The following is a 57,505-nucleotide window of genomic DNA, read 5'->3' as shown; positions in this document are numbered from 1 at the left end:
CATAAAATAGTTTAAACATCTAACCATTCCATTCAGCTAAAGCATCATCTGATGCGTGTCCAATAAGTATTAAAATTTTCTTGGGATTGCCACGAGCTTGAGAAAAATTCTTTGTATTTGAATCGTAAAGTAACCAATGCTCTTCATTTCCCGCAATCACATACATCTGGTAAGTTTCTTCTGGCAAAACTCCCCATTTACGTGTCCATTCATTGGTATTTGCCTGAGCAATAAATGGCTCAGTAACAAGGCTCAATAGCTCTGCTTTCTTATTATTTAAGAATACTTCTCGGTCTTCCGCATTAAAGTCGGGAGTTGAACAAGGTCTACTGAAAGATTCTTTTAGAATTTCTATTGCTTGTTCCTTAGTCATATATTTGTATCTTGGAAAATGTCCGCTTTGGGTCGTAAGCGGTCATTTTATGTTTGTTATTTTGTGAATCCAACCTGAAATCCCCTTCAGTAGTTTAGCTTATGTCCGCTTTCGGCCAATAGCGGTCATTTCTGATTCCAGTATTTAATACCAGAATCAATACAATTGACTTCTGTTACATCACATATAGATAGGCGATATTTCAAATAACTAATCAATGCTTCTTTTTCATAAGAATTAAATTGGTCGCATCTTCCAGACCAAAAATCACTATTTGGGTCATCGGGTGAAAGATTGTAAAGAATATTTTCATGAGCATTACTGTCAGGAACTTCTATAGCGTATTTAATAAAACTAGGTAAATAGTATCTAAATGCTTTTGAAGAAAACAAAGTAATATCATTTCCATGATATTCCAATAGTGTGTCCGGAACATCTACTACAGAATACTCCTCGAAACTCCTGCTTAATTCTTTGCACTCCGTACATTCATCTATTGCATGAGTTGTAATCTCATTAAAATTAGGTCTTGGAGCCTCGCTAAATGCTTCAAACAATCCTGTTATAGAATAATCCATTTAGTTAAATCAAAAATGTCCGCTTTGGGTCGTAAGCAGTCATTCTGAACGTGTTATTTATTGATTCCAACCTTGCTTCCCCTTAAATCTATTTAATTATGTCTGCTTTCGGCCAATAGCGGTCATTTGATTTTGAGTAAATTTTTAGAACGCAATACATTTGACTTCACTGATTCCCCTAGAATTGCTTCTTTCAAGTACAGCTTATCCTGATCATGCAATGGTGAATTATCTTGCAGTAAAGAGTTTCTATCGCTCCATTGCTGATACCATGACTCTGATTCTTTTTTAACGAAAGTTGCCATTTCATTTGCGCAGATTTCTACAGATTCTATCGAAGATTCGTATTCAAACTTATATTTACCTGCTTTGAAATCTTTCTCAATTGGGCCTATTAAGGCTATAAACTCTCTACTATCATTCAAGACTCTAATACAAGTATGTATCCTGAAATATGGCCCAAAACTATACTTGTGAATATGAATAAACTCGGCGATTAGATTGTTTTCTCGCACGAAGAATGTAGGTTTTGTTCTAATAAATCCGGTCTCTTTGATCTGACTAGCAAAGCGCCTCAACACCTTGTCTGCATTTGAACGTTCCAATTTTTTTAGTTCGCGCTCTCTTAGATACTCCTTTTTTTCGTTAGGAGATAACTGATCTATAAGCTTTGAGCCTTTTTTTATCAAATTAATATAATGTCCGCTTTGGGTCGTAAGCAGACATTTTAAACCTGTATATTGAATTTCCCAATTTCTTCTTCTATTTAAGTAAACTTAATTTTCGGAAGTCATCAATGACTCAATTCTGTGCCTTTCAAGCAAGTGCATCACAATTTAAACTCTTGTTTTATAAGCATAATTCCTGCGGTTATTTAGCATTTATTCTAGATCTGATCACTAAAGCATCGAATTAAGCTGCCGATAATTAAACAAAGCTTCAATAAGTTGGAAAATAATTCTGACACTCAAATAATACCTTCATGAAGAATCGCAGAAATTACTATCAAACCCTCCACGTTCAAGCCGATGCCCCGAAGGAAGTCATTCGCTCGAGTTATCGCACCATGATGCAAAAACTTAAAATGCATCCAGACCTAGGAGGTTGCCATGAAGATGCTGCGGTGGTGAATGAAGCGTATAACGTGCTAATGAATGACACTGCAAGAGCGGAATACGATACTACTCTAAACACTAAACCAAAAACTGAACAACGCACTGAAAAAACTAAACAAACCAAGGCCCCAACAAAGCCAATCAGGAAAAACACTTATGCTGACAATAAACAGCAATGTTCATTTTGTAACTCGCAACATAACATGGGAAATAATATTGGACCTGATGATGTATGCCCTAAGTGTGAAAGCCCCGTGTTCCCTGCAAAAAAACAAACCGTAGAAATTTGTGGCAAACGAACCATTCAAAGAATGAATAAAGAATGGTCAGTGAGATTTTATAGCTTATGGCCCAACTCCGAACCCCACATTGGAAAAACAAGAAACGTATCCCTGAATGGCATGCAGTTAATTACCACCGAATCGTTAGATATAAACCAACTGATTAAAATCACCAGTAGCGAACTCGATGCAGTGGCCAATATTGTTAACCGCCAATTGGGTTCTAATGAAAAGAGTGTTGAATGGAGTTACGGATTAGAGTTTTTAACCCTGCGTTTTCACCAAGCCCACGGCACATTTATATCGTTAGCTATTTGAAAATGCTCATTTACATAAATGTCTGTTTTTCAGCCAATAGCAGACATTAAACAATACTACCCTGTTGTCATTTTCTTCAAGGTGCGATCTTTGATTACAAAGTGGTGGTACAACGCTGCAATTGCGTGGCCTAGAATTAAAATCCAGACCGCCCACTTACCCATTATCTCTTTATGAAAAAAGTCGATGGGTTCTTCAAATTCTTTAAAGCTTAATCCCAACCAATTAGTAACAAGCGTATTATAAATAGAAGTAGCCTCAAACTTAACGACATCAAACAAAAAGAAAAACTCTGTATTTACGCCAGTACCAATATAACCACTTAGCGGCATAAGAATCATTACAGCATATAAAGCGTAGTGACCAATGTGTGCAGCGATATGTGCAAGCTTAGTTCCAGGTTCTTGACTTGGAGTTTGATTGAAGTTGCGCCAAATTATTCTAAGAATAACCACTGCCGCAATGGTGATGCCAAATGATAAATGCAGTTGCAGAGCTGTCCAGTTTTCTGGGGTTTTTTCTTCTGTAAACCAATGTCGAAAATAAACAGCACAGTACGAACCTAAAAATAGAGCCACTATTGTCCAATGAAACCACTTTGCGATTGAGCCATAATTGTTTGCGGTGTTTTTAAGCGTCATTATTATTCTTGAAAATCTTTAAATTTTGAACCGTTTGTATACGAATGTCCGCTTTGGATCGAGTGCGGTCATTCCTCGCCCCACACCCCACTTTCCGGAATTGGCGGCGGCGCAAAGTCAGCTTCACTTAGTGATGGACTTTGCCCTTTAAACACTCGTTTAAGTGCTAATAAATGTTTAGGTATTTCTGAATCAATTACATAATCTGGAATCCATTTATTATCTTTTTCACCCATTACGTCTCGAACATAGTTGCCCGCTATACGACGCATAGAAAAACTTGGGCCATCTTCTTCGTTGTAAGAACATTCAGAATACTCATTCATTCTTTCGTTTAGCAAATTAATAAAGTCTGAACGATACTCTCCCGCTTCCACATCTGATCGGTTGCTTTGCATCGTATCTGCTAGATGCTGGCCAAGCGCATTAATGAATATTTCACGTTCGGCGGCAGACATTTCATCAAACACCATGCGATCGGCAACATGTGCGCCAAATGCAATAAATTCACCAATCACATCTAGTCTTTGAAAACGAGATGCCGTTTCAAATCCTTCATTTTCTAAAAATAAGCATGACTCTGCTGCAAGCACCCAAAGATTAAAGCCAATGACCCCTGCAATCTCTTCTGGTTTGCGCTTTCTTTCCGCTTGATTCCATTTAGTCTTTAATCTTGCCATTTTGCTTGCTGTACATAGTGTTAATAAATGTGGTCTTATGATGCTAACTTTTAGATACTAACTCAGATATTAACATGGACCCTGTATAATAGGATGATTCAGAAAGCCACCCACCCACCCAGTCATCCACCCAACAATCGACTATGTGAAACGGTTCAAAAGAACTGCGACATATCTGATGCACATCATGCTGCCAATTACACACTGTGTGTGTATTTATTAAAGATGCGTGAATATTACCGCTGGGAAAATGGTTTTTCATACAATGATGTTTTACCCAAAGAAGACGTCGGTAATTGGGTACAAGAACGTGAAAGTTTGTGGGAAGAAATTGAAAACCAAGCCTTTTTGCCATTAGAAATCGATGGCAAAAAATACGACCCCTTTGATACTGAAAATATTAATAAAGCATTGGCGCCGAAAGGCTATGTTTATAGTGGTGGCATGGGCTTGCGCGCAGCACCCCATTTCTTTTTAGCTAAACTCGAAGAAAAGAAAGTCTACAACGACTTCACTATGCATGTATCTGCAGATGAATGCGCGCGCGATCTAACCGCCCCTCCCGCCATGACGCAAGGCAAGCATGTTTTTATTCGTCGTGAAGCGTTACACCGATACTTATGGGAAAAGTTTACCGAGTGGCAATGGCACAAATATGAAAATGCGATGTCTCGTGCATTATCATTTTATGATTTTGAGAATGATATTGACCAAGCACTTGAGCAAATGACCAACAACGAATTGCAGGCTGTCACCTTACATGAGATTGGTGAAATCAGCGCATCCCAAAAACTAGGTGACCAATGGCGCGAAATGATTGTTAGCTTACCTCGGTCTCGCGCTGAGTTTTTAGCCAGAGCGGTTAAAGACTTGCTAGCAGATTGTTTATCGACTCTGCCAGGGTTAATTGATAACTATAACCCAGCTTCATTACATTTTTATGCCGCTAACCTTGTCGCAATGCGAAAAGAATTGTTTCCAAGCTTTTATATTGCTTATCAAGTATGGCTAGACACAGAAGACACTCAACCTCTAAAAGCTTTAGCTGTAAAAGGCGCACAACATTGGGCTACACTTGCACAAGAAATGCTAACGCTCTACCAAGAAGAAAAAGATGTAGATTTAGATACGTTAGAGACGCTCGTACAGAATAACATTTTATAATTTATGCCCAGCAAACCTTTACAGACCATACATGAGGTCAAACCCAATAGTTTTGTGTTTGAAAAACCCAATACACTACCTAAAGAATTCTGCGCTGATGTAATCGCACGATTCGAGAAAGATGAAGAAGGTCAATACAAAGGACGCATTGGCCAACATGCAAATGAAGATAACAGTATTAAAAAATCAACCGACCTAATGGTTAGCGGAAAAGAACATTGGAAAGATGTTGATAAAGCGTTGTTTCAATCCTTAGGTAGAGCCGTAATAGAATTTCGCGAGACTTATCCTTTTTTCAAAGGTTCTTTTAAAGACATGGGCTATGGGGTACAGCGCACGAATCCCGGAGAACATTATCATTGGCATATCGATGGTGGCAGTCATGACTTTAGTCACCGGCAACTTGTAGCCATTTGGTATTTAAACGATGTTGCTGGCATGGGCGGCGAAACGGAATTCTTATTTCAAGACATTAAAATTAAACCTGAACTAGGGAAATTAATTTTATTTCCTCCTTTTTGGACACACGAACATCGTGGCGTCACATTAGAGTCTGGCGTGAAATATATTGCTACTACGTGGGTAGTATTTGCATAAATATACACCTTAAATGCAAATAATTTATCGCTCTCCTAACTCTGAAAAAGAATTTGAGGATTATTTTACTTTCCGCTGGGAGTTACTACGAAAACCATTAGGCTTTAAACGCGGCAGTGAACAAGATGAATTAGAAAATACTGCATTTCAGCTTGCGGCCTTCAACAATAAAATAATTATAGCGGTTGGCAGATTACATATTGAAAAAAATAATACTGCGCGAATACGCTACATGGCTGTTGACAGTGCATTTAGAAAACAAGGTGTTGGCAGTCGCCTACTTAATAAATTAGAGAAATATGCAATTGAAAAAAATATTGGAAGCTGCTGGTTGTATGCACGTGAAACCGCCGCCCCCTTCTACACCAAAAACCATTACAATATTATTGGTGAAGCTATATCGAAACTAGAGATTCCACATCAAAGAATGCAAAAGATTCTCTAACACTACGTCACTACGAGCTCGGTTAGATTCATATCGCCACCAGTATCAATATCTACTGCCTGTACACCTGGAATTTTATGCATTATATAAGCCGCCATCAGCCCAACAGTAGCGGATTTTTCTTGCTGTATAGCCGTTAGCATTTTATCTGCAGCTATCTGGCAACGCTGCATTTCATTTGGAGCCTCTACCCAAGTACGACTCATCTGCCATCCTTGGTCCATATCGGTATCCATTTTTACAAACATTTCTTGCGCACTAGATATCATGTCTGCATCTATTTCCAGGGGAAATGTTTTCTCATCAATCGTAACTTTCAGTATCATCAGGGATTAATTCTCTATAATGTGAAATCAGTATAACTTGTAACAAGCGAACAAAATAATGTTAGTTAAGATTAAAAGTATTCTTGGTGACGCTGAATTACAGAAAATTCAGAAATTACTTAAAAACGCAAAGTTCAGAGATGGACACCTATCCGCTGGCATGGCTGCACAACAAGTTAAAAATAATCTTGAAGTTTCGGATGAAGATATTACTTCATCACTAAACAACATTGTAATGAACAATGTACTTCGTCAACCCATATATCAACAAGCTGCTTTACCTCACCGCATCGCCGCACCATTTTATGCACGCTATGAAACAGGTATGGAATATGGCGAACATATTGATGACCCCATTATGGGACAAGGCGACCGATATCGCTCTGATCTTGCAATGACTATATTTCTTAATTCGCCAGATGAATACGAAGGTGGTGAATTAATTATACAAAGCTCTTACGGTGAACAATCTCTAAAGCTTAATGCAGGCGATGCTGTGCTTTATCCCGCAACCACAAGACATCGGGTTGCAAAAGTAACCAGTGGCCAAAGGTTAGTGGCGGTAACGTGGGTGCAAAGTTTGATTCGTGACAATGAACAGCGCGAATTACTTTATCAACTTAGTAAAACGCGTGAGAAATGGTTGCATAAAGATCCAGACTCAGAAGACACGAAACGTATTGATAGCACTTACGTTAATTTGGTTCGAATGTGGAGCGAAGTATAAGATATAAAAAAGCCGCCCTTGCGAATACAAGCTAGCGGCCTTTTAAATTAGATTTAGTTAAAGAATTAAGCGTGCGAACCTTTTTCCTTATGCGCATCTTCAACCACTTCCATTGCAAGTTTTGCGTATTCTTCTCTATAACCATCCAGACTTGAACCGTCTTTAGGAACAAAATAGCTCTCTGCAGTTATTTCGCCACTTTGCTCAAGTTCGATGAACTTTTTTTGCAACTCAAGCATTTTTTGAATTTTTTCTTGTTTGGAACTCATATTGAATCCTTAACTGTAAATGTATTTATTAATTTAATGATTTAACAGGGTCAGTCTGTATTCCACTATGGGTAAAAGTAGTTTAGTAACCACCCTTACGACGACTTTCAGGCAAACCACCAATACGGCCGGCTTGTTTACTTGGATCACCTGGGAATAAGTCATACAGCACTTTGGCATCAATTTTTTTCTCGCCCCATGCTTTAGCCATAGCCTTAGTCATGTTACGAGTATTAGGTTGGTTACCTGCATTGTTTATGAATTCATCACGCAGGTAATTAATCACATCCCAATGCTTTTCAGATAATTCTACGCCCTCTTCTTTAGCAATCTCTAACGCCAAATCTTCAGACCATTCTTCAATATTTACAAGAAACCCAGATGGTGTTGTTTCTATTTCTGTACCGTTTACGATGATACCCATACTTCTTTAACTCCTAAACTATAGATAGTGCTGCCTTTATTATTGTGTTTTACGACTAAAAACTAACTTTCCAAAAAGAGATATCTTTACCCTACTCAAAAAGCTACTTCTGCTGAGCTTCGCCCACAGCTTCAATTCCCTTATGCGGTATAAACAGCCCGCACCCTACGAGCCGGCCAGCACCTAAGCCATTTTGTTGCAAATAGATAGACTCTTCCGTTTTCAATCCATCAATCATGAGACTTCGCGTGAGCAAATTTTTGCCCGGCATGCGCAATACATGCGCGCGACCGCTCATCATCTTCTTAACCTGAATACCTTCTTTTCTTAGCATTTCTGCTGTTTGATTTAGAAAAGTCTCTTCATCTTCAATATTATTTTCCATATTAGAAGCCACTACATAACGCGCAAAAATAGTGGTTAAAACAGAAAGAGGTTTTTGATTAGGCATAGTTAACACTAATTCATTACCTGCCACATTCAATGTTTGACCTGCAAGTTTAGATGCATCATCTACACGATGCTTTGGCAGGCGCAACATAAAACGAGTGCGTTTCGACAAACTTAATATTGCATCCGGTTCTTGTGGCCGCACCCAACCATTGCCTGATTCGGCACCATGAATAAGATGTATACCTGCTTGTGGTTCATCTGCAATCCATGGCAATGCTTGTTGCAAAGTTTGTGATAGTTCATGAGCATGATCCAATGGCAATTGTTTGCACTGCACTTTAAAAGATAAATCAACAATGTTATCGGGAACAACAGGTCGTTGATTTTCGTCTTCTTGATCTTGCCAAAACATACTTTTTTAACGATCCTAATTTACAAGCTTATACTAATCGCCGATTTTACCAGCCGAAGTAAATATCGCTTCCAAAATATCTTCCCAGTTTTCGGGTGTGTCTTGAAATGGCGGGCGCACATCCATACGAAAAAACATTTCACCTTGTTTTACTTGTTCAGTTAACTTTTCTTTAAGTTCTTCAAAAGAATTAAGCTCATGGTGTTGCATGAGGAGTTCGCTTAGCCACAACATTAATGATTTACCGTATTTTGTAGGGGTTTTTGATCAATAGCCAGACGATTATAAAAACGACCTCTGTATAGCATGCGCCTTTTATTTTCATCTTGATGATCTTCAAACGCAGTGCGATTATGCAAAACATTATTACAAACCACACCTTCACCTGCGTTTAAGCTGTAATGAAACATATAAGGATTACCTTGTAATATTTCATGCAAAAAAGCTAATGCGCGTTGCACAGTCTTATCTTGCTTCCAGACGATACTGCGTTGACGTGCGGTGTAACGCATACATAAAGCTTGCGAATCCTCATCAACAAAAAACACCGGCCCTGTTTGCGCAGGTCTTATTTGTTTTCCATCTATTTCATTTGCAGGAATCATCATTACATCATCATGCATTAATGCAGTGATGTAATCAGGGTTTTCATCACGCAATAAAATGTATGCAATTTCTGGATCTAGATAACTATTTTCACCGCCGCTTTTAGCCGGACGCACACAGTGCATTAAAAATGCATAAATACACTGCTCACTTGCATTGTAATATCCATCGGTATGCCAATTGAGTGGTTTGTTGGTGTACGGAATGTAATGGGAGTTTTTCTTGCCTATTTCCTGGCCCATATCCTTCCCCGTATCCGTGATGACTGAAAGTCGATCTTCATCGGCACACAGATTGGCATCCAACTCTCGCAAACCCAGTTGTTGCGCGATAGAAATAGCACTCTGCCTGAAATTTTGATCAACATTTGTACAACGATAGAGAGCGATATTCGTCTTTGAACAGGTAGTTTTGAAGGCGATTAGCTCATTATCCGTTAAATTTATAGGGTTATTTAGCTCAATAATTAGCTGCTTGGCATCCACAGGGTACTTATATAGCTTTTGCGCACGCCACTCCTCATAAGAGTGGGATTCTTTTAAGAGATAGGGCTGCATTTCTTATGAGCTATATGCGCAAATGGCTGTAAACGTATGGTTCTATTGTTGCTTATAAACATAGACTTAGCCTACTTGGAAAGCCACTAAAATAAGTTATCTCAACACTGTAATAAATCGTATCTCTATAGGGATAAGTTGCACTTTAGACTGCATCCCAAGGAGGGGATTTTGACTTATTAGCCCTACTTCTAAACTTCCTAACATTATGTTTTTAGGACTTTTCCGTTTATTCTGTAACGATAAATGGAGTGTAGATTCAATCAATTATGGCTTGAACTACTGACCCAGTATTACGACTTTCTTGGTAACAATTTTTAGGAGATTCCACTATGGCCGATAAGCATCATCCTACCCCCATGCTTGATGAGCTAGAGAAAGGCCCTTGGCCTAGTTTTATTTCTGGATTTAAACGTCTTCGCGACCAACATCCAGATGCAAGAATTAATGGTGTAGCAAACTCGCTTTTAGGTCAGCTAGAACATTCATACGAAACTCGTAAAGGTTATTGGAAAGGTGGAACCGTTTCTGTATTTGGATACGGTAGTGGAATCATCCCACGCTTTTCAGAAGTCGGTGCAGCGTTTCCTGAATCAAAAGAATTTCACACGCTACGTGTACAACCACCTGCAGGTAACTACTACTCTACGGATATGTTGCGTCAATTAGGTGACAGTTGGGAAAAATGGGGTTCAGGTTTAGTTACTTTCCACGGCCAGACTGGCAACATTATGTTCATCGGTGCAAATACCGAAAACACACAACATTTCTTTGATGAAATTAATGAATACGGATGGGATCTTGGAGGTGCAGGACCATGCGTACGTACAGGAATGTCTTGTGTAGGTGCCGCACGTTGCGAAATGTCTAATGCAGATGAAATGAAAATTCATCGTACGCTGTTAAATAACTTTACCGATGACGTGCATCGTCCTGCATTACCTTACAAATTCAAATTTAAAGTTTCAGGTTGTCCAAACGATTGCATGAATGCAATTGAGCGTGCTGACTTTGCCATCATAGGTACTTGGCGTGACGACATGAAAGTCGATCAAGAAGAAGTTAAGAAATTTGTAAACCGCAAAGGTCGTCAGTATGTAATTGATAACGTCATTACACGCTGCCCAACTCAAGCGTTAGCGCTTAAAGATGACGACACCTTAGATGTAAACAACAAAGACTGCGTGCGTTGCATGCACTGTTTAAACGTTATGGTAAAAGCATTATCCCCAGGAGATGACAAAGGTGTGTCCATTCTAATGGGTGGTAAACGTACCCTTAAGATTGGTGACCTAATGGGAACCGTAGTTATTCCTTTCATGAAACTCGACACAGACGAAGATTATGAAAAAATTACTGAACTAGCAGAAGAAACTATCGACTTCTGGGCAGAAAATGGTTTAGAGCATGAGCGTTGTGGTGAAATGATTGAGCGTATTGGCTTGGTTAATTTCCTTGAAGGCGTTGATGTAGACGTTGATCCAAATATGGTTACTGAGCCACGTCAGAGTTCCTACATACGCATGGATGGCTGGGACGAAGAAGCTGAAAAATGGTTCCAGAAAAAGTCTGAAGAAAAGCAAGCAGCGGCTAGTTAATACATTCCCAAGACGTATAGAACCTACATTACAACTTTATAAGATATATAAGCGGAGAACATAATGGCGATAGATCACCGTCCACCAATAGAATCAGGATGCCCAGACGGATTCCAATACATGCATCCTGTGATGCGAAAAAACTATGGAATGTGGGACTATCATGAACATCCACGTCCTGGTGTTTTACTTCACGTTGCTGATAATGGTGAAAGAATTTGGACGGTACGCGCAGGTACACAACGCATCTTAGACGTATTCACATTACGAACTCTATGTGACATTGGCGATGAATTTGCTGATGGTTACGTACGCTTCACGATTCGCAGCAACATTGAATACATGGTGGCTGATGAAGCAAAAGTACAGCCAATGATTGATAAGCTTGAATCAGAAGGATTTGTAGTAGGCGGAACTAAAAACTCTGTGGCAATGATTTCGCACACTCAAGGTTGGTTGCACTGTGACATTCCAGGCACAGACGCATCAGGTGTTGTAAAGGCAATGATGGATGAACTTATCGATGAGTTCAAAGAAAACAACATGCCTAACCGTGTGCACATTACAACTTCTTGTTGCCAAATTAACTGTGGTGGACAAGGCGATATCGCTATTAATGTTCAACACACTAAGCCACCGAAAATAAATCACGATTTAGTATCCAATGTATGTGAGCGACCTTCAGTGGTTGCACGTTGTCCCGTTGCTGCGATTCGTCCTGCAATGGTTAACGGCAAACCTTCATTAGAAGTGGATGAGAAGAAATGCATCTGTTGTGGTGCGTGTTACCCCCCTTGTCCGCCTATGCAAATTAATGATGCTGAACACACCAAACTTGCGGTATGGGTGGGCGGCAATCACTCCAATGCACGCGGCAAACCTACTTTCCAAAAATTAGTAGCTGCGGGTATACCTAACAACCCACCGCGTTGGCCTGAAGCCACAGCGATTGTTAAACGCATCCTTCTTGCTTACCGCGATGACGCAAAAGATTGGGAACGCATGAATGACTGGGTTGAGCGTATTGGTTGGCCTCGTTTCTTTGAAAAAACCGGTTTACCTTTCACCAAGTTCCACATTGATAACTGGCGTGGTGCACGTCGCAGCTTAAATGCTTCGACTCACATCCGTTTCTAACTTATCTATTTTCTTATTTATTTCTGGGAGTCTCTGTGAAGTTTGGAATTGTAATTAACGAAGGACCGTACACGCATCAAGCATCTGATACTGCATTGCAATTTGTTAAATCAGCCTTAGCAAAAGGTCACGAAATATTTCGTATCTTTTTCTATCATGACGGCGTAAACAATGGAACAGACTTAGGTGTTCCTCCTCAGGATGACCGTAATCTTCCAAAAGAATGGTCCGAACTGGCTGAAAAGCACGGTTTAGACTTAGTGGTTTGTGTTGCCGCTGCTCAACGTCGCGGCATGCTTGACGAAGATGAAAGTAAACGAAACGGCAAAACCTCAAATAACTTAATTAAAGGCTTCCGTATTTCCGGTTTAGGCCAATTAATTGAAGCTGGCATCCAAGCGGATCGCCTCGTTACCTTTGGAGATTAAGAATGTCAGAAGAAGGCATCGTAAAGAAATTTTGTTATCTGAACCGTAAAGCACCTTACGGCACTATCTACGCGCTTGAATCATTAGAAGTTGTACTCATAGCAGCAGCGTTTGACCAAGACATCAGCCTAGTGTTTGCTGATGATGGCGTATATCAACTGACTAACAACCAAGAAACTGATGGCATTGGCATGAAGAACTTCTCCAAAACCTACAGTGCACTTGGTGACTACGACATTAAAAAGATTTACGTAGAAAAAGAATCTTTAGATGAGCGTGGCTTAACGGCTGATGATCTTCAAGCTTTAGTCTACGAAGACGAAGATGATGATTGGGCAGAAAAAAATTCATTATTTGTGGTTGATCGCGCAGAGCTTACAAGCATTATCGACGCACAAGATGTGGTCTTGAGTTTCTAATAGAAAAAATAATGTTAATTATAACTATTTGCGAGCCCACCAAGTTTTTAATAGGAAGTTAACCATGTCAGCATTACATACCGTCAACAAATCTCCTTTCGAGCGCAACTCTTTAGCGTCTTGTTTGCGTTTAGCTGCTAAAGGCAGCGCAGTCCTTTTATTTGAAGATGGCGTCATTGGCGCGATGAAAAACACTAAACATTCTGATGCCGTTGCCAATTCAATGAGCGATATTTCTTTTTATGTTTTAGGTCCCGATATCAAAGCCCGTGGACTGAAAGATGGCAACGTAATTGATGGAATTAAAATTATCGATTATGACGGCTTTGTAGATCTAACGACCGAACATCATACTGTTCAGTCTTGGCTTTAAATTTTTATACCATTAGGTAAATTTAGGAGAGTTGTATGCCCTTAGAAGTAAATGGTCAGTCATATGAAACTGATGAAGAAGGTTACTTAGCCGACCTTAACCAATGGCAACCTGACCTGGCTGAAGCAATGGCTGTAGCAGATGGTGCTGAGTTAAGTGAAAACCACTGGGAAGTTATTAACTTCCTGCGTGAATACTACGAAGAGTATCAAATTGCTCCAGCAGTTCGCGTACTGACAAAAGCTATTGGCAAAAAACTTGGCAAAGATAAAGGTAACAGCAAATACTTATATGAGTTGTTTCCATATGGTCCTGCTAAGCAAGCTTGTAAATATGCAGGTCTACCAAAGCCAACTGGCTGCGTTTAGTAAATAAGAAGTATTGTCACCGAGGGTTGTTTTTAACACTCCTCGGTATAATTCTTCACTTTTAACTTAGTTGTTTTATCGCCGCTATGTTTTATAAAAACATGTGTGCTCTAGGATTCACTATTCATGTCAATTTTAACCGCAACATTTGCTTTCTTGTTCTATATAGCTACCGCTATATTAGTAATATTTGTTGCGCGTAAAATCTGGATCTACGCAAAAACCCCTGCACCTTTAAAAATACCAACCACACCTGCTCCTACAACACGTGCTGGTGTTGCCTTTAGGATGGTAAAAGAAGTCACCATCTTTGAAAGTTTATTTAAATCTAGCAAATGGACATGGTTATTTGGCTGGGTTTTCCATTTCGGTTTACTGTTGGTGTTACTTAGACATCTACGTTATTTCACTGATCCGGTTTGGGCTTGGGTAGCTTTTATTCAACCGTTTGGAAAATATGCAGCCTTTATGATGCTGATCGGTTTAGCCGGCTTATTGGCACGTAGAATATTTGTTGATCGTGTGCGTTATATATCTGCACCTTCTGACCATCTAATGCTTTTGCTACTTATTGCCATTGGTGCTAGCGGTGCGTTGATGACTTTTGTCGAACATACTGACATCGTTTCTTTGAAATCTTTTTTAATCGGCTTAATGACTTTCGCCTGGGCAACCGAGGCAGGCTTAACTGCCATGCCTAATGAATTAATTTTAATCGTTCATTTAAGCTTAGTTATTTTACTAATGATTATTTTTCCATTCAGCAAACTATTGCATGCGCCAGGCGTATTCTTTAGCCCGTCACGCGACCAAGTAGATAACCCACGCGAACGTCGACACATCGCAGAGTGGGCTACAAAAATTGATACCACCAAATCATCTACAAGGGCAAGTTAATTAATCATGGCTGCTGCAGAATTCAAAACCCCTGAACTTAAAGAATATCCGGTTATCCCTCGCCTGCAAGAAGGTGTGATGAAGCATAGCCAACCTTATACGGCTAAAGCTGAGTTCCAAGAAAAATTGGGTTTCCCTGGCGAGCTAGTTGATAACTGGCAGCAAGTTGCGATTGATAAAATGGGTGAGCTCAACAAAAAATACCGCTCACTAAGCGTATATTTAGACTCATGCGTGAAATGTGGTGCCTGCACTGACAAGTGTCACTACTATTTAGGCACAACCGATCCTAAAAATATGCCGGTGGCCCGTCAAGATTTATATCGCAAAGTCTATCGTCGCTACTTTACTGTCTCTGGTAAATTATTTCCTAAGCTGGTGGGCGCTGAAGATTTAACTGAAGAAGTATTAGATGATTGGTATAGCTATTTTCATCAGTGCTCACAATGTCGTCGTTGTTCCGTGTATTGCCCATATGGAATCGATACTGCAGAAATTTCCATGGCAGCACGCGAAGTTATGGATACGGTTGGAAAGGGACAAAAATACTGCAATGAAATTATTGGAAAAGCACAAACTATAGGTAACAACCTAGGCTTACCTGAACCTGCTTTATTAAACACATTAGAAGGTTTAGAAGAAGACGTAGAAGAAGAAACTGGCGTAAAAGTTCGTTTCCCAGTAGATGAAAAAGGTGCAGATGTATTATTAATCACCCCTTCTGCAGATTTCTTTGCCGAGCCACATATCGATGGCTTAATTGGTTATGGAAAAGTATTTCATCAAGCGGGCATTTCTTGGACCTTAAGTTCTTATGCTAGTGAAGCCGCAAACTTTGGCATGTTTATCGGTAGTTATGAAAATATGCAGAAACTTGCACTGCGAATTCGTCAAGCCGCACTGGATTTAGGTGTAAAGAGAATTGTATTTGGCGAGTGCGGTCATGCATGGCGTGTAGCGTATTCATTCTTAAACACTCTAGCCGGTCCATTTGATTTTCTTGATCCTAATTATCCGGTACCGCAACATATTTGCGAAGTAACCCATGGTTTGATTAAAGAAGGCAGATTAACTTTAGATCCATCATTGAATGACGACATGGTCATTACGTATCATGACTCATGCAATGTGGCACGTGCATCACGTATGGGTGACACACCAGGCGGCCAATTTGAAATCCCAAGAGACATTATCAAATCGGTTTGCAACAACTATGTAGACATGCCGAGCCATGCAATTAAAGAAGGCACATACTGCTGTGGCGGCGGTGGAGGTTTGTTAACCGACGATTTAATTGAGCTGCGTGTTAAAGGTGCACTACCACGTATGGAAGCACTAAAAAATGTAGTCGATGAATATGGGGTAACTCATATGGCCGCGATCTGCGCCATTTGTAAGAGTCAGTTTTCTAAAGTGTTCCCATATTACGATTTCACAATGGATCAAATTATTAGCCTGCATCAATTGGTAAGTAACGCAATTGTGTTAACACCAGAAAACGTCACCGAAGATAATGATGGTGACGACAATGACACAGACGACGAAAACCAAGCCGAAGCGGCTTAAACACAATTTTATTTTTTTTAATTAGAAATATATAAGAGCTAGGAGCTACACATGGCAAGTTCTAAAGAAGAAATGGACCATAAACTTACGTTTACAAAGTATGAAGAAGGTGATTACACCTGGGGCAACTTTGGTGACCAGATCTTTAAAGAAGATACTTCTCACAAATGTCCAACTTATGTACACCGCACACCGCCTTGCCAAGGTAGTTGCCCTTCTGGCGAAGACATTCGCGGTTGGTTGCAAATTGTACGCGGTATAGAAAAGCCACAAAAAGAAGACATGAGCATGCAAGAGTATGCATTCCTTCGCTCTACCGATGCCAACCCTTTCCCGTCTATAATGGGTCGTGTATGCCCCGCCCCATGTCAGGACGGTTGTAACCGTAATCATGTAGAAGATTTTGTTGGTATTAACGCCGTAGAACAATATATAGGTGACACTGCGGTTGAACAGAATTTTAAATTTGAAGCCCCTGCAAAACTTACTGGCAAAACCGTAGCGATTATTGGCGGCGGCCCAGCGGGATTGGCTGCTGCGTATCAATTACGACGCATGGGTCATGCCAGTGTAATTTTTGATGACCATGAAGAGCTTGGTGGTATGTTCCGTTATGGCATCCCGGGTTACAGAACGCCACGCAAACATTTGAACCATGAAATTCAGCGCATTATTGATATGGGTAACATCGAAACCCGTATGCAGACACGTGTTGGTAAAGATGTTTCAGTAGAAGACGTAGAAAAAGAATTTGATGCTATTTTATGGGCACTTGGCTGTCAGTCAGGACGTGGTTTACCGGTAGACGGTGGTGATGCACCTAACTGTGTTGCCGGTGTAAAGTTCCTAGAAGCATTTAACACAGGTCGTTTGCAAGTTACTGCTGATCGTGTCGTATGTGTAGGTGGTGGTGATACATCTATTGACGTCGTATCCGTTGCTCGTCGACTTGGTCGCATTGAAAAACTAAACAAAGAAGAAGCACCAGAACATGTAATTGGTGGTTATGTTGCACATGACGCAGCGTATGCGGCAGCACGCCAAGGCGCTGAAGTAACACTTACTTCATTATTCCCTAAAGCAGAAATGACTGCAGCAGAGCATGAAGTCCATGATGCACAACGCGAAGGTGTAACCATTAAAGATGGTGTAATGCCAGTCAAAGTTATTTTAGGTGCTGATGGTCGCGCTATTGCATTACGCATGGCTACATGCGAAATGGTAGATAACCGTCCAACGCCTGTTGAAGGCACTGAATTCGATATCGAATGTGATCTGATTGTTTCTGCGATTGGTCAAGGCGGTGATTTAGAAGGCCTTGAAGAATTTAATAATGGTCGCGGTCTTATCGATGCAGATAAATTCTATGCAGTACCCGAACGCGAAGGACACTTTGTAGCAGGTGACATTATTCGCCCTCACCTACTTACAACGGCCATTGGCCAAGCGTCTATTGCAGCAGAAAGTATTGACTACTACTTCAACAATACTGAAATCAGAAAACGTCCTAAAGTAGACGTGCACCATTTTGATCTATTAGAAAAATTACAAGAATCAGGTCTTGAGCCGGCAGAATACGCAGCAGGCGAACACTTGGGAACCGATGAAGCTAAGTACGCCGTGCATAACTTTGAAGATCGTGCGGCACAAGAAATCATCCCTTACGATGAACTTTTCCTAGCTCACTTCCCATTCACTCCTCGTTTGTTACGCGAAGAGCATGGCCCTGACGCTGAAGAAGTGCTTGGTCACTTCGAAGAACGCATGAAAAACTTTAGTGACGAACAAGCAGTAGAAGAAGCTGAACGTTGCATGAGTTGCGGCATGTGTTTTGAGTGTGACAACTGTGTAGTGTACTGCCCTCAAGATGCGGTGTTTCGTGTTAAGAAAGATGAATCAACCACAGGACGTTATGTAGACACTGATTACAACAAGTGTATTGGTTGTCACATCTGTGCAGATGTTTGCCCGACGGGGTATATAGATATGGCCCTCGGTCATTAATAAGAGCTATATGGTTCCGTTTTAATACCGTCAATAAAGCGAAGCCTAAAAATATAAAAAGAATATGCGCATGTTTTTCAAAAAGTATTTTATTTATATCTTGTTGGTTATAACACTGGTCTGCTGCATTGTTGGAATCAGTATTGTATTTGCAGATAGTCCTGCTGACATTCCGCCTCCTAAGCAAAAATACAACGAAGAAACGCTTTGCGTAGAACCTGTTGAGATCATGCGCAAACAACACTTTGAGTATGTGCTCGATCATCGAGACAAGACTGTAATTGAGGGAATACGCACCAAGAAACATAGCTTAAACGAGTGCATCGATTGCCATATCACGGCTAATGCACAAGGTGAATACGCACGTTATTCAGAAGATACACATTTTTGTGCCAGCTGCCACCAGTATGCAGCGGTAAACATTGATTGCTTTCAATGTCATGCAGATCGTCCAGAAAATGCAATTCGCAAAGCCATGAATCCGAATCAGGCTGTAGAGCACTCTGAGGAAAATAAAATAAATAATTACCTACACCTTGGTAATGTAGAGCACAAATAAGATAATACACATGCGCTATAAATTAGACATTGATACCAATATAGACAACGTACTTAGTGCCGTTGACGAGTCCATAGACAGAAAAGAAATTGTCTATGAAGTTGACCCTAATATAGACATGCACAAGCGGGAGTTTATAAAAAGTGCAGCTGTAGTAGGCGGTTTAACCATTGCTCCAGGTGTAATGCTGCATCAAACCGCATCTGCAAAACCTGTTGATCAAGCAGTTAGCAGCCAGCAAAGATGGGGCATGCTAGTTAATACTAATGTATGCCAAGAAGATTGTGACGCTTGTGTTACCGCATGTAACGAAGAACATGGTCTTTGGGATTTAGGACGACCTAAAACTGATGCGCAATGGATTCGCAAATTAAATGTAAAAGATAAGCAAACTGGTCACGTCACCTCATTACCTATGATGTGCCAGCATTGCGAGCACCCTCCTTGTGTAGACGTTTGCCCAACTGGCTCTTCTTTTAAACGCGAAGATGGGATCGTTCTGGTCGATGCACACACCTGTATTGGTTGTCGTTATTGCATGATGGCCTGCCCTTATAAAGCCCGCTCTTTTATTCATGAACCGCTAGAAGATCAATTACCGCATGCCCCACGTGGCAAAGGTACTGTAGAAAGCTGCACACTTTGTGTACATAAAGTAGATCGTGGCGACAACAATACCGCTTGTGCAGAAGCTTGCGCTAAAGACGGCCATCAAGCACTTTTATTTGGTGACTTGAACGATCCTAATAGTGAAATTTCAAAGCAATTGGAAAAACACGGTGGTGTTCAGATACGTGCGGACTTAGATTTAAATACTGGTGTGCGTTACCAAGGCCTATAAGAAGGTTTATAAGTAAGTTTATTTTAGTTAAGAATAAGAAAAATGATTGAAACTACTCGATTCAGTTCACTAGAAGCAAAATCAGTTCAATACTGGGTTTTATTAATGGCATTAGGGCTGGCAGCTGTAGTCGGTTACTTATCCTCACATCATATGGATTCACATGGTCATTACATATCAGGTATGACCAACCAAATTGTTTGGGGGTTCCCTCATGTAATTGCTATCTTTTTAATTGTTGCAGCTTCTGGCGCACTGAATGTGGCATCGATATCGTCTGTATTTGGCAAATATGATTACAAACCACTCGCTAGGCTGTCTGCGCTGCTTGCAATCGCCTTGCTAATAGGCGGCTTAGCAATATTAGTGCTGGACTTAGGTCGACCCGATCGTTTAATTGTGGCGATGACAAAATATAATTTTAAGTCCATCTTTGCCTGGAATATTTTCTTATACACCGGCTTCATCATTATTACCGGTTTCTACCTATGGATGATGATGGAACGTAAAATGAACAAATTCAGCAAAACTGCTGGTCTGTTTGCGTTCATTTGGCGTTTGATACTCACTACCGGTACTGGATCAATTTTTGGCTTCCTCGTAGCGCGCCAAGCTTATGATGCCGCCATTATGGCCCCGATGTTTATTATTATGTCTTTTGCCTTTGGCATGGCTGTTTTTATTTTAGTGTTGCAAGCCAGTTATAAGTGGAGTCATCGTAATCTTGGTGATGCAATGCTCGACAAACTTAGAAAATTATTGGGAATATTTGTTGCTGCAGTATTTTACTTCGTGATCGCCTACCACCTCACAAATCTATATGCGACAGAACACCACGGTGTCGAAGCATTCATTCTAAAAGATGGTGGAATCTATACATATTTGTTTTGGGGTGTGCATATTATTTTAGGCTGTTTAATTCCATTAGCATTAGTCTTTATCAAACCCATGAGCCAGTGTCGTAATTGTTTAACTATCGCTTCTCTCCTAGTAATCATCGGAGGCCTGGCACAATTGTATGTAATTATTATCGGCGGCCAAGCTTATCCATTAGAAATGTTCCCTGGCCACGAAGTTAGCAGTAGCTTCTATGATGGCGTAGTGGCTGAATATGCTCCAAGCATTTGGGAAATCTTACTTGGTATTGGCGGCACGTGTATCGCGCTACTTGTCGTTACAGTAGGCGTGGCAATTTTAGATTTCTTACCTGAAAGTCTTTCTGACAAAGCTTTAGAATTAAACGCGGCAAAATCCTCTTAAATTGGATAACACTAGAGTGCTTTAAATAATCATCGTGGCACACTTTCTTATATCTGCCGCAAATAAATCTTCAGGCAAAACTGTTTTAAGTATTGGTATCTCTGCAGCTTTACATCAGCAAGGCCTTAACGTTCAATCATTTAAGAAAGGTCCCGATTACATAGACCCAATGTGGCTTGCAAAAGCGACTGATCGCAATTGTTACAACCTTGACTTTTGGACCCAATCCGAAGACGAAATCAAAGCAACGTTAAGCACACATAGTCAAGATGTCGACATCAGCGTTATCGAAGGCAACAAAGGCTTACATGATGGTCTTGCGGCCGATGGTAGCAACAGTAATGCAGCCTTAGCGAAACTCATCCAGTCTCCCGTCATCCTAGTGTTAGATACTCGTGGCACGATACGCGGTGTAGCTCCATTATTGATCGGTTATCAACAATTTGATCCAGCCGTCAATATTGCCGGTGTAATCTTAAATTTTGTTGGTGGTGAACGACATGCAGCAAAATTAACCGCAGTCATCGAACGTTATACCAATATTCCAATTTTAGGTATGGTGCAGCGCAGTGCTGAATTAGAGCTAGTCGAACGTTACTTAGGTTTAATGCCAAGCAACGAAGATAACTATGCTGATTCTAAAATTTCGCGCATGGCAGAGATTATTGCTAAGCAAGTCGATCTGGAAAAAATTACCGCTATTGCTAATACTGCTAAAATCTTTCAAGTCGAAAAATCGCAAAAGTTTGATCAGCAATTTAATCTTACGATAGCTTATGCTAAGGATGAAGCTTTCGGATTTTATTATGCAGATGATTTAGATAGGTTTCGCCAGTATGGCGCACGTCTCATCCCTTTCGATACTTTACACGATCAAACATTACCCGATACAGATGCATTATTCATTGGTGGCGGTTTTCCTGAAAAACGCATGCAAGAACTTGCGGCTAACAGCGGCATGAAACAAGCCATTCTCAATGCAATTGAAAATGGCATGCCGACTTATGCTGAATGCGGCGGTTTAATGTATTTAAGCAAGTCTATTAAGTACCAAAAACAACAATCTGATATGGTAGGCATCATTAATGCAGATTGCGAAATGCATGAAAAGCCCATTGGACGCGGCTACACATTACTAAAAAATAAAAATATTCATCCGTGGGATACAAACCATGGTAATGAGATCCCCGGTCATGAATTTCACTATTCAAAACTAGTTAACACTCCCATAGAGACTGACTACGCATACCAGGTAAATCGCGGCTTTGGTGTGAATGGTGAACACGATGGCATCGTGTATAAAAACCTATTGGCTTGTTACGCTCACCAGCGAAATACACAACAAAATCAATGGATTTTAAGCTTTTTAGAATTTGTTAAATCCAAAGCCTAGATGTACATCGCTAGGGGATGTACTACAATTAGAACTCCATCAATGATAATAATCCAACGATTCTATGAGCATTGAAGTTACTGAAACTGCAGCCAACCAAATTAAAAAAGCTGCTGTCGAATCAAAATTAGAAAACACCTCACTGCGAATTGCTGCAACCCGTAATAGTGATGACTCATTACATTATGGTCTAGGGTTTGATGACATAGGCTCCAATAGTGAAAAAGATCACTCGTTTAAATCAAATGGCGTTGAAATTGTGGTGGCAGACTCTAGTTTTGAATTATTAAATGGCACCACGCTTGATTATATCGAGCTCGAACCCAAACAATTTCATTTCGTGTTTTTAAATCCTAACGACCCTAATTACACTCCACCGACTGAAAGCTAATTTAAATAGTGAGGGACAATTATGAATGCTAAAAAATTTATCCTCGCAAGCATCGCTGTAACTATTTTTATTATGGCATTTGATTTTTTATTTCATGGTATGTTTATGGCCAGTACATACGAGCAAACCGCTAGTTTATGGCGGCCTCACGAAGTCATGAACGACTATATGGTGTGGATGATCTTAGGCCAAATTATTATGTCGGTAGGCTTTGTAGCCTTATTTACCAAAGCTTTCAAGCGTGGTGGCATTGCTGAAGGCGCTATCTATGGCTTGTTAGTTGCAATAATATTTATCGGCACTAATCTAATAATGTATGCCGTGGCGCCCTATCCTATGAATATGGTAATCAGTTGGATCGTGGGAGTAATTATTGAATTAATATTAGCCGGAATGATTGTTGCGTTTATATATAAGTCAAAAAGTACTCACGCATAAGCCCTATATGAGCTAGTTATGAAAAAACTTCTTTCATTCATTTTTCTGCTATTACTGGTCTTAGGAATTATTGGTTACTTTTTACCTACCAATTTCGCGGTAAGTAAAACTACAACTATTTCATCTACCTCTGCACACCTACATGAGTATGTCGGTGATCTAAATAAGTGGCAAACATGGACAGCTTGGAAAAGTGAAGACCCGGAAATTGAAATCACCATAGGCGAAAGAGCTACAGGGATCGGCGCTAGCCAAAGTTGGACAGATAAACATGGCGGGGGTTCTTTAACTTTTACTTCCTGGTCGCCTGAAAAAGGTATTGAATACGATTTATTTTTTCAAGGCGGAAAGTACAAAAGTAAAAGCGCTATTCAATACGACACTTCCTCACAAACACGCACCCGTGTGCGCTGGTCGTTAGAGGGAGATATGAGCATGCCTATCATTGGTGGTTACTTTGCCCTGTTTATGAAATATTCGATTGGAAAGATGTTTCAAGACGGTTTAAACCAATTAAAATCAATCGTCGAAGAAGATAAATAAGCGCACTTAAAACCCCACCTTCTCTAGTTTATTTTTTTGAACTAGCCCTCTTGTCTTTACTGGACCTACTAATAGGCCAGATCCTGATAATTGGCATTTCTGCCTTACTAACGGTCTATTCGTGTATTAGAGTTGTCCTATGAAGTCGTTACACTCTTGTATATGAGGGAGTTTTTCGTAGGCGGGACGACTTATGCAATACAACAGTAATTTCAATCAAATTAAAATATCTTTCCCATACTTAGCTCTAGCCATTACGCTTGCGCTAACGGCTTGCGCAACACAATATGAGGCCGATGCGGATGCCGATCAACTCGTTGCCGCCATGCAAGATCTACCTGAGGTTAAACCGTACCTCGCGAATGTATATTTTTACCCTGAAGTTCGAGACAAATCCGGCAAGGTAGAAGCAGAAAATGCTGACGATCGCAATCTGACAAAAATTATTATCCCAGAAGACCAAATGTTAAATCTTGCAGGTCATGCAAGTATCTTTCGATGGTTTCAAGATGATGGCAAACACCCAGACCTACCATTACTAAATGTGCACGCTCGCATTTATAAACTAGATCATTCTATTCGTGTGGTAAAAGGACGCATGCAGCCTATTGCAAAAACTAAAATTGAAGTTTTCCTAACAGACTCCAACAAAAACAGAATTTATGAAAGTGTATTTACTGCTGAAGGTAAAGGCCAAGAAGGCAAAATACTTCGCAATAAACGCGAAACACAAGACATATACGGACAAGCTATATATAAAGCTATGGTGCTTGCATTTGAATCCGCTTTTGCAGATATCTCAAATGACTTAAATCTAAGACCGATTGATTTCGATATTGATAAAATTGAAGTTGAAGAAGACCTTACGGACGACCATCAAGCTATTAATATAAAACAGCAGAGTGTTGATCAAACAGTAGAAATTCTACCAGATGCAGTAATAGAAGATTCTTAAGTTACTAAAAACCTACTCTAACTGCAGAATTACGACGGCGATCTCCATCTAAACGACGGTTTTTTTCGCCACTGAAGTGAATCCCGCTTGAACTAAATGCATCGCGCCTTTCATCCTGACGCCTGTCGTTGTAATGTTTAAATTTACATTTACAGTATTGGTCACAGCCCGGTTGTGGCAATTCAGGTGCTTCGGCAGATAGGAAACGCTTGCCATGAAGTTCTAACACTTTTTCACATGCGTCATACGGCATATTCACTTCCACACAGTGGGAAGGACTGATCGCAGCTTTAACCACAACCTTAGGCGGCAAATTTTTTTTATTCGACCGTGATGACCATATAGCCATAACCCAACTCCAACTCTAGAAATAATTATTATTTGTATGCTCGCAAGCCTAGCAATACACAAGCAATGAAGTAATTGTATTTTAAAGTATCTGATAATTCGACTATAAATTACTTATGTCGAGAATCAATTAATATAAAAATAGGCAGAATACTAAGGGATTGGTTCAATAAAACGTTAGATTTATTGAATGAGAAATCAAAAAAAAATTTATTCTGTTTTGGTACAGAACAATTTCCCTTCAATATATGGGTATTTATTCTCGGAGAAATCTTTGCCGCGAAATTCTTCTTTATCGAATTCATACTCAAATTCACGCGACTTGCATAGTTTCTCTGCTTTAGCCAGCCACTTTTCATTGGCGACTTCTAAGGTCATCGCCAACACCCCACTGTATGCCAAGTAATGCTTACCTGCACTTAGTTCGGTATGGCTATATCTTGCGGGTACTTCTTCATTAGACCTGGGCAATGAAAGACAAGCTGTACAAAAGCTTATACTTAAGCAACCACCAACAATGAGCCTATAAAAAATTGAATTCAAGATAAGTAACTATGTTTATTAAGAAAATATTTGCGGGGTAATTATCTGCGACTTAGGCACGAATGAATACCGCGCCTAGTACAGTATCAGGTCGGCGGTTAAAATTTGCCGATAATAGCAACGCCAATAATGATGCAAGGAATTACCATCGCAGCCACTACTAACATCGTTTTTACAAATTCGTCCATTTCCATACTCCTATGAATTTTTTATGGTTATAGAGCATTATGCTCATTGAGACTGATACAGTCCCACAAGGCCTATTATCGCTAAACCGAGGCTGACCTACAAGAACACTAATAATCTATTGTTTTATGTACTTTGCTGTCCCTATGAGCTCTATCAATCTATCTCCATTGGTAAGCATTGCTTAGATAGGGCTATGAACTCGCTATAATCCAACTATCTAAAATCGCTGCAATGCAAATCTTTCACCACAAAGCACACTGCCAATGAACATACATGTATATGCAGAGAACAGAAGAAAAAAGAAAAAATCTCGCAAACGGAAAAAATCTTCTTCCATCATAGTACGGGCCATTACACGCAGCTTTAAATGGTCAAGAAATCTGGTATTGGTACTGGTCGGCTTAAGCCTGATAGCCACTCTGGCATTGCGTTGGCTCAATCCCCCGTATACCAGCTTCATGATCGCACAAAGAGTATCAACTGATTTTGTGCCCTATAAATTAAACTGGGTACCCCTCAAAGAAATTTCTCCATACCTTTTAATTGCAGCGGTCGCTGCTGAAGACCAAAAATTTCCAAATCATTATGGTTTTGATCTTAAGGCAATACAATCTGCTTTTGAAGAAAATAAAAATCAAAAAAGATTGCGAGGTGCCAGCACCATCACGCAGCAAGTTTCTAAAAACATTTTCCTCTGGCCAAAAAAAAGTTTCTTCAGAAAAGGGCTTGAAGCCTATTTTGCATTATTAATTGAAACGCTGTGGCCAAAATGGCGCATTCTAGAAGTGTATTTAAATGTTGCAGAATTTGGACCGAATATTTTTGGTGTGAAAAACGCAGCCTACACACATTTCAATAAGTCCGCCGCCCAGCTAAGTCAACATGAAGCCTCAGTACTTGCGGCGGTATTACCTAACCCTCACAAACTACATGCCTCACATCCATCAAATTATGTTTTACAACGAGCAGAACATATCTCCAATCAAGCCCGCTCACTTGGAGGCGCTGGATATTTAAAAACTATTTGGGAATAGTATTTGAGTGTCTGAAAATAGACGTAGAATAAATTTTTAGCCTGCAGAAAGCGTATACTGCACACCTCTATAGTTACGGGGTCGCAAAATTATAAAATAGAAAAATATGAACAAAACACAAAATAAACATAGTAATTCTGGAAGCAGCAATCCTGAACAAGAAGAGAAGATGCATGCGTTGCCCAAACAAGATTTAAGCGATTTTCTATCCTCACTACGTACTTGGACACAAAAAATACGTGCTGGTGAGCTATCCGCACGTATACCTGTATCAGAACACTCTGAAATTACAGAACTCAGCCAGGACATCAATTTTGTTGGCGAAATGTTGGGTTCATTATCACAAGACGCAGAACTACAATTGCAACTTCATACTGAGCACATTGGGCAAAAAAATAAGTCACTGGAAACACTTTACGATGTAGTCACCAGCATCAATATGACACGAGATGTGCAAACATTACTTACGCACTTTTTGCATACCATGACTGAACTATCAAACGCACATGCAGCTTCAGTTTATCTCTCAGCTGAAGAAAATACATGTTCACTGATTGCTGAAATTGGTTTAACTACTGATTTTAATAATCGACATCCTTTTTTACCTGAAGCTATAAGGAACTCTGAGCAACAAACTATTCCTGTAGATATTGTCACCTGCCCACAGGAATTATCTGAAAAATACTTCAACAACAAACCACTCTCAATTCTAGTTGTGCCTTTACAATACCGTGGAAATATTCTAGGCGTCTACAATCTGTATATCGATGAAAATCAATTTTCTAATAAAAGTGAATATGAAGAATTATTTACAAGTATTGGCCGCCATTTAGGAATTGCAGTAGAAAAATCACGTCTTGATGAAGAAACTAATGAACTCAATATTGTGCGCGAACGTACCAGCTTCGCTAATGAACTACATGATTCGCTGGCACAAACATTGGCCAGTGTTAAATATCAAGTTCGTGTACTAGATGAAACGATTCACCAGGAAGATGAAGCCGCTACCTGGCAAGAATTAGAACGTATTGAAACCACGATTGATGAAGCAAACTCAGAGCTACGCGCATTAATCGCCCATTTTCGCATTCCTAGTGGCGAATATAACTTTACCGGTTCGGTGGAACAAATAGTGGAGCGTTTTAAACATGACAGTGACGGTATACAAGTCTATCTGCAAAAAGAGTGGCCAAATATAAAATTACCTGAAGTTATCGAATTACAGGTTTTACGCATTATTCAAGAGACGCTAACCAACGCGCGCAAACACAGTGAAGCCAATACTGTACGTGTATGGATGCATGGAGATGAAAAGGGTCATTACACAGTACTTATAGAAGATGACGGAGTTGGCATTTCTGAGCGACAAAAACAGAATAGTGCCGGAGAACACGTAGGTCTCAGCGTCATGAAAGACCGCGCTAATCGAATTGGTGGTACACTAAGTATAGAAGGAGACGCTGGTGAAGGAGTGCAGGTTCGCTTAGAATTTGATTATTCGCCTGATGCCCCACAAAATACATCAAAACCGAGAATATAATTCAAATTTATGAGCCTTGATACTGCATTACGCATCGTTGTTATCGATGACCACACCCTATTTCGAGAAGGATTACAGGGCTTACTAAGCCGCCATGGAATTGAGGTAGTTGCTTCCGTCAGCGATGGCCGTGAAGGCATTCGCCTAGCCCAAGAGCTTAGACCTGACATCGTATTATTAGATATGCGCATGCCCGGAATGAGCGGTCTAGAAGTACTTAAACAGTTTCAACAAGCAAAATTCGAAACCCCAATTGCCATGCTCACCACCAGTGGCGACGAGCGTGATTTGGTCGAAGCATTGCGCAATGGCGCTAAAGGTTACTTATTAAAAGACATGGAACCGGATGATGTGGTGGCAGCCTTACGCGAAATTATCAAAGGTGAAACCGTAGTGGCTCCTAACTTGACACAAATTCTAGCTAAAGTCGTAAAGGGTGAAGACCCGCTAGAACCTGAGCCCAGCCCACTCGATAACTTAACCCCTAGAGAACGTGAAATATTAAGTCTGCTAGCAGAAGGTCAAAGCAACAAAGTCATTGCCAGAAATCTTGGTATTTCTGACGGTACTGTTAAGTTGCATGTAAAAGCTATTTTAAGAAAATTAAATATTCACTCTCGTGTTGAAGCAGCCGTCATTGCTGTGGAACAAGGAATACGCGCTAAGAAAACCGACCTCAACGCTTAAACTCATCAATCGTTCGCAACGCAAATGTTGCGAACGATAAGTCTTATTCATACCCTTCATAGTTATATGAAAACCTTCAAATAACTGGTCACTAAACATTCCAAGCAAGTAGTCGAAGTCATGCCGTGGGATCTTGCGAAAATTATCAAACAAGCATCATCTCATATTGCCTACTAGTAGTTTTATTTTCAGCATACGTATTGTTTTGGAACGCCTATAAGAAGTAATGAACTACAACCAAGGTTCACATTTTTTTATAAGTTCTGCCTGATTACTTGCATTAAGTCTAAGTCTCGCATTTCTTAGTTGGTTTTCTATTGTTCTCACAGACTTATTTAATTCTTCCGCAATTTTTTTATAGCTCAATCCTTCCGCTGCAAGTCTAATAGCCGTTAGTTCAGACTCACTGGGCTTTTTAAACATTTGATGCATAGTGGGGTTATGCCAGTAATTACTTATGCCAGCCAGAGGCGCAAAAAACTCTGTGCAAAATTGCTGCATGAAATTAACTTCGTGATCATTCCATTCATGATCTATTAAAGTATGATCGACACAAGAAATGCCTATAGGCTCTTTATCCCAAACAAGACGTTGCATAAGCATCGATTTACTCTGGATTGAAGATAATATTTCTTGTACATCTTCAAGCATGGGATTATTGGATACATTTTCATATTTAACAGGTGTGCGGCTTCGCCATACTCTTTGCAGCACATCATGTTGATTTGATAACTCTAGTGTCTCAACCGATGGAGGTCGCGTAGTCTCATTGCAATATTCCGACAACGGTTTGTAAACCGTATCTGTAGGTGCTGCAAAACCGGCATCGGCGCGACAAGCAGATAGATGATTGCCCATATAGCTTAGGGCAACTCGTACAGTTTCCTTAGGATTTTCAATCGCGATGATCATATGCGCCACACAGTCCAACATATCACCAGCATGGCTTTGATAATTACCATCTATAAAATACTGTTTTAGCGCTTTAGTTGACGGTGGCTCTTCCTTAAAGTTTAACATCACATTTCTGATTCATTTTTTTGCTATAGGGGTTTATTGTCATGCCCATCACCAAATAATTAGATATGATTACAGCATAATTACAAATAACACATTACTTAATTACCCTTCCTTAGGAGACTACCATGGCTATGAAACATTACAAAAACGCGCAAAAAATGGACCTTAACTCTTTAAATGTTGATGGCGTGAGTGCTTATTTACAAGATGTAGATTCATCTGACAACGAGAGAGCTCCTATAAGCTGGGGATTTTTTAGAATGGAAGCTGGAAACCAACTTGAGTACACCTACAGCTATGATGAATGCAAAATTATTGTCGAAGGTGAAATGACAGTACAAGAAGTGGGTGGAGAAACCGTTAATGTCACCCCGGGTGACGTACTTTTTTTCCCAAAAGGAACCAGTATTATTTTCACTTCTAAATCATCAGGACTTGGATTTTATTGCGGACAACGTAAAGAAGGTGAAATATAGCGATTAGTATAAAAATACTAGGCAAAGAATATTGAAAGGCTCTAAAGTAGAAATATTAACTGCTTTAGCTAGCCGAATATTTCACCCGCCTATAGGATGAAACACAAGCAGCAATTAATTGAGAGATAAAATATTATATTGATATTAACACTAAACTAAATATCAACAATTTGAGTTCCTCGAGGCTGCTTGCATCCATCACCAAAATTTCCGATATAGTAATTGACCATGGCAGGCCAAACTTCAGGCTTATCAATTACACCAATTGCATAGGGAAGTGATTGTCTTTTAGGTATTTCACATTCCCGTTCATTAACTCCAATACGTATATAAACAACAACATTGTCCTTAGTTTCATCAAATTCAATCTCTGCAATATTCATATTGCCTGTTGCTGTATTTCTAACACCAACCTGGGCGACTAAAATAAACTGAGAGCTAAAATCTATTTCCTTTAACAGCGATGCTATTTTTTTATCGCCTAATTTTTCGCTTATCCAATGTTCCTTCAGCATGCCAGCATTGTCTATAACGATAACACCTGGTTTTTCTACCGCAGGACCATCAAATCCAATCATTACTTCATCATATTGAAGCGCGCTTGCAGCCATTGCTACGGAAAATGATAAAATTGCACTAAGAATGAAAAGCAATAGTAATTTGCCAAGCATCATTACACCCTCATGAATTAGTTAGTGTTTAAAAAAGCTAAATAGCGCAAAACCTATTCAAGGCGGGTATTCCGCTAAGAGAACTCTCACATTACAGAATCGAGTAAGTATCCACTTATTTTGCATAGATAACAATCAAAACATCAAAGCAACACTTGCATATTCAGAAAAGCTATTTCCTTATTTATGCTAGTGAATAATTATGCATAATTATTATTGAGTAATTTTAAAAATAACATTTTTTTAATTTTACATTTACATTTACATTTACAAAACAAAACCATCACGATACTGTGCCTCGCTATTTTTAGACGTGATAAAAGGTTAACTTTTTCATAACTATTTTCACATAACTGCACTTCAAATTATCAAGTTCAAAAAGGTAACCCATGTTAATAAAAAAACTTCCTATATATGCACTCACTACACTCACATTATTAATACTATTTATTTCACTCGGCCACTCAGAAGAAAACCACATGAAGCATTTGGGAAATAGCGTATCTACTGAGTTACCTTCCATGAAAATTGACGGTGTGAATGCATACATTAAAGATATCGTTTTTTCTAATGATCCTGATTCACCCATCACCTGTGGATTATTTCGAATGCAAAAAGGAAAAGAGCTTCAATTTGCCTTTGACTATGACGAGACCAGCATCATTCTTGAAGGAAAAATGGCCATGGCAGAAAAAGGTGGTGAAACCATAGTTATGAAGACGGGAGATGTAATTTATTTAGAAGAAGGTGCAGACATTACTTACACTAGCGACTTCTCAGCACTTGTTTTTTACTGTGGGCAGCGTTCTTGAGAAATGTTTTAAGTAAAGCGGCTTATTTGATCAATATTCATACTGTTCAAGCTTGGCCTATATGTATTTTTAATGCGTCTTATTAGTTTAACTACTGCTTTAAAGCTTAAGGTCCAGGTTATACTACTAAATGGGTAAGTAATTCGAGAAATTGACCCTATTGAATAACTAGATAAATATAAGTCAGTTGCTCAATATCATTATTGCGCAATAAACTTTTATGCGGGTACTCTTCATACTCATAATGACGGTGCCTGAAAAGATATAAAACTATAACGAGGAGTTCTTATGATTAAGTCACTTAATCTAAATCTAACTTTTGCGGCATTACTATTGTTTACTCCCACACTGTTTGCAGATGAGCAAAACTTACTGCCAATTGATGGGAGTCTAACGGACTTAACAGGTGATGACCCATATTACTACACCACTGATCAAGTCATTGACGATGAAAATGCGCAAAAAAATGTAGTGGGTACAGGTCGTGTAAAAATGACCCACTCACAAGTCCCACATTTACCTGCTTTTTCAGGTTACATGAATACTAATTACACCTATCGATTTGTAAATGTCACGGAACAAACCATGACGTTTATTGGTGAAGGTAAACATGGTTTGTGGCGGGTTCAAGACAACGGCACCATTCGCGAATACCGCAAAAAAGGCACTCAAGGATTGCCCAAAGGTGCAGATCTTTTTCATAAAAAGCATGCAAGTGTCATCGCTAATCAATACGGCAGCTTCATTCCAGAAGAAAGCTGGGACGGTTACAAGCACCCTCATCAAGAAGTTGCAGAAGATGGAAATTTAAACTTTATTGATCTACCTTTAAATCATCCGAAATATAAAGGTAAATACGCAGACCATGTACCAGTAGACTTACCGCATTTCTATTGCACTATGTCAGCAAATCAATATCCATATGCTAGAAAAGCGATCGACTTTGCATTTGAGCAACCTGCAGCAGGTAAAGTAGGACCGTTAGGCAAACGTGCTGGATTGGATGTAAATGAACTTTATACAAAAGTCTTACGTCTAGAGCAGTTTCCTGATGCGCGCTCATGGATCAATGTTGGTGGCAAAGATGCATCTACCGTTAACTGGCAAGCCGTTGATGAGAGCAAAACGAATACTGAGTACTATCTTATTGAACGACCATTTTTCAATGAGCCTTACCTTTTCGTAACTGCAGTTTATGATAATGATGACAATAAAGATTTTCAGTATGTACGACCAGACGGTGAGTACTATGATTTTCTTAAAGGCAAGAAGGCTGCTGTTAAAACAGAAGTTACTCAAGAGCCACGATTCCATATAGAAGGTGGAAAACTGGCTGCAGCTAAAGGCTTACCTATTTATGGTGTACATCATCCAGATCGTGCAGCATTTGGTGGTGGCGGTGCTTGTCCATTAAAAGGTGGCGACTGGAGCAACTATCCTAAAACCACAGGAGCTGCTGGCTGGCCAACCAACTACGAAGAAATCACCCCATTGTGTGATGGCGTCTTAGTAGATATTAAGTTCTATGCGAACTTAAATGGAAACGATTGGAGTGATCCAAATGCCTATCTTGCAAACGCAGCACATGGTACGCAAGAAGTTGAATATAAAATGGAACCAGGTACCTATGGCACATTCACTGACGATTATAACGTTAAGCGCGGTGCGAAAAACCCTGACGCGATGGCTGTTCCTGACAGCGTAACGCTCAAGTACCCAACGGTACAAAAGCCAGTAATGCCTGGTAACTAATCGATTTACTAAATCGAAATCAAAACCCAGTCAATGCTAATTGGCTGGGTTTTTTTATGCAGGTAGATATCTTATTTAGAATTGTAATTCATCACCATAACAAGCCAGCGCTGATATAAGGTATCCGCTACGCGCTGCATGCTTGTAACACGTGCCTTTAAGTCATTCGTTATCTCTTGCTCTGACTGCACCGTTTGTGATGTCGGAATTAGACTGTCGCCATATTCATTCAACCATTGCTTTAATAAGTCAGGAGTTGCTTCAACATGTGCCGTTGTGGCAACAATATTATTTGCTACAAATGCCTGATTTGGACAAAACTGAGTTCCAAATAAAGGTGTCGCACCGTTTGGCATGGTTAATGAATATTCATGCCAATGCAAAGCTTGAATGTTATTTTTAAAATGACCAAACCATTCTTGAGCTATTGAATTATCTGTCCATTCTAATGGGAACCAGCCTATTTCTTTGCATTGCATTGCCGTCACTTTCCCGCCCAATGCTTTACTAATAAGTTGCGCACCTAAGCAGTGGCCGAATAATGGGAAATTTTTCTCGGCAGCTTGTTTTATCAGATTGATTTCATCATCGATCCATGAAAAAGAATCGTTAACACTTGAATCACCACCTAGAAAAACTAAACCACTGGCATTATTAAAATCATCAGTAATTGCATCTCCTCGATCGATAGCAATTAACTCGTGCTCAATACCATGCTGTTTTAAATAATCTAGGAAATAGCCAGGACCAACGGATTCATCATGCCTATATATACGTAAAGGTTTCACAACATTGTTGCCAATACAATTCTTACATATTAATTAGATCGATTACGATAAAATAGTATTCCACATATAGGCATAAACTGAATATAGTTACTTTGTTTTAGATCTTTTTTCTTTAGTTGGATCTAAAAATGGAGTCGCTGTGGTAACAGCCGAACAAGACACATTTTCGCCTTTAACTTCAAGCTTAATCCCTGGTTGGGCTAACTCAGGCTCTAATTGAACCATAGCGATTGATTTGTTTAACACGGGTGAAAACACAGGAGCGGTAACGACACCCACCTTTGTACCGTCTTGATATAATTCAGCCTCTGCATCCACTGCAGTATCACAATCTGCAATGATTCCAAATGTTTTGATCTTTTCCTTGCCGATAGACTGCATGACGGCATCTTTGCCTCGAAAATCAGCAGCTTTCTTTTTACTCACTGCAAATCCTATGCCTACTTCCCATGGCGTATTCTCTTCAGACATATCATAAGGATAAAACAGCAATGCAGCTTCAACCCGAATTGCATCGATGCAGTTAAAAGAACATGGAATAATTCCAATCTCTTTGCCATTTTCTAAAATTGCATCCCAAATCGGTCCAACATCACTCGCTTTGGCAAAGATCTCATAGCCACGTTCACCAGAATATCCTGTTCGAGAAATTAGACACTCATGACCAAACAAAGTAGTAGGCATATGATGAAAATACTTCAAGTTCTGCATATCGATAGGAGTGTGCTGATCAAGAAAATCTACAGCTGCTGGGCCTTGCAATGAAATGTCATGCAAATCATCGTCAAATATAATGTTTACATTTTTACCATGCGCAGACTTTTTCAACTGCTCCATACCCGTGCCACCTCCATGTACCATCAAGACGTGATTAGGGGATATATGAAACATAATGCAGTCATCTGTTATACAACCATCGTCATTAAGAATGATTGCGTATATCGATCTACCGGGATATACGATAGATAAATCACGAGTGCATACATGATTAGCAACCGCAATGGCATCACTGCCAATAATATGAACCTTTTTAAGGCCTGATACATCAAATAGGCCAGCTGCATTTCTAACCGCTAGATGCTCTTTAACTACATCTTGTTCGTACTCCCAGGGCATATCCATGCCATTCCAATCGCCTAAAGGCGAACCTAGTGCCTTATGTCTTGATTCTAGAGCAGTGTGGCGAGTTACCGACATGTGTTTCTCCTTGTTTTTTCTTTATTACTACAGATTGATATTGCTAGCTTATCATCACAATACACATAGCTATATCTCGGTTAATAGGCCTTACTATTAAAAGTATACCTGCCATAGGTCAATGACTAAATATATGTATAACTTAAGTGGTAACTACTATACAAAGCACAGATATATTTCTAATCCCTAAAAACACTTAACTGTTATAATTATAGTTGTGAAAACTTGATATTCATGTTTTTTCCTTCTATGTGAAAGCTCAGTTAAAAATATAATATGAACCATAGTCGAATAAGAATAAGGTGAATCCATAACGAGGCAGTGTTGTGTTATTTGACAACCCCAAAAGTACCAGGGACATATCCAGACACATGTCGAGACCGACGTACTGGAAAAGACTCTTTCATTCCAACAAAAGTGGAGAATATTCTGAACACGAAGATGATGCTCTAGCTCATCATAGGCATATACATTTCCTACATACCGTACTCAGATCCATAATTGAAAACCCTGGGTCCAACGCGCCTTTCAAAACACTTTTAAAAGAAATTGAAGAAATCTGCTCTGCTGATGCAAGTGCAGTGTATTTGACCAAAGAATCAGGAGAAAATGAGTTATTAGCAAGCACAAATGAACAAGACCTGTTATTCAGCTATCTGAATCATATGTCGATAGATGACCATTACAATGCACTGAGCTCTCAAATTAATAACAGTCCCTATCACATAAAAATAATACGCCTTAGTGAAGACAGTCTAAATACATATGGAACTTTACTTTTAAAGATTCCCAAAGACTTATCAGACCAAATTTCTATCGAGGAAATTGATTCAATTAGGATTGCATTAAGCGGGATATTATCAAGCTCACAACATCTAGATATGAGTAAGCGTGTTGCGTTACATCAAGAAAGAGCCTTAATTGCAAGAGAGCTACACGACTCATTAGCTCAATCGCTCTCCTATCTTAAAATTCAAGTTAGTCGTTTACAAGCACTATTAAACCCCAGCAAAGTTAACTCAGAAGACAATGTGGTAGCGGTGAACGGAATTGTAGAAGAACTTCGCACAAACCTAGATGTTTCCTACAAACAATTACGCGAATTAATTACAACTTTTAGACTAGCTTTAAATAGTCGCGACCTATCTCACGCATTAGAAAACTCAATTGAAGAATTTGAAAATCGCAGCAGTGTTGCAATAAGTTTAGATAATAGATTATCCCGAGTTGATTTAGCAGTAGATGAAGAAATTCATGTATTGCAAATAATAAGGGAAGCCATTTCAAATGTAGTAAGACATTCGCAAGCTAGTCGTGCAGAAGTAACATTAAGCATACTGCAACAGGGATTGGTAAGCATCTCAATTGACGATGATGGAATAGGAATAAATAACAATCAGACCGCCACTCATCGACATGGAATGATTATTATGCAACAACGTGCGCATGATTTAGGGGGGAAATTCCGTGTACAAAAAAGTCTGCTTGGTGGATCTTGTATTAGTGTAACTTTTGAAACTAAAAAATTATAATAACTAACCTACGCGTGTAAATATGCAAATAGATAATTCCGTTTTAATTATTGATGATCACCCCTTATTTCGCAAAGGAGTATGCCAACTAATCAGTGATATGGAGGACGAATTTAAGCTTATCGGTGAAGCTCCCTCAGGTGAAGAAGGCATTAAACTTGCTTTACAACATAACCCTGATCTCATTTTGCTCGATTTAAATATGAAAGGTATGGATGGAATTGAAACGTTAATTGAACTTAAAAAAAGTGACATTGACTCTTTTATAGTCGTTTTGACAGTATCAAATGATGAGAAAGATTTAGTGTCTGCGTTACGCAATGGTGCAGATGGCTATCTATTAAAAGATCTAGAGCCTGAAGTGTTAAAATCTAAATTACAGAGCGTAATGAAAGGACAAGTAGTCATAGATCAAAATTTATCTGAAATGCTTGCTAGCTCAATACGACAAGATAAAAACTCTTCCCCCGAAAATCAAGAAGATGCATCCTTAACCGTCAGAGAAAAAGAAATACTACAATTAATTGCTCATGGAAATAATAACAAGCTTATTGCCCGCGAATTAAATATTAGTGATGGCACCGTAAAGGTTCATGTTAAAAATTTATTAAGAAAACTTAAAGTTCACTCCAGACTTGAGGCTGCCGTATGGGCATTAAGCAATGGATTTGGTAAGTAACATTAAAACCATACCTCAGCATGAAAATATTAAGTAATTTTTTGCTGTTTTTTAATAAGACTATTGAAGACAACAATATTACAAAGCAAGATGATGATAAACATACTGCAGTAACTTTATTAAGCAATCTGGAACAGGTTGTATTCCAAATTAGCCCATCGAGCAAGTGGACTTTTCTGAATAACTCATGGAAGCAATTAACAGGCTTTTCAGTTAATGAAACGTTAGGCACACGTTTATTAGACTATGTTCACCCCAAAGGCCGACCCAATGTTGAAGTATTTTTACAACAACAATTCCAACAGAGTGCCCAGGCAGATAAATCTATTGTTGTTCGCTTTCTTTCTAAAACTAATAATTCTATTCACACCATACTTCGTGCTAATACGATATTAAAAAATAATAATGAAGAAATAAAAAGCATTATTGGTACGATTACTGATGTTGCGGAAATTATGCATGAACAAAATATCCTAAACGCAAAATACCGCAGCCTGCGTAATTTTGTAGATAACTACTCAGGAATGTTGTACAGATGCCGCAACGATCAAGCGCTAACAATAGAATATGCAAGCTCTGGATGCCTTGAACTCACAGGTTATAGCTATGAACAATTAGTTAAAAATAATGAAGCTACGTACATCAGTATTATTCACCCTGATGACCGTCAACGCATCATGGAAACAATCCAATACAAGTTACCTGACGGAAAAAATTACCAACTCACTCACCGAATCACAACGGCCGATGAAACTGAGCGATGGGTATTAAATATCGGTCAAGGAGTTTACTCATCTAGCGGTGAATTACTTTCTTTTGAAGGCTCATTAATTGACTTTGATAAACAAAAACAGATACAAAAACTAGATCAAAAATATTCATTATACGATCCTGATACAAAGTTTCTTAATGAAATTTTATTTATCGATCGATTAGAGCATGCAATCGAAATAATTAAATCTAGAAAAAATTATACCTTTGCATTATTGTTATTAAGCATTGACCAACACACTCAGATTCTTGAAAGTTTAGGGCTCACAAGCGCTGATTTTCTTATGACAGAAATTGGCTTGCGGATATTTGAAGATTTAAACCAGCCTATTTCAATGTGCAAATTACTAAATACTCAGTTTGGTATTTTAATAGATTCATCTGAATACAGTATAAAGAACATCACTAAGGTTATTAATCAAATCCAGGAGCAAGTACAAGCCCCTTTATCTATTGACGAAAACGAAATATTTGCAACTGCAAGCATTGGGGTTGTAATTGGTCACCAAAAACATACTGATAGCAGCAGCGTATTATTAGAAGCTCAAAATGCCTTAAGTCGGGCCGCCAGCTTGGGCGGAGCTCGATACGAAGTCTCTGATTTAATTACGCATGGAAGAGCTGCCTTACAAAGTCATATGGATTTAGAACTTGAGCAAGCGCTTGAGGAAGATAAATTTCTTGTTCATTGGCAACCCATAGTCACTATTAAAGATAACAAATTAATTGGACTTGAGGCCAGATTAGCTTGGCCTCACCCAATTAAAGGATTACTTTATGCTGAAAAATTTGTACCAGATTCTGATGATACTCAATTAATTACACCCCTTTGGGAGTGGATGTTAAATGATGCATACAGACAAATCCAAAACTGGAATAATTCTATATCGGGTATCGAAAAACTAGCCTTAAACATTCAAGTGACGGGTGCATCATTATTAGATGCAGATTCAATATTTAGATTACGTGAAAAGTTATTATCCGTTAAACCAGAGCAATGTAATTTAATCGTTGGTGTTTCTGAAAATGTACTCAGTCACGCTCCTCGCACTACAGATAGCATATTAAAACCCATGAAAGGAAAGGATATTCAATTATTATTAGATGGATACGGTCATGACAAGACATCTTTACATCTATTGGAAAAAATGCCCATCGACTTTGTTAGGCTGAATCCAATATTAATTGAAAATTGTGTTAAAGACCGCGGCAAATTTATAAGCGCAATTGTTTCGCTCATGCATGGCTTAAATATTAGCGTAATCGCAAACGGGGTAGAAACCGATAACCAATTAAATATTCTTAATGAAGCCAATATAGACATTGCACAAGGTAGCTTCATTTCCATACCGCAAACAGAAAATGCAACAAGAGATATTCTTATAGATTCGTTGAATACATAATTATTTCTAATCATCGACATAAGAATTATTAAATACAAATTATGTCTAACTCTCTTTTAGTTATCCTCTCTATCAAACAATCATTGATTTCTCTCATTCTCTACCTACTTTGAGTTAATTACATAACGTAATTGCTTGGGATCACGCTTCATAAGAAGATATCACTTACAGAAATCATACTTTATGGGGTCTCAATTTGTCATACATCTATCAAGATGTATCAAACAACGACACTGACGAACATCTCGATTAAAGTATCGTCTTTTTTATTTCACGCTTTCGAGTTAAAGCTAAATACTAGAATGCCATAACCAACATCATCACTTAGAACAAGGGCCTTCCATATCGTTTAAACGTTCTTCATGTCGTTATTGAAACGCAGCCCTCTTCGTGATGTTGCAGTAGTTTCGCGCTCATACTAAACCCCATGAGCGCGAAACTCTTTTCAAGAAAATAATTAACTAATCTATACGTAAATGGAACATCTATTGGATTTCAAAAATAATGAATGCACGTCATTTAAAAAAGTAATAAAAAACCGTAGGCATCAATAATTATACAAGTAATCATTTATTCTCTTTGAGCATAAGAAGATAATGACTATTAATTGTATAAGGTATTCTTGTCATGATTAAAGGAGTACTACTTGACCTAAGCGGAGTCGTCTATATCGGAGATCATCTGATAAAAGGCGCATTAAGAGCAATCCAGAAATTACATGCGAATCATATTCCGATTCGATTTATTACTAACACCACACGAAGCACGCGCAGTGCGATCTCAGCTAAACTTTCATCCATGAATTTAGCTATACCTAAAGATCAACTTTTTACTGCACCTATAGCCGCAAAGAATTACATAAAAGATAACAAGCTCAACCCTTATCTATTAATTCACCCCAACCTTCTCCCTGATTTTTCTGAGATTCCAGCACAAGATTTTGATTCGGTTTTGCTTGGTGATGCTGGATCGAGCTTTACCTATGAATCTCTTAATAGTGCATTCCGCATATTGCTCACAGGAAAGCCTTTAATAGCAATGGGTAAAAATCGATATTTTAAAGAAGCGGATGGATTTAGTTTAGACGCTGGCGCATTTGTTCATGCATTAGAAATGGCTAGTGGAATTAATGCAATAGTTCTTGGCAAACCCGCGAAAGAATTTTTTCTTCAAGCTATTAAAGATTTTAACTGCTCACCTAAGGAAGTCGTAATGGTAGGTGATGATGTAGAAGCAGATGTGAATGGCGCGTTATCTGCTGGTTTACAATCCATATTGGTACAAACTGGAAAGTACCGTATCAGTGACGACCAATTAATACAAAATTCGTCTGCACGTATTGCATCTAATATTAGTGTAGCGGTTGATCTGATACTTAATGAACACTAAACAAAAATGAATGCCTGCAAAATAAGAAGAACTAATGAGTCATTACTCAGTAGGTAGTATGTATTACGAGCCATTGACCTTGTCCACTCTACAGTTAAACCTTATACATGGAATCTCGTAATTGTTAACACACCAAGTCAGTAGGCTAGGAAAAATATCATTTTACGTCTTTTAAACTCCAATCAACGCTTCAGAAATTAAACAGAGAGAAATTGAATTATGAGTGACATCGATATTGCAAGAAAAGCGAGCATGCAAAATATCGTAGGGCTTGCACATGAAAAGCTTAATATTGATAACGAACATCTAGAACCGTATGGCCATTACAAAGCAAAACTTTCACTCGATTATATAAACTCGTTAAATGACAAAGATGATGGGAAATTGATTCTTGTTACGGCAATTAGCCCCACCCCTCCTGGTGAAGGAAAAACCACAACGACCATAGGTCTGGGTGATGCATTAAACCGTATTGGGAAAAGAGCACTCATGTGTATTCGTGAACCTTCTTTAGGTCCATGCTTTGGCATGAAAGGTGGAGCTGCAGGGGGTGGTTACTCGCAAGTGGTGCCTATGGAGGATATCAACCTACATTTTACCGGCGATTTTCATGCTATAAGCTTGGCACATAATTTACTTGCCGCGCTGATTGATAACCATCTCCAACAAGGAAATGAGCAAGGGTTTGATGATAGACGCATTACTTGGAAACGTGTCGTTGACTTAAATGATCGTGCACTACGTAAAATTGTTATCGGTACAGGTGGCATTGCAAATGGGCACCCGCGCGAAACCGGATTTGATATTGTTACAGCATCTGAAATTATGGCAATCTTATGCTTAGCAACGTCCGTTCAAGATCTACGCACCCGTCTAGGCAATATCATTTGTGGGTACAAACCTAATGGTGACGCTATTCACGCTCGAGATATTAACGCACAAGGCTCGATGACAGCCTTATTAAAAGATGCAATTAAACCCAACGTAGTACAAACTTTAGAAAATAATCCTGTATTTATACACGGCGGCCCTTTTGGCAATATTGCACATGGTTGTAATTCCGTAATTGCAACTAAGACTGCACTTAAACTCGCCGACTATGTAGTCACCGAAGCAGGCTTCGGTGCCGACTTAGGCGCGGAAAAGTTCCTCAATATCAAATGCAGAAAGGCTGGTCTACAGCCATCCATTGTGGTGGTGGTTGCAACTATTCGTGCGCTGAAGTTTCATGGGCATGCCGAATTAAAAAATATAGAAGATGAAAATCTTTCCGCATTGGAAAAAGGCATCCCTAATCTAGAACGCCACGTTAATAATCTTCGTAGTCATTTTGGCTTACCGTGTATTGTTGCAATCAATCGTTTCACCTCAGATAGCGATGCTGAAATTTCACTCCTCCAAGATAAGATGGCTCATCATGGGGTGAAAATGATTGAATGCAATCATTGGGCGCATGGAGGCGCTGGAGCAGAAGAATTAGCCAAGGTAGTGGTAGATGAAATTGCACACACCCCTCCTGATCTTCATTTTGCCTATGAAGAAAATGACACGCTATGGACGAAAATTACCAAAGTGGCCACTAAGATTTATGGCGCAAGTGATGTGATAGCTGAAACCAAAATTCGAAATAAAATAAAAAAATACCAAGACGGTGGATATGGGCATTACCCGGTGTGTATGGCAAAAACACAATATTCTTTTTCAACCGATCCAGATTTACGAGGCGCGCCTTCTGGGCATGTAGTACCCGTAAAAGATGTGTATTTGTCTGCAGGTGCAGAATTTTTAGTGGTTATCTGCGGACATATTATGACCATGCCCGGCTTACCAAAAGTGCCTGCTGCAAATAATATTGACGTAGACGAGAACAACGAAATTGTAGGCTTGTTTTAACATTCCTTACATAAGGTTAAAATTATATAGAGATTTTTTCTCGGCATTTTAGAGCACGCATCTACACCTCAATCTTTCTTATCCACAGCACCCTGAATTTATTCTACGTGAAATAATTTCATATACCTCACCTTGCGTTACGCCAAATTTCTTGGCAATTTCACTGCAGCTTTTATGCTGATAAGTGTGCAGCATCACCATAAGATATATTTCAGAATCTGAAAACTTCTTTGATTTAGATTTATTAGGCACGTTTACGTGATGTTTTTGACCTGACATGATGCACCTTCGATAAAGTATCTATATATTATATAGAAGATATACTCGATCTAATATGCTTTTACAAATACGCTTTGAATATTTTTAATAATGAAATACACTTTTAAGGTCTCCTGCATACAAAATAGTTCTGGTGCAGATATCAGCCAGAATATTAACGACATTACCCAGCTAGTAATGAGCGCACACTTAGAAGGTGCTGAACTAATTTGTTTGCCTGAATATTTTTGTTATGTAGATAATGACGATGAGCGAATGCTCGCACATTCTTACTTTGAAGAAGAACACCCTGCGCTTTCTCATTTTTGCGAGCTCGCTGAAAAATTAAACGTGTGGTTATTATTAGGCTCACTGCCAATCAAACTTGATAACAAAAAGGTTAATAACCGCTCTTACTTAATAAATAATCTGGGTAATATTGCAGCAAAATACAATAAACTTCATTTGTTTGACGTAGATCTTAGTGGTAGGGAATCCTACTTAGAATCAGCAACCGTGGAAGCTGGTGACAAGTCAGTGCTGGCTACTACGCCCTGGGGCTCGCTAGGAATGTCAATTTGTTATGACTTGCGTTTTGCATATCTGTACAGACAACTTGCTCAAAACGGGGCAAATTTTTTAACCATACCAGCCGCCTTTACCCAAACAACAGGAATAGCTCATTGGCATACATTAATTCGCGCAAGAGCAATTGAAACCGGTTGTTATGTATTTGCACCTTGTCAGTGTGGCGAACACCCGGGAGGAAGAACAACCTTTGGGCATTCTTTAATTGTAGATCCTTGGGGAACAGCTTTAGCCGATGCTGGAGAACAACCCGGTTACATTATCGCAGAAGTTGATACACAACTTGTTCAGCAGGCTCGTCAAAAAATCCCTGCACTTCTACATGATCGAAAAATTTAATTCTTTAAACTTATTTCAAAGCGTTAAACTTAACGGATTAAAATAGCATAAATAATTTTACAACTTTCTGGTCCAGAAACGCGCCAGAATAAGCGCGGCTACACATAGCACTACCATCAAAATGATAGCCAGAATGTCTGCACCAGGATATGCCCAAAAGTCTGACATTGTACTTACCTCATGTAATATTTAACGGTTGTGAATTAAAATTATTTTATAAAATTCCTGTTTCTTGCATGCGTTCACGGCCAAAGGACGTCAAACCAAATTTGCACAGAACCCGCTCAGGTCCAAAATGTTCACCATCATCCAATTTGTCATCCAACTCTTCTATTAGAGCGCCCGAAAACATATCGGTTAACGTAGCCCGCACTTCACCTTTCCAGAAAACAGTATTCATATCTACGTCGTAATCTTTCAACACCTTATTAGCAATTTCGTAGTCCCACAAGCCATTTGGTGCATCGTTAAGTTGCAGCAGGATATAACCTTTCATGTGTATAGTTGGTGCCATGGTTATCCCCCCTCCGACTGTGAATCACCGATATCTCGGATAACTTCAATCTTGCTATTATCTTCAGTAAACATAATAAACCCACCTCCAACGGCTAGTACCAAGCCCAAAACAAAATTCCATTCAGGTAAATCCAGTGTAAAAATAGCGAGAAAGACCACTGCGAATACCCCGTATAAAGAAGCAACTGCTTGCCCGCGACCCACACCAATCAGTGGAAAGGATTTATACCAGCACACATAACTATAACCAAAAGTAAAACCCGCTAACATTAGCCAGACAATTCCCCAAAAATTCATTGTGTCCTTAATTATTTGTAATACTGGGTAATCGGTAAAAATAATGATTCCAGGCAGAATAAGTACGCACCAGTATAGAACTTCTGCTGTAAAACGAATGGAAATTCCTACATCGGGATCGGTAACATCGAGTGCGCGACCCGCAACAGCCCCTTCAATCCCCCAGCCGATGGCTGCCATTGCGCCGCCCAAATAGCCTAGCCAGACTGAACTGCCTCCACTTGCACCTGTAATCTCCTCAATGATTCCGGGCGCGAATACCGTTACCCCACCAATCACCATAACGAAGATGCCTAATGCAGCTCTTGTCGTGATTTTTTCCTTGTACCAAAGTTTTGCTAAGGTCGCGCCGACTATCGGATACAAAAGTGCTGCCACGGCCGCAAACACACCACCTACAAAGGCGATGGCCATAAAGGAACCAAATATTGCACAGGGCCCGCCAAATATTGCGGCGAGAAAAAACCACTTTGATAATTTTCTCATCTGGCGGAACGTGCGACGGTATTCACCCATCTTATGCTGCACGATATTCCACACAAATAGAGAAATTAGAACCGTAATTGCGTTAAGCGTGGTAATGATTGCAGCAGCAACAAGTAGCTCACCTGGCTCTTCAAATGCCATGCTAAAGTAGGGTGCTTCAAACCAAATCGCGCTTCCTGGCACATACCAGAGCCCCCAAAAACAAGCACAGAACAGAGTCCATTTAAAGCCCCAGTGAATACTATGCGATCGGTACTCGAGCCTAGCTTCTTCTAACGTTTTCATTTTTGTTCCTCTATCTTTTGCAAATTAATCGACTCATAAATGAACCTGAACTAACTATCTAGACATTTCAAACATGTGTTACTTAAATTCAGTTGTTATTTTAATCTCGCTGTGAATTACAAATTTTCATCTTAAAGAATAGTCCCGCTATAAACGGGACTTAAGTTTGGAGGAGTCATTATAATTATTATTTTAGTATACAAACAAAGCATCTTTAAAATTACTACGATTTATTTTGTGTTTGTTCGCGCGCGCATTTAATTGCCTCTTGATGTTCATGTTTTTCAGTTTTAATTCGCCAAATAAAACACCCTACAAAAAATACCACGGTAATGATTACCAATAACCACTCACTACCTACCATAGGGTACACAGCACCTAACTCATCAATTTTTGCAAAACTTTCAACACCGGTTGACATAGCTTTTGCCTCCTTATAAAAATTCTTATGTATTTTTAAACGCTAGTTCTTTAGATGTACTAGGATTCATCACGTAAAGCTTTTTCTAAATCTGAAAACTCTTGGTCACTAAGCATTTCTGCAGAGATATCCAAACCCGCTAATTCAACTTCTCTTGGTATACGCAGAATCCCAAAACTATTTAGTATTTTTGCCACAATAAACCCTGGCAAGAACCCCAACACAAAAAACATAATCACCGCACCGGCCAACTGCCCCCATGGTGTGATTACCGCATAACCTTCAAACGGTGAAGACGGATAGCCCCATAAAATAAAGCCGGCAATAACGACACCAAAGAACCCTGCATAACCATGTACCGCACAGGCACCTACCGCATCGTCAATTTTAAAACGTCTCTCTACCCAATAATGCATTTTAAAGGCAACGATAGAGCCCAAAATAGAAACAATCATGGCTTGTAACGGATGATACAAGTCATTACCTGCTGATGAGGCAATAACACCTGCAAGACCACAAGAGAATGCCCAGAACGGATCACCCTTGGAAAGAATATAGCCTGTTAAAAAGCCACCAGAAATCGCCAACAAATAATTTAATGTGACAGCAGAAAGTGTAGTCGGTCCTAAGTAAATATTAGTTGCAGTGAAGTAACTCTTGCCTTCCACGTCAAGCATGTCGCCACCAAAGAAATCGATGATTGGAATATTGCATGCAGCGTAAAATCCCCAGAAACCTGTAAAGATTAGAAAGATCCCAACACACACTAACCAAGGATGTTGAGGAGGTATGTTTCTTGGGGTACCGTCTTTGCGAAACTTTCCAATTCGGGCACCTAAAACACACAAAACACCTAAAGCAAAACCACCGGCTACTGCATGAATAACGCCAGATGCGTAGGCATCGTGATATCCAAGCATATGCACCATCCAACCATCCCAATGCCATCCCCAAGCTGCATCTACCACCCAAAATACCGAACCGATTAATACCGCTAATATCCAAAACGCACCCGATTGAATACGCTCAATGACTGAACCAGAAACAATCGACGCGGCAGTCCAAGAGAACAGTAAAAACGCAGCCCAGAATACGCCATTTATTCGTGACCAATAAGCGGTGTCACCTGCAGTCAGAGTATCTTGAACTGGTGCACCCCCAAGGTGCGCACCCATAAGTTCACTCCATGGCAAAGCGTGTGCAGCGGACTGCAACCCTCCCATAATTCCTGGACCATAAATAAACGCAAAATAAATCCACCAACCAAATAAGAAAAAAGAGATGGTAACAATAGGAATGACCATTACATTCTTCATCAATGTATGTAGATGATTTTTGCGTCTTGAAATCGCCACCTCATACATACAAAAACCAACATGGATCAAAAACATCAGCACAACCGTTACCCAGTAATAGAACTCAGTGAATATAGTAGTGAGTGAACTCAGTGAATCAGTCATAGTTAGTTTCTCTTATTATTATTCTTGACGAACGGCAATCTGAACGTACGCCTCCCTATAGCCTATTTTCAAGGACTATAAAGTTATTTTCCACTAAAAATACACGTATCACTCTACGCCGCTCATCGCTAAGACAAAATACTTAGAGGGTATTAGTACAGAGTGGTAGTAAATTCTAACTACAAATAGGTACTTATAAACAATAGCAATTATATGGGCGTTAAATTATTCTCGAATAGACTAAAATTTAACCACTAACGAAGCGTCAACGTATCTTTAAATTCCGAAAAGATGCAGATTAAATTATGTGCATCAATTTACTTTACCGCTATAACTGCTGCTAACTAAAAGAATGATTTTCTCAAATTACTTAATACTTCAACACAACACAGCACTAAAAAGATCTCGATGAATTTAAACCATATTACTGCTCTAGTAGCGATTACATTATTGCAATGCACAGTATGTTTCGCAGAAGAAAATAACAATAAACTACCAACTAATGAAAATAATTTTGAATTTCCGCCAGGCACACATCCTTATTCTAAAGAACTTCAACTAGAACTAAACAAAAAAAACAACAACGCGGCAGTGCCTACCAGCCTCGCACTAAGCATTTACTTAATAGTGGCGTGGCAAAATACACTAACCGATTGTTTCTGGAATCTAGTCCATACCTTCTTCAACATGCACATAACCCTGTAAATTGGTACCCATGGGGTGATGAAGCTTTTGAAACTGCTAAGAGATTAAAGCGCCCGATACTTTTAAGTATTGGTTACTCCACGTGTCATTGGTGCCACGTGATGGAAGAAGAGTCATTCGAAGACGAAGAAATAGCAAAGTTTTTGAATGAAAATTATATTGCGATCAAAGTTGATCGTGAAGAGCGGCCAGATATAGACAGCATCTACATGGCTGCCGTACAAACCATGACCGGCCGCGGAGGCTGGCCGATGACAACTTGGCTCACACCGGATCGAAAACCATTTTATGGTGGCACTTATTTTCCTGCGCGTGATGGTGATCGTGGCGCACACGTTGGATTTTTAACCGTAATCAAAAAACTCAAAAATATTTATGACACACAACCCGATCAGGTCGCCGAACAAAGCCAGCAATTAACAAAAATAATTTCCAGCTCCCTTAGTCCGGCCACAAGCAGTAAGCAGTTACCCACGATTAAAATTCTCCACGATACGTTTTCATATTATCAATCAGGGTTTGATCCATTACACGGAGGATTGTCACGAGCTCCAAAATTTCCGAGTGATCTATCTACTCGCTTTCTGCTGCGCTACCAAAGACATTCAAAAAATACTCAAGCATTAGAAATGGCAACCTTAACGTTAAAGAAGATGGCTGCGGGTGGAATTTACGATCATGTAGGAGGAGGTTTTCATCGATACAGTACTGACAAAGAATGGCTAGTGCCGCATTTTGAAAAAATGCTTTATGACAACGCGCTACTATCCATGGCATACCTTGAGGCCTATCAGCTTACTGGTAATGAAAGTTTTCTTCAAATTACCAAAGAGATCCTCCGCTATATTGAACGAGACATGTCGTCACCCAACGGCGCTTTTTACTCCGCTACAGATGCAGATAGCCTTGTCGATAATCACCGTCGTGAAGAAGGCTATTTTTTTACTTGGTCCGAAAATGAATTAGATCAAGCACTAGATAAAGAAACATCAATCATTGTAAAGAGCTATTTTGCAACAACCAATAATGGAAACTTTGAGGGTCGCAATATTCTGCACACACCTAAGGATAAAGCAGTTATTGCAAAAGAACTCAATATATCTATTAAAAAACTAGAAACTATTATTACCGACGCCAAAGAAAAACTTTATAAAGAACGAGAAAAAAGACCCCGCCCAATTCGAGATGAAAAAATATTAACTGCTTGGAATGGGCTAATGATTTCTGCTTATGCGCGCGCTGGATTAATTCTTGGTGAACAAAAATATATTCAACGCGCTGCAATGGCTGCTACATTTATTAAAACGCATTTAATCGAAGCAGGCAGATTATTTCGAAGCTATAAAGATGGCGCGCACAAACACAATGCTTATCTTGACGATTATGCATTTTACACCGCAGCAACTTTAGATCTTTATGAGGCCACTCACGATATTAAATGGCTTAATTTTGCGATAGATCTCGATAACACACTCTCCAATCATTATGAAGATGATACGAATGGAGGCTTCTTTATGACCAGTGATGACCATGAAAGCCTCCTGGTTAGAGAAAAACCGTATTTTGATGGGGCAGAACCTTCAGGCAATTCAGTTGCTGCACTTAATCTATTACGTTTATATGAATTTACCTCGAACGATTCATATCGCATGCGAGCAGACAAAGCCTTTAAATCAGCCAATCAAATTCTAACCGAGAATCCGACTGCTCTTTCTGAAATGATTCTAGCTGTTGATTATTACTTAGACAATCCCAAAGAAATTGTTATTGTCACTCCACAAGATAAAAAACAAGATGCAGAACATTTTATTAAAAAATATAGAGAAAACTATTTGCCCAATAAAGTATTAATTGTGCTATCTGAAGGTAGCGAACAAAGTAATGTTGCTAATAGCATTCCTTTAGTTAAAGGGAAAATTGCCATGCAAGGAGAAACGACGGCATACGTTTGCGAACAAGGGACTTGCAAACTCCCTACATCTGATCCACAAATTTTTTCTCAACAGATCTCCACTATAAGATCTGTAGACGAATAATCTTCAATTAATCTATGCAAATGCTACAGCTCTATTTGACAATTATCAGCTGAACTAGCTAACTGAATACTTAGATGCCCCTAATCCTTTAGGAAGTTCTTGGAGACCCTCAGACAAATTATAATAGTCTCCTTTGTCTACCGTATAAATATGAGTTGTTGTATGTAGGCCAGTAGGTTGATCGAGTGTGCCTACTGCAATACTTAATGTAGCTGCATCTTCCAAATCCCAGAATAAGCTTGATCCGCAAACCACACAAAATCCTCTGCGCGCATGATTATTCATTCCTCGATACCAGGCGAGAAGATTATTTTCATTTTTAATGAATACGTTTTCGCGAGGTGCTGCTGTGTAAGCACCATAATGTCCGTGAAACTTGCGACACAAACTACAGTGACAATTCACAACATCGCGCAAAGGTCCTGTAACTTTGTAGCGAACGGCTCCACAGAGGCAATTACCTGTATGAACTCTATAAGCTTGATTACTAGAATTACTCACAGAATTATGTGGGAAACTACATGGCTACCGCGAGCTGATTTGGCAAAGGATCTGCTTGTGCTGAGGACCAATCTGGCACAAAAGACAGGATGCGAACATCTGCTGGAAGCTTAGCGTTAAATATTGAGTTGTGCCAAAAAGTGGCTTGGTACTCAAGATTTTCAGAATTCAGTTCTTGCACAGAACATGGAATGATATATTTCTGATTTTGTTGATTAAAATATAACGATAGATTACTTGCCGCTATAAGTTTATTGGTGATCTCAGAGTTTGGTGAAAACAAAGCAGTCAAACAATCTGAAAATTCTTCTAGTTGCTGAAAATACCCCGCGACTAAAACTTTTAATAAATCTTTGCGACGTAAAGCAGGATCATCATTTTTTTTATACATATAGCGAAACTCGGCAACCAGTTCAGCCAATTCTTTTTTATTAATTAAAACGGTAAGATTACCAATTACTTCATTATTTATTACTGCTGAAGGCTGCATTCCTTCTGAAGGTCTACCTTCTTCCATGCGAACTGCATGCTGGCGAACTCTGCATTGCCAACCTAGGAAGTGAGCGCGCAGTAGTTGTCCTGCAGTTTCCTCTGTCACCTTATTGTTATTTTATCTAAGCCAGATTTGAACATGAGGTTAGTCAAATTTCTCATAAGCTTTGCGCAAATCTACCATAGGGTGATTTTTTGACATTTGAAATTTAACAAGTAACTCACGTGCAACCATGTCTCGCTCTTGTTGGTTATCAGACATTTCTAAATCCTCAGGCACAGTAACCCAACCGTTAATATTGCGATCAAATACTGCAGCACGGTTTTCTTCATAACCCATATGCACATCTTCAAGCCAATTCAGATCAGACCAACCCATTAATTCAATATATTTTTTAAGAAACGGTGTTAAATATTTTAAGTCAGGCACTAAATTTACATCATAACGATAGCCAATATGTTGGCCAATCATTTTTTCTCGCTCTTCATCAAGCCCGTCGGATTTTATAAAATGGTCTATATCTTTATCACTCATGATCTTCTCCAAATACTTTTATATAGTGAAATCATTTTAGAAACGCGTTAAATCAGGACGACCCACAGTATACTGTGAACCCGCCAGTGGTACTTGCGCCATTGCAGAAGCTTCCATCGTTAAAGCCGCTAAATCTTCTGGCTCAAGCGAGTGGATATTGGTCTTTCCACAAGCTCTTGCGAATAATTGCGCTTCAATGGTGAGGGTGTGCAAAAAGTTATACACACGAATCGCAGCTTCATCTGGATTTAAGCGTTTACGTAATTCTGGATCTTGCGTGGTAACGCCTACTGGACATCGCCCGGTATGGCAGTGATAACAATGACCCGCTTCTACACCCATTTCTTCTTCAAAATTGGCTTCCGGAATATCTTTATTGCAGTTCAATGCCATTAACGCAGAATGCCCAATGGCGCAAGCATCTGCACCTAAAGCTATCGCTTTTGCCACATCGGCACCATTACGAATTCCACCTGCGTATACCAAGGAAATTTTTCCTTCCATACCCACATCTTGAATGGCACGTCGTGCTTGGCGAATCGCAGCAATACCTGGAACACCGGTATCTTCCGTTGCCAGGTGAGGACCCGCTCCAGTTCCGCCTTCCATACCATCAATAAAAATAGAATCCGGACCTGTTTTCGCAGCCATACGCACATCGTCATACACACGTGCTGCACCCAGCTTTAACTGAATGGGTATTTGCCAATCAGTAGCCTCACGAATTTCTTGGATCTTTAACGAAAGATCATCCGGACCTAGCCAATCCGGATGACGCGCAGGAGAACGCTGATCAATACCTGCTGGCAAAGAACGCATTTCAGCAACTTGATCCGTCACTTTTTGACCCATCAAATGCCCGCCTAAACCGACTTTACAACCTTGTCCTATAAAAAATTCTACCGCATCAGTAAGACGCAAATGATTTGGATTAAACCCGTAGCGTGATTGAATCACTTGGTAAAACCATTTTGAAGAATAGCGGCGCTCGTCAGGAATCATGCCACCCTCTCCTGAACAGGTTGCCGTACCCGCCATGGTTGCACCCCGTGCTAACGCTGTTTTTGCTTCATAACTTAAAGCACCAAAACTCATACCAGTGATATACACAGGAATATCCAAAACAAGCGGGCGTTTGGCCATTGGACCAATTACGGTTTTGGTCTCACATTTTTCACGGTATCCTTCGATCACAAATCGAGTTAATGTGCCCGGCATAAATGTTAAATCATCCCAACTCGGAATTTTCTTGAATAAAGAAAATCCACGCATGCGGTATCGACCTAACTCAGCCTTTACATGAATGTCATTCATGACCTCCGGCGGGAATACATAACTGCTACCTAAATGATATTTTTTTGCGTCGTCTTTTACAGACATAATTTTATCCTCAACTTCTGTTATTAGAGCACCAGTTTCTTCTCAGTGGGTTCTAAGTTGTCGTAATTCCACAACTGTTTTCCAGAAACTATCTTAGTGATGTTTTCAACACCATTCGGTGCTTCCATTCCATACAAATCAAGTTTGCTTTGCAGATAACGAACATCAAGATCCGTCATTTCGCCTTCTACCGCATCGACACCTAAACTTTTAACTTTACCAGCAATATAAATAGTGCCGTCATACATTGAATCGCCGAGGTTGCTACTTGCATTACCTAATAAGATCATACGACCACGTTGCATCATGAAACCTGTAAAAGCACCGGTATCTCCACCCACAATAATGGTGCCGCCTTTTTGGTCGATGCCGGTACGAGAACCAACGCTGCCTTTGCAAACTAAATCACCGCCACGAATAGCGGCCCCAAAAGTTGAACCAGCATTTTTTTCAATCAACGCCGTTCCGGCCATCATGTTTTCACCGCATGACCAACCCACACGACCATTAATATGTATGTTGGGACCATCAATTAGGCCTACTGCAAAGTAACCTAAACTGCCTTCAAAATTAAGATTGAGTCGATTCAAGATTCCTACACCCAAGGAATGCTTGCCCATAGGATTTTTTACAGTGATCGTTCCATGCCCTTGCTTCATCAACTCACGTATTTTGATATTTACTTCCACATTACTCATTTTCTCGCAATCAAACTCTGCAGTTTTGTCAAAATCTACATCGTGTGCATATGCATATGTGAAGTTCTCTTCTTCAGAAGCAGAGAAATACATCTGTTGTGTCCGACCCGCCAATTGCTCGGCATGCATCCCCATGTCTTCAGATTTTTGATTTTTGGCTACGCTTGCCATACTCGTACCTCCCCTTCATAAGGATCGAATGTGTCAATTTCGCGCGGGAAGATACTGCGAATTGCAATTTCTTCTGAGGCTAAACCCACAAACTCATCGCTTTCATAAATCACCATTGGCTTGGCAGCCATTACATCTTTTGCCATACCTAATTGGTCACTGGTAGCAACTAAATAAGAAAACACACCATCTAAATATTCCACCGAATTATTCATTGCGGTTTCCAAGTCATCACCTTTGTCGATACGATTAGCAAGATATACTGCAATCAATTCAGAATCACAGTTAGACATAAAGCGGTGACCGTCTCGTTCTAAAGCACGTCGGTTGGTCCAGTAATTAGTAAGCTGACCATTGTGCACAACCGACACATCCGAAAACGGATAGGCCCAGTAAGGATGTGCAGAACGTATGTCGACATCGGATTCAGTCGCCATACGCGTATGACCAATACTATGCGTACCTTGAAAACCATCTAATTTATATTGATCAGAAACCGTTTCAGCATCACCGAGATCTTTAATTAATTCCAGAGCATTTCCAACAGACAGCACTTCTACGCCATCAATATCTTCAATGTAGTCAATCAAGCGACGCAAATCTCCATCAAAACTGAATGTATAACGGTGGGAATAATCTGTTGCAGCGTGTTGCTCGTTAATTTTCACACCCGACTCTTTAAGGCGTGCTTCTACTGCTTCTTCACGCGCTTCCACTTCAGCTTGAATATCAAAACCTGATTTCATGGCTTCTTGTTCTGCGGTGATGAAGCGCATTACATATTGTTTTTTATCAGCGTTTCCATACAACGCATAACCGGTAGAGTCTGGTCCACGATGCTTCAATGCTTGCAGCATTGAAGTCATCTCTGAACCAATATTCGAACTCTTACCTTTCCAGATAAGTCCTGCTATTCCACACATTATTTATTTCTCCAAAATTACAGCCAAAGTTACGGCAAGACATCCAGATAAGTTTCAAGATCCCACTCAGTAACGGTATGATTAAATCGTTCCCATTCATCCCGTTTGTAATGCTCATAAACTCTATACATTTCATCTGGCAGAGCGGATTTAATGACTTCGTCTTTCTCCAGTTCTACCAAAGCATCACCGAGCGACATGGGTAATTTTTTAACTTTCTTGCCCGCTTCGATCGCTTCATAGATGTTGCGTTCCTCGGCTTCGCCTGGATCCAGTTTGTTGTCGATACCATCGTCCATGGCTTTCAACAATGCAGAGCCCATTAAGTATGGATTCACCATCGAATCTACTGAGCGATATTCAAAACGACCTGGTGCTGAAACACGCAACGCACAAGTTCTATTTTGATATCCCCAATCTGCAAAAATGGGCGCCCAAAAACCGGTATCCCATAAACGACGATACGAGTTAACTGAAGGCGAACCGATTGAGGTTAAGGCACCCAGGTGTTTGATCACACCACCAATGGAGTGCAAGCCAATAGGACCTGGCGCACGCTCATCAATGGATGGATCAGGCATGAAGGTGTTTTCACCACCCTCGCGGTAAGTAAATGAACCTTCCATACCAGCTAAGGAATCAAAACCAAGATTATTCACAACATCTTCACCTCCGCGCCATAGCGACATATTGTGGTGACAACCCGATGCGGCAACGCCCATAAATGGCTTCGGCATAAAGCACGCAATTAAATTGTCTTCACGTGCGACTTGTGCACAGATTTGACGATAAGTAGTTAGACGATCTGCGTTACGTAATACGAGATCGTATTGTGTGTTCAATTCAAGCTGACCGGGTGCGTCTTCGTGGTCTCCCTGAATAATATCAAGACCCATTTGTTGAGCGTACTCAATCACCTTCATAAACGTGGGACGCAATTCTTCAAACTGGTCGATGTGATAACAGAATGGTTTGGTGACACCACCGTCTGGTTTACCGTCAGCTCCACGTTTGAGCCACATCATTTCCGGCTCAGTTCCGCAACGCATATTCAGGCCATGTTTGTCTTCAAATTCCTGATGAATACGACGTAAGTTACCGCGGCAATCCGAAGACAGTGCGCCACCTGGATTCTCGCGTTCTTCGCGGTTACGAAACAGGGTGCAGTACACACGACCGACGCGTTTGTCCCAGGGTAATTGCATAAAGGTTTCCGGATCAGGAATACCCACAAGTTCCGATGACTCAGGCCCGTAGCCAATATATTGTCCGTGACGATCGACAAAAAGGTTGGCCGTCGATCCATAAACCAGTTGAAATCCTGTTTTAGCAAGACGCTCCCAGTGTGCCGAAGGAATACCTTTACCCATAATTCGGCCCGAGACCGATATAAACTGGTAATAAATATAGTCGACTCCGGTTTCATTTATTTTTTCTCTAACCTGTTTAACCAGATCATCTCGCCCGGGTGCATTCACATGTTGTTCTAGGTCTGTACTATCTTGTGTCATTTTGGACTCCTCACTACTTTTTTAATTATTCCGCCCTTACTTTTAATAAGAACGATTAAGCTAAGATCCTTATTTATACTAACTTTCCATACTTACACTCATA

At 39.7% G+C, this 57,505-nt stretch carries 64 protein-coding genes; 35 read left to right on the top strand and 29 right to left on the bottom strand.

Annotated elements, in window-relative coordinates; all coding sequences use genetic code 11:
- Nucleotides 1–19: 19 nt before the first annotated feature.
- The 3 genes from GKR92_12155 to GKR92_12145 all read right to left on the bottom strand — a co-directional run bounded on the left by GKR92_12155 (nt 20) and on the right by GKR92_12145 (nt 1,640).
- Nucleotides 20–373, bottom strand: a complete 354-nt coding sequence (locus GKR92_12155; protein ID QMU62411.1) for a hypothetical protein — start codon at nt 371–373, stop codon at nt 20–22.
- Nucleotides 374–498: 125 nt separating this feature from the next.
- Nucleotides 499–951, bottom strand: coding sequence for a hypothetical protein (locus tag GKR92_12150; GenBank protein ID QMU62410.1), 453 nt, complete (start codon nt 949–951; stop codon nt 499–501).
- A 122-nt stretch (nt 952–1,073) separates the two neighbouring features.
- Nucleotides 1,074–1,640 carry a hypothetical protein gene (locus tag GKR92_12145; GenBank protein ID QMU62409.1) on the bottom strand — a complete coding sequence of 189 codons (567 nt, stop codon included), beginning with the start codon at nt 1,638–1,640 and terminating at the stop codon, nt 1,074–1,076.
- Nucleotides 1,641–1,933: 293 nt separating this feature from the next.
- Here GKR92_12145 and GKR92_12140 point away from each other — a divergent pair, with 293 nt between their 5' ends.
- Nucleotides 1,934–2,665 (top strand): DnaJ domain-containing protein, encoded by a 732-nt coding sequence (locus tag GKR92_12140; GenBank protein ID QMU62408.1) that lies wholly within the window; start codon nt 1,934–1,936, stop codon nt 2,663–2,665.
- 56 nt (nt 2,666–2,721) lie between these two features.
- Here the strand turns inward: GKR92_12140 and GKR92_12135 are convergent, their stop codons facing one another.
- Both GKR92_12135 and GKR92_12130 read right to left on the bottom strand, forming a co-directional pair.
- Nucleotides 2,722–3,306 carry a cytochrome b gene (locus GKR92_12135; GenBank protein ID QMU62407.1) on the bottom strand — a complete coding sequence of 195 codons (585 nt, stop codon included), beginning with the start codon at nt 3,304–3,306 and terminating at the stop codon, nt 2,722–2,724.
- Between the two features lie 68 nt (nt 3,307–3,374).
- Nucleotides 3,375–3,986 (bottom strand): hypothetical protein, encoded by a 612-nt coding sequence (locus GKR92_12130; GenBank protein ID QMU62406.1) that lies wholly within the window; start codon nt 3,984–3,986, stop codon nt 3,375–3,377.
- Nucleotides 3,987–4,079: 93 nt separating this feature from the next.
- On the opposite strand from GKR92_12130, the gene GKR92_12125 reads away from it, so the two are divergent.
- The 3 genes from GKR92_12125 to GKR92_12115 are packed head-to-tail and all read left to right on the top strand — an operon-like array spanning nt 4,080 to nt 6,192.
- Nucleotides 4,080–5,150, top strand: coding sequence for a hypothetical protein (locus GKR92_12125; GenBank protein QMU62405.1), 1,071 nt, complete (start codon nt 4,080–4,082; stop codon nt 5,148–5,150).
- A gap of 3 nt (nt 5,151–5,153) precedes the next feature.
- On the top strand, nt 5,154–5,747 hold the full coding sequence (locus tag GKR92_12120; protein ID QMU62404.1) for a 2OG-Fe(II) oxygenase: 594 nt from the start codon (nt 5,154–5,156) through the stop codon (nt 5,745–5,747).
- A 13-nt stretch (nt 5,748–5,760) separates the two neighbouring features.
- On the top strand, nt 5,761–6,192 hold the full coding sequence (locus GKR92_12115) for a GNAT family N-acetyltransferase (GenBank protein QMU62403.1): 432 nt from the start codon (nt 5,761–5,763) through the stop codon (nt 6,190–6,192).
- Between the two features lie 2 nt (nt 6,193–6,194).
- Here the strand turns inward: GKR92_12115 and GKR92_12110 are convergent, their stop codons facing one another.
- Nucleotides 6,195–6,518, bottom strand: a complete 324-nt coding sequence (locus GKR92_12110) for a hypothetical protein (GenBank protein ID QMU62402.1) — start codon at nt 6,516–6,518, stop codon at nt 6,195–6,197.
- Between the two features lie 58 nt (nt 6,519–6,576).
- Between GKR92_12110 and GKR92_12105 the strand changes: the two genes are divergently transcribed.
- Complete coding sequence (locus GKR92_12105) at nt 6,577–7,245, top strand: Fe2+-dependent dioxygenase (GenBank protein QMU62401.1); 669 nt, start codon at nt 6,577–6,579, stop codon at nt 7,243–7,245.
- A gap of 65 nt (nt 7,246–7,310) precedes the next feature.
- Here GKR92_12105 and GKR92_12100 read toward each other — a convergent pair whose 3' ends face one another.
- The 5 genes from GKR92_12100 to GKR92_12080 form a co-directional block, all read right to left on the bottom strand.
- On the bottom strand, nt 7,311–7,514 hold the full coding sequence (locus GKR92_12100) for a hypothetical protein (GenBank protein ID QMU62400.1): 204 nt from the start codon (nt 7,512–7,514) through the stop codon (nt 7,311–7,313).
- A gap of 82 nt (nt 7,515–7,596) precedes the next feature.
- Complete coding sequence (tusE, locus tag GKR92_12095; protein ID QMU62399.1) at nt 7,597–7,938, bottom strand: TusE/DsrC/DsvC family sulfur relay protein; 342 nt, start codon at nt 7,936–7,938, stop codon at nt 7,597–7,599.
- Between the two features lie 103 nt (nt 7,939–8,041).
- Nucleotides 8,042–8,743, bottom strand: coding sequence for a type I-MYXAN CRISPR-associated protein Cas6/Cmx6 (gene cas6 / locus GKR92_12090; GenBank protein ID QMU62398.1), 702 nt, complete (start codon nt 8,741–8,743; stop codon nt 8,042–8,044).
- Between the two features lie 33 nt (nt 8,744–8,776).
- Nucleotides 8,777–8,977, bottom strand: a complete 201-nt coding sequence (locus tag GKR92_12085) for a sulfur relay protein DsrC (GenBank protein ID QMU62397.1) — start codon at nt 8,975–8,977, stop codon at nt 8,777–8,779.
- On the bottom strand, nt 8,977–9,906 hold the full coding sequence (locus tag GKR92_12080; GenBank protein ID QMU62396.1) for a taurine catabolism dioxygenase TauD: 930 nt from the start codon (nt 9,904–9,906) through the stop codon (nt 8,977–8,979). Before GKR92_12080 ends, GKR92_12085 begins: the two co-directional genes overlap by 1 nt.
- Nucleotides 9,907–10,238: 332 nt before the next feature.
- On the opposite strand from GKR92_12080, the gene dsrA reads away from it, so the two are divergent.
- From dsrA to GKR92_11995, 17 genes are all read left to right on the top strand, one after another.
- The gene (dsrA, locus tag GKR92_12075) at nt 10,239–11,504 is read left to right on the top strand and encodes a dissimilatory-type sulfite reductase subunit alpha (GenBank protein QMU62395.1); all 1,266 of its coding nucleotides are present in this window, start codon (nt 10,239–10,241) and stop codon (nt 11,502–11,504) included.
- Nucleotides 11,505–11,567: 63 nt separating this feature from the next.
- Entirely contained in the window at nt 11,568–12,641 is a 1,074-nt protein-coding gene (gene dsrB / locus GKR92_12070; GenBank protein QMU62394.1) for a dissimilatory-type sulfite reductase subunit beta, read from the top strand.
- 35 nt (nt 12,642–12,676) lie between these two features.
- Nucleotides 12,677–13,069: a sulfurtransferase complex subunit TusD gene (gene tusD / locus GKR92_12065; protein QMU62393.1), complete on the top strand. Its 393-nt coding sequence runs from the start codon at nt 12,677–12,679 to the stop codon at nt 13,067–13,069.
- A gap of 2 nt (nt 13,070–13,071) precedes the next feature.
- Nucleotides 13,072–13,488, top strand: coding sequence for a sulfurtransferase complex subunit TusC (gene tusC, locus GKR92_12060; protein QMU62392.1), 417 nt, complete (start codon nt 13,072–13,074; stop codon nt 13,486–13,488).
- Nucleotides 13,489–13,552: 64 nt separating this feature from the next.
- Nucleotides 13,553–13,861 (top strand): sulfurtransferase complex subunit TusB, encoded by a 309-nt coding sequence (dsrH, locus tag GKR92_12055; protein ID QMU62391.1) that lies wholly within the window; start codon nt 13,553–13,555, stop codon nt 13,859–13,861.
- 35 nt (nt 13,862–13,896) lie between these two features.
- Nucleotides 13,897–14,229 carry a TusE/DsrC/DsvC family sulfur relay protein gene (tusE, locus tag GKR92_12050; protein ID QMU62390.1) on the top strand — a complete coding sequence of 111 codons (333 nt, stop codon included), beginning with the start codon at nt 13,897–13,899 and terminating at the stop codon, nt 14,227–14,229.
- A 126-nt stretch (nt 14,230–14,355) separates the two neighbouring features.
- On the top strand, nt 14,356–15,126 hold the full coding sequence (locus tag GKR92_12045; protein ID QMU62389.1) for a nitrate reductase: 771 nt from the start codon (nt 14,356–14,358) through the stop codon (nt 15,124–15,126).
- Between the two features lie 6 nt (nt 15,127–15,132).
- A complete protein-coding gene (locus tag GKR92_12040; GenBank protein QMU62388.1) occupies nt 15,133–16,692 on the top strand; it encodes a (Fe-S)-binding protein in 1,560 nt (519 codons plus the stop codon).
- 51 nt (nt 16,693–16,743) lie between these two features.
- Nucleotides 16,744–18,696 carry a 4Fe-4S dicluster domain-containing protein gene (locus GKR92_12035; GenBank protein ID QMU62387.1) on the top strand — a complete coding sequence of 651 codons (1,953 nt, stop codon included), beginning with the start codon at nt 16,744–16,746 and terminating at the stop codon, nt 18,694–18,696.
- A 64-nt stretch (nt 18,697–18,760) separates the two neighbouring features.
- Complete coding sequence (locus GKR92_12030) at nt 18,761–19,255, top strand: hypothetical protein (protein QMU62386.1); 495 nt, start codon at nt 18,761–18,763, stop codon at nt 19,253–19,255.
- A gap of 118 nt (nt 19,256–19,373) precedes the next feature.
- Nucleotides 19,374–20,096: a 4Fe-4S dicluster domain-containing protein gene (locus GKR92_12025; GenBank protein ID QMU62794.1), complete on the top strand. Its 723-nt coding sequence runs from the start codon at nt 19,374–19,376 to the stop codon at nt 20,094–20,096.
- A 42-nt stretch (nt 20,097–20,138) separates the two neighbouring features.
- Nucleotides 20,139–21,356 (top strand): molybdopterin oxidoreductase, encoded by a 1,218-nt coding sequence (locus GKR92_12020; GenBank protein ID QMU62385.1) that lies wholly within the window; start codon nt 20,139–20,141, stop codon nt 21,354–21,356.
- A 34-nt stretch (nt 21,357–21,390) separates the two neighbouring features.
- Entirely contained in the window at nt 21,391–22,749 is a 1,359-nt protein-coding gene (cobB, locus tag GKR92_12015; GenBank protein QMU62384.1) for a hydrogenobyrinic acid a,c-diamide synthase (glutamine-hydrolyzing), read from the top strand.
- A gap of 64 nt (nt 22,750–22,813) precedes the next feature.
- Entirely contained in the window at nt 22,814–23,140 is a 327-nt protein-coding gene (locus GKR92_12010; GenBank protein QMU62383.1) for an iron-sulfur cluster assembly accessory protein, read from the top strand.
- Nucleotides 23,141–23,161: 21 nt separating this feature from the next.
- Nucleotides 23,162–23,578 carry a hypothetical protein gene (locus tag GKR92_12005; GenBank protein QMU62382.1) on the top strand — a complete coding sequence of 139 codons (417 nt, stop codon included), beginning with the start codon at nt 23,162–23,164 and terminating at the stop codon, nt 23,576–23,578.
- An 18-nt stretch (nt 23,579–23,596) separates the two neighbouring features.
- Entirely contained in the window at nt 23,597–24,121 is a 525-nt protein-coding gene (locus tag GKR92_12000) for a hypothetical protein (GenBank protein ID QMU62381.1), read from the top strand.
- Nucleotides 24,122–24,314: 193 nt separating this feature from the next.
- Nucleotides 24,315–25,076, top strand: a complete 762-nt coding sequence (locus tag GKR92_11995; protein ID QMU62380.1) for a hypothetical protein — start codon at nt 24,315–24,317, stop codon at nt 25,074–25,076.
- 4 nt (nt 25,077–25,080) lie between these two features.
- Here the strand turns inward: GKR92_11995 and GKR92_11990 are convergent, their stop codons facing one another.
- Both GKR92_11990 and GKR92_11985 read right to left on the bottom strand, forming a co-directional pair.
- On the bottom strand, nt 25,081–25,425 hold the full coding sequence (locus GKR92_11990) for a hypothetical protein (protein QMU62379.1): 345 nt from the start codon (nt 25,423–25,425) through the stop codon (nt 25,081–25,083).
- Between the two features lie 209 nt (nt 25,426–25,634).
- On the bottom strand, nt 25,635–25,895 hold the full coding sequence (locus GKR92_11985) for a hypothetical protein (GenBank protein ID QMU62378.1): 261 nt from the start codon (nt 25,893–25,895) through the stop codon (nt 25,635–25,637).
- Nucleotides 25,896–26,419: 524 nt separating this feature from the next.
- Here GKR92_11985 and mtgA point away from each other — a divergent pair.
- The 3 genes from mtgA (at nt 26,420) to GKR92_11970 (ending at nt 29,417) form a co-directional block, all read left to right on the top strand.
- Nucleotides 26,420–27,190, top strand: coding sequence for a monofunctional biosynthetic peptidoglycan transglycosylase (gene mtgA / locus GKR92_11980; protein QMU62377.1), 771 nt, complete (start codon nt 26,420–26,422; stop codon nt 27,188–27,190).
- A 106-nt stretch (nt 27,191–27,296) separates the two neighbouring features.
- Entirely contained in the window at nt 27,297–28,730 is a 1,434-nt protein-coding gene (locus GKR92_11975; GenBank protein QMU62376.1) for a GAF domain-containing protein, read from the top strand.
- A gap of 9 nt (nt 28,731–28,739) precedes the next feature.
- A complete protein-coding gene (locus GKR92_11970; GenBank protein QMU62375.1) occupies nt 28,740–29,417 on the top strand; it encodes a response regulator in 678 nt (225 codons plus the stop codon).
- Between the two features lie 231 nt (nt 29,418–29,648).
- Here GKR92_11970 and GKR92_11965 read toward each other — a convergent pair whose 3' ends face one another.
- Entirely contained in the window at nt 29,649–30,437 is a 789-nt protein-coding gene (locus GKR92_11965; protein QMU62374.1) for a GAF domain-containing protein, read from the bottom strand.
- A gap of 125 nt (nt 30,438–30,562) precedes the next feature.
- Here GKR92_11965 and GKR92_11960 point away from each other — a divergent pair, with 125 nt between their 5' ends.
- Nucleotides 30,563–30,913: a DUF861 domain-containing protein gene (locus GKR92_11960; GenBank protein ID QMU62373.1), complete on the top strand. Its 351-nt coding sequence runs from the start codon at nt 30,563–30,565 to the stop codon at nt 30,911–30,913.
- Between the two features lie 155 nt (nt 30,914–31,068).
- Here GKR92_11960 and GKR92_11955 read toward each other — a convergent pair whose 3' ends face one another.
- Nucleotides 31,069–31,584 carry a hypothetical protein gene (locus tag GKR92_11955; protein QMU62372.1) on the bottom strand — a complete coding sequence of 172 codons (516 nt, stop codon included), beginning with the start codon at nt 31,582–31,584 and terminating at the stop codon, nt 31,069–31,071.
- Nucleotides 31,585–31,973: 389 nt separating this feature from the next.
- Here GKR92_11955 and GKR92_11950 point away from each other — a divergent pair, with 389 nt between their 5' ends.
- Both GKR92_11950 and GKR92_11945 read left to right on the top strand, forming a co-directional pair.
- A complete protein-coding gene (locus GKR92_11950) occupies nt 31,974–32,396 on the top strand; it encodes a DUF861 domain-containing protein (GenBank protein QMU62371.1) in 423 nt (140 codons plus the stop codon).
- A 288-nt stretch (nt 32,397–32,684) separates the two neighbouring features.
- Nucleotides 32,685–34,148 carry a hypothetical protein gene (locus GKR92_11945; GenBank protein QMU62370.1) on the top strand — a complete coding sequence of 488 codons (1,464 nt, stop codon included), beginning with the start codon at nt 32,685–32,687 and terminating at the stop codon, nt 34,146–34,148.
- Nucleotides 34,149–34,219: 71 nt separating this feature from the next.
- On the opposite strand, the gene GKR92_11940 is transcribed toward GKR92_11945, so the two are convergent.
- Nucleotides 34,220–34,966 (bottom strand): type 1 glutamine amidotransferase, encoded by a 747-nt coding sequence (locus tag GKR92_11940; protein QMU62369.1) that lies wholly within the window; start codon nt 34,964–34,966, stop codon nt 34,220–34,222.
- Nucleotides 34,967–35,023: 57 nt separating this feature from the next.
- Nucleotides 35,024–36,133 carry an aminomethyl transferase family protein gene (locus tag GKR92_11935; GenBank protein ID QMU62368.1) on the bottom strand — a complete coding sequence of 370 codons (1,110 nt, stop codon included), beginning with the start codon at nt 36,131–36,133 and terminating at the stop codon, nt 35,024–35,026.
- 371 nt (nt 36,134–36,504) lie between these two features.
- On the opposite strand from GKR92_11935, the gene GKR92_11930 reads away from it, so the two are divergent.
- From GKR92_11930 to GKR92_11910, 5 genes are all read left to right on the top strand, one after another.
- A complete protein-coding gene (locus tag GKR92_11930; protein ID QMU62367.1) occupies nt 36,505–37,665 on the top strand; it encodes a hypothetical protein in 1,161 nt (386 codons plus the stop codon).
- A gap of 22 nt (nt 37,666–37,687) precedes the next feature.
- A complete protein-coding gene (gene narL, locus GKR92_11925; protein ID QMU62366.1) occupies nt 37,688–38,344 on the top strand; it encodes a two-component system response regulator NarL in 657 nt (218 codons plus the stop codon).
- A gap of 20 nt (nt 38,345–38,364) precedes the next feature.
- Nucleotides 38,365–40,518: an EAL domain-containing protein gene (locus GKR92_11920; protein ID QMU62365.1), complete on the top strand. Its 2,154-nt coding sequence runs from the start codon at nt 38,365–38,367 to the stop codon at nt 40,516–40,518.
- Nucleotides 40,519–41,145: 627 nt separating this feature from the next.
- The gene (locus GKR92_11915; GenBank protein ID QMU62364.1) at nt 41,146–41,907 is read left to right on the top strand and encodes a TIGR01458 family HAD-type hydrolase; all 762 of its coding nucleotides are present in this window, start codon (nt 41,146–41,148) and stop codon (nt 41,905–41,907) included.
- A gap of 219 nt (nt 41,908–42,126) precedes the next feature.
- On the top strand, nt 42,127–43,800 hold the full coding sequence (locus GKR92_11910) for a formate--tetrahydrofolate ligase (GenBank protein ID QMU62363.1): 1,674 nt from the start codon (nt 42,127–42,129) through the stop codon (nt 43,798–43,800).
- Nucleotides 43,801–43,878: 78 nt separating this feature from the next.
- On the opposite strand, the gene GKR92_11905 is transcribed toward GKR92_11910, so the two are convergent.
- Nucleotides 43,879–44,079 (bottom strand): hypothetical protein, encoded by a 201-nt coding sequence (locus GKR92_11905; GenBank protein ID QMU62362.1) that lies wholly within the window; start codon nt 44,077–44,079, stop codon nt 43,879–43,881.
- 90 nt (nt 44,080–44,169) lie between these two features.
- Here GKR92_11905 and GKR92_11900 point away from each other — a divergent pair, with 90 nt between their 5' ends.
- On the top strand, nt 44,170–44,985 hold the full coding sequence (locus GKR92_11900; GenBank protein QMU62361.1) for a carbon-nitrogen hydrolase family protein: 816 nt from the start codon (nt 44,170–44,172) through the stop codon (nt 44,983–44,985).
- 214 nt (nt 44,986–45,199) lie between these two features.
- Here GKR92_11900 and GKR92_11895 read toward each other — a convergent pair whose 3' ends face one another.
- The 4 genes from GKR92_11895 to GKR92_11880 form a co-directional block, all read right to left on the bottom strand.
- On the bottom strand, nt 45,200–45,499 hold the full coding sequence (locus tag GKR92_11895; GenBank protein QMU62360.1) for a hypothetical protein: 300 nt from the start codon (nt 45,497–45,499) through the stop codon (nt 45,200–45,202).
- Nucleotides 45,500–45,501: 2 nt separating this feature from the next.
- Entirely contained in the window at nt 45,502–46,569 is a 1,068-nt protein-coding gene (locus tag GKR92_11890) for an EamA family transporter (protein QMU62359.1), read from the bottom strand.
- Between the two features lie 223 nt (nt 46,570–46,792).
- A complete protein-coding gene (locus tag GKR92_11885) occupies nt 46,793–46,990 on the bottom strand; it encodes a hypothetical protein (protein ID QMU62358.1) in 198 nt (65 codons plus the stop codon).
- A gap of 59 nt (nt 46,991–47,049) precedes the next feature.
- Nucleotides 47,050–48,450, bottom strand: a complete 1,401-nt coding sequence (locus tag GKR92_11880) for an ammonium transporter (protein QMU62357.1) — start codon at nt 48,448–48,450, stop codon at nt 47,050–47,052.
- 632 nt (nt 48,451–49,082) lie between these two features.
- On the opposite strand from GKR92_11880, the gene GKR92_11875 reads away from it, so the two are divergent.
- A complete protein-coding gene (locus GKR92_11875; protein ID QMU62356.1) occupies nt 49,083–51,191 on the top strand; it encodes a DUF255 domain-containing protein in 2,109 nt (702 codons plus the stop codon).
- A gap of 54 nt (nt 51,192–51,245) precedes the next feature.
- Here GKR92_11875 and GKR92_11870 read toward each other — a convergent pair whose 3' ends face one another.
- From GKR92_11870 to GKR92_11840, 7 genes are read right to left on the bottom strand one after another with little or no spacing between them, the layout of a single operon-like run.
- A complete protein-coding gene (locus tag GKR92_11870) occupies nt 51,246–51,692 on the bottom strand; it encodes a GFA family protein (protein ID QMU62355.1) in 447 nt (148 codons plus the stop codon).
- A gap of 16 nt (nt 51,693–51,708) precedes the next feature.
- Complete coding sequence (locus tag GKR92_11865; GenBank protein QMU62354.1) at nt 51,709–52,290, bottom strand: hypothetical protein; 582 nt, start codon at nt 52,288–52,290, stop codon at nt 51,709–51,711.
- Nucleotides 52,291–52,329: 39 nt separating this feature from the next.
- Entirely contained in the window at nt 52,330–52,719 is a 390-nt protein-coding gene (locus GKR92_11860) for a hypothetical protein (protein ID QMU62353.1), read from the bottom strand.
- Between the two features lie 36 nt (nt 52,720–52,755).
- A complete protein-coding gene (locus GKR92_11855; protein QMU62352.1) occupies nt 52,756–54,099 on the bottom strand; it encodes an FMN-binding glutamate synthase family protein in 1,344 nt (447 codons plus the stop codon).
- Between the two features lie 23 nt (nt 54,100–54,122).
- Nucleotides 54,123–54,968 (bottom strand): GXGXG motif-containing protein, encoded by an 846-nt coding sequence (locus GKR92_11850; protein ID QMU62351.1) that lies wholly within the window; start codon nt 54,966–54,968, stop codon nt 54,123–54,125.
- Complete coding sequence (locus GKR92_11845) at nt 54,956–55,891, bottom strand: glutamine amidotransferase (protein ID QMU62350.1); 936 nt, start codon at nt 55,889–55,891, stop codon at nt 54,956–54,958. The genes GKR92_11850 and GKR92_11845 overlap by 13 nt, the downstream gene beginning before the upstream one ends.
- A gap of 29 nt (nt 55,892–55,920) precedes the next feature.
- Nucleotides 55,921–57,402 (bottom strand): glutamine synthetase, encoded by a 1,482-nt coding sequence (locus GKR92_11840; GenBank protein QMU62349.1) that lies wholly within the window; start codon nt 57,400–57,402, stop codon nt 55,921–55,923.
- Nucleotides 57,403–57,505: the final 103 nt, after the last annotated feature.

It is taken from the genome of Gammaproteobacteria bacterium (genome assembly GCA_014075255.1).
Lineage (GTDB): Bacteria > Pseudomonadota > Gammaproteobacteria > UBA4575 > UBA4575 > JABDMD01.
Note: the sequence above shows the minus strand (reverse complement) of the source record. Positions and strands in the feature narration are given on the sequence as shown.

What these genes read in the sequence shown, in the direction of transcription:
- GKR92_12155 (QMU62411.1), bottom strand. Translation starts at nt 373, where the DNA reads ATGACTAAGGAACAAGCAATAGAAATTCTAAAAGAATCTTTCAGTAGA.
- GKR92_12150 (QMU62410.1), bottom strand. Translation starts at nt 951, where the DNA reads ATGGATTATTCTATAACAGGATTGTTTGAAGCATTTAGCGAGGCTCCA.
- GKR92_12140 (QMU62408.1), top strand. Translation starts at nt 1,934, where the DNA reads ATGAAGAATCGCAGAAATTACTATCAAACCCTCCACGTTCAAGCCGAT.
- GKR92_12135 (QMU62407.1), bottom strand. Translation starts at nt 3,306, where the DNA reads ATGACGCTTAAAAACACCGCAAACAATTATGGCTCAATCGCAAAGTGG.
- GKR92_12130 (QMU62406.1), bottom strand. Translation starts at nt 3,986, where the DNA reads ATGGCAAGATTAAAGACTAAATGGAATCAAGCGGAAAGAAAGCGCAAA.
- GKR92_12125 (QMU62405.1), top strand. Translation starts at nt 4,080, where the DNA reads ATGATTCAGAAAGCCACCCACCCACCCAGTCATCCACCCAACAATCGA.
- GKR92_12120 (QMU62404.1), top strand. Translation starts at nt 5,154, where the DNA reads ATGCCCAGCAAACCTTTACAGACCATACATGAGGTCAAACCCAATAGT.
- GKR92_12115 (QMU62403.1), top strand. Translation starts at nt 5,761, where the DNA reads ATGCAAATAATTTATCGCTCTCCTAACTCTGAAAAAGAATTTGAGGAT.
- GKR92_12110 (QMU62402.1), bottom strand. Translation starts at nt 6,518, where the DNA reads ATGATACTGAAAGTTACGATTGATGAGAAAACATTTCCCCTGGAAATA.
- GKR92_12105 (QMU62401.1), top strand. Translation starts at nt 6,577, where the DNA reads ATGTTAGTTAAGATTAAAAGTATTCTTGGTGACGCTGAATTACAGAAA.
- GKR92_12100 (QMU62400.1), bottom strand. Translation starts at nt 7,514, where the DNA reads ATGAGTTCCAAACAAGAAAAAATTCAAAAAATGCTTGAGTTGCAAAAA.
- tusE (QMU62399.1), bottom strand. Translation starts at nt 7,938, where the DNA reads ATGGGTATCATCGTAAACGGTACAGAAATAGAAACAACACCATCTGGG.
- cas6 (QMU62398.1), bottom strand. Translation starts at nt 8,743, where the DNA reads ATGTTTTGGCAAGATCAAGAAGACGAAAATCAACGACCTGTTGTTCCC.
- GKR92_12085 (QMU62397.1), bottom strand. Translation starts at nt 8,977, where the DNA reads ATGTTGTGGCTAAGCGAACTCCTCATGCAACACCATGAGCTTAATTCT.
- GKR92_12080 (QMU62396.1), bottom strand. Translation starts at nt 9,906, where the DNA reads ATGCAGCCCTATCTCTTAAAAGAATCCCACTCTTATGAGGAGTGGCGT.
- dsrA (QMU62395.1), top strand. Translation starts at nt 10,239, where the DNA reads ATGGCCGATAAGCATCATCCTACCCCCATGCTTGATGAGCTAGAGAAA.
- dsrB (QMU62394.1), top strand. Translation starts at nt 11,568, where the DNA reads ATGGCGATAGATCACCGTCCACCAATAGAATCAGGATGCCCAGACGGA.
- tusC (QMU62392.1), top strand. Translation starts at nt 13,072, where the DNA reads ATGTCAGAAGAAGGCATCGTAAAGAAATTTTGTTATCTGAACCGTAAA.
- dsrH (QMU62391.1), top strand. Translation starts at nt 13,553, where the DNA reads ATGTCAGCATTACATACCGTCAACAAATCTCCTTTCGAGCGCAACTCT.
- tusE (QMU62390.1), top strand. Translation starts at nt 13,897, where the DNA reads ATGCCCTTAGAAGTAAATGGTCAGTCATATGAAACTGATGAAGAAGGT.
- GKR92_12045 (QMU62389.1), top strand. Translation starts at nt 14,356, where the DNA reads ATGTCAATTTTAACCGCAACATTTGCTTTCTTGTTCTATATAGCTACC.
- GKR92_12040 (QMU62388.1), top strand. Translation starts at nt 15,133, where the DNA reads ATGGCTGCTGCAGAATTCAAAACCCCTGAACTTAAAGAATATCCGGTT.
- GKR92_12035 (QMU62387.1), top strand. Translation starts at nt 16,744, where the DNA reads ATGGCAAGTTCTAAAGAAGAAATGGACCATAAACTTACGTTTACAAAG.
- GKR92_12030 (QMU62386.1), top strand. Translation starts at nt 18,761, where the DNA reads ATGCGCATGTTTTTCAAAAAGTATTTTATTTATATCTTGTTGGTTATA.
- GKR92_12025 (QMU62794.1), top strand. Translation starts at nt 19,374, where the DNA reads ATGCACAAGCGGGAGTTTATAAAAAGTGCAGCTGTAGTAGGCGGTTTA.
- GKR92_12020 (QMU62385.1), top strand. Translation starts at nt 20,139, where the DNA reads ATGATTGAAACTACTCGATTCAGTTCACTAGAAGCAAAATCAGTTCAA.
- GKR92_12010 (QMU62383.1), top strand. Translation starts at nt 22,814, where the DNA reads ATGAGCATTGAAGTTACTGAAACTGCAGCCAACCAAATTAAAAAAGCT.
- GKR92_12005 (QMU62382.1), top strand. Translation starts at nt 23,162, where the DNA reads ATGAATGCTAAAAAATTTATCCTCGCAAGCATCGCTGTAACTATTTTT.
- GKR92_12000 (QMU62381.1), top strand. Translation starts at nt 23,597, where the DNA reads ATGAAAAAACTTCTTTCATTCATTTTTCTGCTATTACTGGTCTTAGGA.
- GKR92_11995 (QMU62380.1), top strand. Translation starts at nt 24,315, where the DNA reads ATGCAATACAACAGTAATTTCAATCAAATTAAAATATCTTTCCCATAC.
- GKR92_11990 (QMU62379.1), bottom strand. Translation starts at nt 25,425, where the DNA reads ATGGCTATATGGTCATCACGGTCGAATAAAAAAAATTTGCCGCCTAAG.
- mtgA (QMU62377.1), top strand. Translation starts at nt 26,420, where the DNA reads ATGAACATACATGTATATGCAGAGAACAGAAGAAAAAAGAAAAAATCT.
- GKR92_11975 (QMU62376.1), top strand. Translation starts at nt 27,297, where the DNA reads ATGAACAAAACACAAAATAAACATAGTAATTCTGGAAGCAGCAATCCT.
- GKR92_11970 (QMU62375.1), top strand. Translation starts at nt 28,740, where the DNA reads ATGAGCCTTGATACTGCATTACGCATCGTTGTTATCGATGACCACACC.
- GKR92_11965 (QMU62374.1), bottom strand. Translation starts at nt 30,437, where the DNA reads ATGTTAAACTTTAAGGAAGAGCCACCGTCAACTAAAGCGCTAAAACAG.
- GKR92_11960 (QMU62373.1), top strand. Translation starts at nt 30,563, where the DNA reads ATGGCTATGAAACATTACAAAAACGCGCAAAAAATGGACCTTAACTCT.
- GKR92_11955 (QMU62372.1), bottom strand. Translation starts at nt 31,584, where the DNA reads ATGCTTGGCAAATTACTATTGCTTTTCATTCTTAGTGCAATTTTATCA.
- GKR92_11950 (QMU62371.1), top strand. Translation starts at nt 31,974, where the DNA reads ATGTTAATAAAAAAACTTCCTATATATGCACTCACTACACTCACATTA.
- GKR92_11945 (QMU62370.1), top strand. Translation starts at nt 32,685, where the DNA reads ATGATTAAGTCACTTAATCTAAATCTAACTTTTGCGGCATTACTATTG.
- GKR92_11935 (QMU62368.1), bottom strand. Translation starts at nt 36,133, where the DNA reads ATGTCGGTAACTCGCCACACTGCTCTAGAATCAAGACATAAGGCACTA.
- GKR92_11930 (QMU62367.1), top strand. Translation starts at nt 36,505, where the DNA reads ATGTCGAGACCGACGTACTGGAAAAGACTCTTTCATTCCAACAAAAGT.
- narL (QMU62366.1), top strand. Translation starts at nt 37,688, where the DNA reads ATGCAAATAGATAATTCCGTTTTAATTATTGATGATCACCCCTTATTT.
- GKR92_11920 (QMU62365.1), top strand. Translation starts at nt 38,365, where the DNA reads ATGAAAATATTAAGTAATTTTTTGCTGTTTTTTAATAAGACTATTGAA.
- GKR92_11915 (QMU62364.1), top strand. Translation starts at nt 41,146, where the DNA reads ATGATTAAAGGAGTACTACTTGACCTAAGCGGAGTCGTCTATATCGGA.
- GKR92_11910 (QMU62363.1), top strand. Translation starts at nt 42,127, where the DNA reads ATGAGTGACATCGATATTGCAAGAAAAGCGAGCATGCAAAATATCGTA.
- GKR92_11905 (QMU62362.1), bottom strand. Translation starts at nt 44,079, where the DNA reads ATGTCAGGTCAAAAACATCACGTAAACGTGCCTAATAAATCTAAATCA.
- GKR92_11900 (QMU62361.1), top strand. Translation starts at nt 44,170, where the DNA reads ATGAAATACACTTTTAAGGTCTCCTGCATACAAAATAGTTCTGGTGCA.
- GKR92_11895 (QMU62360.1), bottom strand. Translation starts at nt 45,499, where the DNA reads ATGGCACCAACTATACACATGAAAGGTTATATCCTGCTGCAACTTAAC.
- GKR92_11890 (QMU62359.1), bottom strand. Translation starts at nt 46,569, where the DNA reads ATGAAAACGTTAGAAGAAGCTAGGCTCGAGTACCGATCGCATAGTATT.
- GKR92_11885 (QMU62358.1), bottom strand. Translation starts at nt 46,990, where the DNA reads ATGTCAACCGGTGTTGAAAGTTTTGCAAAAATTGATGAGTTAGGTGCT.
- GKR92_11880 (QMU62357.1), bottom strand. Translation starts at nt 48,450, where the DNA reads ATGACTGATTCACTGAGTTCACTCACTACTATATTCACTGAGTTCTAT.
- GKR92_11860 (QMU62353.1), bottom strand. Translation starts at nt 52,719, where the DNA reads ATGAGTGATAAAGATATAGACCATTTTATAAAATCCGACGGGCTTGAT.
- GKR92_11855 (QMU62352.1), bottom strand. Translation starts at nt 54,099, where the DNA reads ATGTCTGTAAAAGACGACGCAAAAAAATATCATTTAGGTAGCAGTTAT.
- GKR92_11850 (QMU62351.1), bottom strand. Translation starts at nt 54,968, where the DNA reads ATGGCAAGCGTAGCCAAAAATCAAAAATCTGAAGACATGGGGATGCAT.
- GKR92_11845 (QMU62350.1), bottom strand. Translation starts at nt 55,891, where the DNA reads ATGTGTGGAATAGCAGGACTTATCTGGAAAGGTAAGAGTTCGAATATT.
- GKR92_11840 (QMU62349.1), bottom strand. Translation starts at nt 57,402, where the DNA reads ATGACACAAGATAGTACAGACCTAGAACAACATGTGAATGCACCCGGG.